Source organism: Cryobacterium frigoriphilum, assembly GCF_004403305.1.
Taxonomy (GTDB): Bacteria; Actinomycetota; Actinomycetes; order Actinomycetales; family Microbacteriaceae; genus Cryobacterium; species Cryobacterium frigoriphilum.
In genome coordinates this window covers 113,710-171,380 of sequence record NZ_SOHE01000013.1, presented here as the reverse complement: position 1 = coordinate 171,380, position 57,671 = coordinate 113,710, and the positions used below count along the sequence as shown (strand labels likewise).

52 protein-coding genes, 1 tRNA gene, 1 pseudogene and 1 riboswitch (2 of these 55 only partly in view) are annotated in these 57,671 nt (G+C 67.9%); of the genes and pseudogenes, 42 read left to right on the top strand and 12 right to left on the bottom strand.

Annotated features, from left to right (window positions below):
- On the bottom strand, window positions 1–1,494 hold the 5' portion of the coding sequence (gene nirB, locus E3T55_RS02175; RefSeq protein ID WP_134517921.1) for a nitrite reductase large subunit NirB. Its footprint begins 1,212 nt before the window's first position; only the first 1,494 of its 2,706 coding nucleotides appear in the window; it begins with the start codon at window positions 1,492–1,494; its stop codon lies off the left edge, out of view.
- A 260-nt stretch (window positions 1,495–1,754) separates the two neighbouring features.
- Between nirB and nirD the strand changes: the two genes are divergently transcribed.
- From nirD to E3T55_RS02130, 9 genes are all read left to right on the top strand, one after another.
- Window positions 1,755–2,177 carry a nitrite reductase small subunit NirD gene (gene nirD / locus E3T55_RS02170; RefSeq protein ID WP_134518000.1) on the top strand — a complete coding sequence of 141 codons (423 nt, stop codon included), beginning with the start codon at window positions 1,755–1,757 and terminating at the stop codon, window positions 2,175–2,177.
- Window positions 2,174–2,959, top strand: coding sequence for a sirohydrochlorin chelatase (locus E3T55_RS02165; RefSeq protein ID WP_338145115.1), 786 nt, complete (start codon window positions 2,174–2,176; stop codon window positions 2,957–2,959). The genes nirD and E3T55_RS02165 overlap by 4 nt, the downstream gene beginning before the upstream one ends.
- Window positions 2,960–3,013: 54 nt before the next feature.
- Window positions 3,014–3,730, top strand: coding sequence for a tRNA (guanosine(37)-N1)-methyltransferase TrmD (gene trmD, locus E3T55_RS02160; protein WP_134517920.1), 717 nt, complete (start codon window positions 3,014–3,016; stop codon window positions 3,728–3,730).
- A gap of 76 nt (window positions 3,731–3,806) precedes the next feature.
- The gene (locus tag E3T55_RS02155) at window positions 3,807–4,367 is read left to right on the top strand and encodes an MFS transporter (protein WP_134517919.1); all 561 of its coding nucleotides are present in this window, start codon (window positions 3,807–3,809) and stop codon (window positions 4,365–4,367) included.
- A 232-nt stretch (window positions 4,368–4,599) separates the two neighbouring features.
- Window positions 4,600–4,941 carry a 50S ribosomal protein L19 gene (gene rplS / locus E3T55_RS02150; protein ID WP_134517918.1) on the top strand — a complete coding sequence of 114 codons (342 nt, stop codon included), beginning with the start codon at window positions 4,600–4,602 and terminating at the stop codon, window positions 4,939–4,941.
- Between the two features lie 67 nt (window positions 4,942–5,008).
- The gene (gene lepB / locus E3T55_RS02145) at window positions 5,009–5,806 is read left to right on the top strand and encodes a signal peptidase I (protein WP_134517917.1); all 798 of its coding nucleotides are present in this window, start codon (window positions 5,009–5,011) and stop codon (window positions 5,804–5,806) included.
- Window positions 5,807–6,469, top strand: a complete 663-nt coding sequence (locus tag E3T55_RS02140) for a ribonuclease HII (RefSeq protein WP_134517916.1) — start codon at window positions 5,807–5,809, stop codon at window positions 6,467–6,469.
- Between the two features lie 39 nt (window positions 6,470–6,508).
- Window positions 6,509–6,832: a DUF2469 family protein gene (locus tag E3T55_RS02135; protein ID WP_134517915.1), complete on the top strand. Its 324-nt coding sequence runs from the start codon at window positions 6,509–6,511 to the stop codon at window positions 6,830–6,832.
- 70 nt (window positions 6,833–6,902) lie between these two features.
- Window positions 6,903–8,378, top strand: a complete 1,476-nt coding sequence (locus tag E3T55_RS02130) for a glyceraldehyde-3-phosphate dehydrogenase (protein WP_134517914.1) — start codon at window positions 6,903–6,905, stop codon at window positions 8,376–8,378.
- Between the two features lie 99 nt (window positions 8,379–8,477).
- Here the strand turns inward: E3T55_RS02130 and E3T55_RS02125 are convergent, their stop codons facing one another.
- Window positions 8,478–8,918: a nitroreductase/quinone reductase family protein gene (locus tag E3T55_RS02125; protein WP_134517913.1), complete on the bottom strand. Its 441-nt coding sequence runs from the start codon at window positions 8,916–8,918 to the stop codon at window positions 8,478–8,480.
- A gap of 118 nt (window positions 8,919–9,036) precedes the next feature.
- Here E3T55_RS02125 and E3T55_RS02120 point away from each other — a divergent pair, with 118 nt between their 5' ends.
- The 7 genes from E3T55_RS02120 (at window position 9,037) to E3T55_RS02090 (ending at window position 16,433) form a co-directional block, all read left to right on the top strand.
- Window positions 9,037–10,173 (top strand): alcohol dehydrogenase catalytic domain-containing protein, encoded by a 1,137-nt coding sequence (locus E3T55_RS02120; RefSeq protein WP_134517998.1) that lies wholly within the window; start codon window positions 9,037–9,039, stop codon window positions 10,171–10,173.
- Window positions 10,174–10,340: 167 nt separating this feature from the next.
- Window positions 10,341–11,033: an SGNH/GDSL hydrolase family protein gene (locus tag E3T55_RS02115; RefSeq protein ID WP_134517912.1), complete on the top strand. Its 693-nt coding sequence runs from the start codon at window positions 10,341–10,343 to the stop codon at window positions 11,031–11,033.
- A 180-nt stretch (window positions 11,034–11,213) separates the two neighbouring features.
- A complete protein-coding gene (locus tag E3T55_RS02110; protein ID WP_134517911.1) occupies window positions 11,214–11,570 on the top strand; it encodes a YraN family protein in 357 nt (118 codons plus the stop codon).
- A gap of 27 nt (window positions 11,571–11,597) precedes the next feature.
- Window positions 11,598–13,130 carry a YifB family Mg chelatase-like AAA ATPase gene (locus E3T55_RS02105; RefSeq protein ID WP_134517910.1) on the top strand — a complete coding sequence of 511 codons (1,533 nt, stop codon included), beginning with the start codon at window positions 11,598–11,600 and terminating at the stop codon, window positions 13,128–13,130.
- The gene (dprA, locus tag E3T55_RS02100) at window positions 13,130–14,446 is read left to right on the top strand and encodes a DNA-processing protein DprA (protein WP_134517909.1); all 1,317 of its coding nucleotides are present in this window, start codon (window positions 13,130–13,132) and stop codon (window positions 14,444–14,446) included. Before E3T55_RS02105 ends, dprA begins: the two co-directional genes overlap by 1 nt.
- Before the next feature lie 96 nt (window positions 14,447–14,542).
- The gene (locus E3T55_RS02095) at window positions 14,543–15,484 is read left to right on the top strand and encodes a metallophosphoesterase (protein WP_134517908.1); all 942 of its coding nucleotides are present in this window, start codon (window positions 14,543–14,545) and stop codon (window positions 15,482–15,484) included.
- A gap of 22 nt (window positions 15,485–15,506) precedes the next feature.
- The gene (locus E3T55_RS02090) at window positions 15,507–16,433 is read left to right on the top strand and encodes a tyrosine recombinase XerC (RefSeq protein ID WP_134517907.1); all 927 of its coding nucleotides are present in this window, start codon (window positions 15,507–15,509) and stop codon (window positions 16,431–16,433) included.
- Between the two features lie 148 nt (window positions 16,434–16,581).
- On the opposite strand, the pseudogene E3T55_RS02085 reads toward E3T55_RS02090, so the two are convergent.
- Window positions 16,582–17,004: pseudogene (locus tag E3T55_RS02085) on the bottom strand (M23 family metallopeptidase); the annotation flags it as partial.
- A 360-nt stretch (window positions 17,005–17,364) separates the two neighbouring features.
- Here E3T55_RS02085 and rpsB point away from each other — a divergent pair.
- From rpsB to E3T55_RS02040, 9 genes are all read left to right on the top strand, one after another.
- The gene (gene rpsB / locus E3T55_RS02080) at window positions 17,365–18,315 is read left to right on the top strand and encodes a 30S ribosomal protein S2 (RefSeq protein ID WP_134517906.1); all 951 of its coding nucleotides are present in this window, start codon (window positions 17,365–17,367) and stop codon (window positions 18,313–18,315) included.
- Window positions 18,316–18,325: 10 nt separating this feature from the next.
- On the top strand, window positions 18,326–19,153 hold the full coding sequence (tsf, locus tag E3T55_RS02075; protein ID WP_134517905.1) for a translation elongation factor Ts: 828 nt from the start codon (window positions 18,326–18,328) through the stop codon (window positions 19,151–19,153).
- 180 nt (window positions 19,154–19,333) lie between these two features.
- A complete protein-coding gene (gene pyrH / locus E3T55_RS02070) occupies window positions 19,334–20,050 on the top strand; it encodes a UMP kinase (RefSeq protein WP_119976649.1) in 717 nt (238 codons plus the stop codon).
- A gap of 31 nt (window positions 20,051–20,081) precedes the next feature.
- Window positions 20,082–20,636: a ribosome recycling factor gene (gene frr / locus E3T55_RS02065; protein WP_134517904.1), complete on the top strand. Its 555-nt coding sequence runs from the start codon at window positions 20,082–20,084 to the stop codon at window positions 20,634–20,636.
- An 18-nt stretch (window positions 20,637–20,654) separates the two neighbouring features.
- Window positions 20,655–21,683 carry a phosphatidate cytidylyltransferase gene (locus E3T55_RS02060; RefSeq protein WP_134517997.1) on the top strand — a complete coding sequence of 343 codons (1,029 nt, stop codon included), beginning with the start codon at window positions 20,655–20,657 and terminating at the stop codon, window positions 21,681–21,683.
- 47 nt (window positions 21,684–21,730) lie between these two features.
- A complete protein-coding gene (locus E3T55_RS02055; protein WP_134517903.1) occupies window positions 21,731–22,339 on the top strand; it encodes a DivIVA domain-containing protein in 609 nt (202 codons plus the stop codon).
- A gap of 77 nt (window positions 22,340–22,416) precedes the next feature.
- Entirely contained in the window at window positions 22,417–23,112 is a 696-nt protein-coding gene (locus E3T55_RS02050) for an aggregation-promoting factor C-terminal-like domain-containing protein (protein WP_241992791.1), read from the top strand.
- Window positions 23,113–23,372: 260 nt separating this feature from the next.
- Complete coding sequence (locus tag E3T55_RS02045; RefSeq protein ID WP_174775414.1) at window positions 23,373–23,666, top strand: hypothetical protein; 294 nt, start codon at window positions 23,373–23,375, stop codon at window positions 23,664–23,666.
- A 103-nt stretch (window positions 23,667–23,769) separates the two neighbouring features.
- Window positions 23,770–24,486, top strand: coding sequence for an alpha/beta hydrolase (locus E3T55_RS02040; protein ID WP_134517994.1), 717 nt, complete (start codon window positions 23,770–23,772; stop codon window positions 24,484–24,486).
- A 76-nt stretch (window positions 24,487–24,562) separates the two neighbouring features.
- Here the strand turns inward: E3T55_RS02040 and E3T55_RS02035 are convergent, their stop codons facing one another.
- Entirely contained in the window at window positions 24,563–25,612 is a 1,050-nt protein-coding gene (locus E3T55_RS02035) for an AI-2E family transporter (protein WP_134517902.1), read from the bottom strand.
- An 88-nt stretch (window positions 25,613–25,700) separates the two neighbouring features.
- On the bottom strand, window positions 25,701–27,314 hold the full coding sequence (locus tag E3T55_RS02030) for a coiled-coil domain-containing protein (protein ID WP_134517901.1): 1,614 nt from the start codon (window positions 27,312–27,314) through the stop codon (window positions 25,701–25,703).
- A 232-nt stretch (window positions 27,315–27,546) separates the two neighbouring features.
- Between E3T55_RS02030 and E3T55_RS02025 the strand changes: the two genes are divergently transcribed.
- Together E3T55_RS02025 and E3T55_RS02020 are read left to right on the top strand one after the other, a co-directional pair.
- Window positions 27,547–29,367 (top strand): DUF8094 domain-containing protein, encoded by a 1,821-nt coding sequence (locus E3T55_RS02025; RefSeq protein ID WP_134517900.1) that lies wholly within the window; start codon window positions 27,547–27,549, stop codon window positions 29,365–29,367.
- Window positions 29,364–30,332: a tetratricopeptide repeat protein gene (locus tag E3T55_RS02020; protein ID WP_134517899.1), complete on the top strand. Its 969-nt coding sequence runs from the start codon at window positions 29,364–29,366 to the stop codon at window positions 30,330–30,332. Before E3T55_RS02025 ends, E3T55_RS02020 begins: the two co-directional genes overlap by 4 nt.
- Before the next feature lie 79 nt (window positions 30,333–30,411).
- On the opposite strand, the gene glgB is transcribed toward E3T55_RS02020, so the two are convergent.
- On the bottom strand, window positions 30,412–32,700 hold the full coding sequence (gene glgB / locus E3T55_RS02015; protein ID WP_134517898.1) for a 1,4-alpha-glucan branching protein GlgB: 2,289 nt from the start codon (window positions 32,698–32,700) through the stop codon (window positions 30,412–30,414).
- Entirely contained in the window at window positions 32,697–34,751 is a 2,055-nt protein-coding gene (locus E3T55_RS02010; protein WP_134517897.1) for an alpha-1,4-glucan--maltose-1-phosphate maltosyltransferase, read from the bottom strand. The genes glgB and E3T55_RS02010 overlap by 4 nt, the downstream gene beginning before the upstream one ends.
- An 83-nt stretch (window positions 34,752–34,834) precedes the next feature.
- Here E3T55_RS02010 and glgP point away from each other — a divergent pair, with 83 nt between their 5' ends.
- A complete protein-coding gene (glgP, locus tag E3T55_RS02005; protein ID WP_134517896.1) occupies window positions 34,835–37,423 on the top strand; it encodes an alpha-glucan family phosphorylase in 2,589 nt (862 codons plus the stop codon).
- 66 nt (window positions 37,424–37,489) lie between these two features.
- Here the strand turns inward: glgP and glgX are convergent, their stop codons facing one another.
- Window positions 37,490–39,538 carry a glycogen debranching protein GlgX gene (glgX, locus tag E3T55_RS02000; protein WP_134517895.1) on the bottom strand — a complete coding sequence of 683 codons (2,049 nt, stop codon included), beginning with the start codon at window positions 39,536–39,538 and terminating at the stop codon, window positions 37,490–37,492.
- 95 nt (window positions 39,539–39,633) lie between these two features.
- On the opposite strand from glgX, the gene E3T55_RS01995 reads away from it, so the two are divergent.
- The 14 genes from E3T55_RS01995 (at window position 39,634) to E3T55_RS01930 (ending at window position 55,653) form a co-directional block, all read left to right on the top strand.
- The gene (locus tag E3T55_RS01995) at window positions 39,634–40,875 is read left to right on the top strand and encodes a cysteine desulfurase family protein (protein WP_134517894.1); all 1,242 of its coding nucleotides are present in this window, start codon (window positions 39,634–39,636) and stop codon (window positions 40,873–40,875) included.
- A 41-nt stretch (window positions 40,876–40,916) separates the two neighbouring features.
- Window positions 40,917–42,101: a tRNA 2-thiouridine(34) synthase MnmA gene (gene mnmA, locus E3T55_RS01990; RefSeq protein WP_198418492.1), complete on the top strand. Its 1,185-nt coding sequence runs from the start codon at window positions 40,917–40,919 to the stop codon at window positions 42,099–42,101.
- Window positions 42,094–44,418, top strand: coding sequence for an NAD-dependent DNA ligase LigA (ligA, locus tag E3T55_RS01985; protein ID WP_134517893.1), 2,325 nt, complete (start codon window positions 42,094–42,096; stop codon window positions 44,416–44,418). Before mnmA ends, ligA begins: the two co-directional genes overlap by 8 nt.
- A gap of 889 nt (window positions 44,419–45,307) precedes the next feature.
- Window positions 45,308–45,604, top strand: coding sequence for an Asp-tRNA(Asn)/Glu-tRNA(Gln) amidotransferase subunit GatC (gene gatC / locus E3T55_RS01980; protein ID WP_134517892.1), 297 nt, complete (start codon window positions 45,308–45,310; stop codon window positions 45,602–45,604).
- A 3-nt stretch (window positions 45,605–45,607) separates the two neighbouring features.
- Window positions 45,608–47,146, top strand: a complete 1,539-nt coding sequence (gatA, locus tag E3T55_RS01975; RefSeq protein WP_134517891.1) for an Asp-tRNA(Asn)/Glu-tRNA(Gln) amidotransferase subunit GatA — start codon at window positions 45,608–45,610, stop codon at window positions 47,144–47,146.
- The gene (gene gatB / locus E3T55_RS01970) at window positions 47,146–48,666 is read left to right on the top strand and encodes an Asp-tRNA(Asn)/Glu-tRNA(Gln) amidotransferase subunit GatB (RefSeq protein ID WP_134517890.1); all 1,521 of its coding nucleotides are present in this window, start codon (window positions 47,146–47,148) and stop codon (window positions 48,664–48,666) included. The genes gatA and gatB overlap by 1 nt, the downstream gene beginning before the upstream one ends.
- Before the next feature lie 9 nt (window positions 48,667–48,675).
- A complete protein-coding gene (locus E3T55_RS01965) occupies window positions 48,676–48,990 on the top strand; it encodes a hypothetical protein (RefSeq protein WP_134517889.1) in 315 nt (104 codons plus the stop codon).
- Window positions 48,987–50,087, top strand: a complete 1,101-nt coding sequence (locus E3T55_RS01960) for a VIT1/CCC1 transporter family protein (RefSeq protein WP_241992790.1) — start codon at window positions 48,987–48,989, stop codon at window positions 50,085–50,087. Before E3T55_RS01965 ends, E3T55_RS01960 begins: the two co-directional genes overlap by 4 nt.
- A 35-nt stretch (window positions 50,088–50,122) precedes the next feature.
- The gene (gene dinB / locus E3T55_RS01955; RefSeq protein WP_134517888.1) at window positions 50,123–51,403 is read left to right on the top strand and encodes a DNA polymerase IV; all 1,281 of its coding nucleotides are present in this window, start codon (window positions 50,123–50,125) and stop codon (window positions 51,401–51,403) included.
- A gap of 9 nt (window positions 51,404–51,412) precedes the next feature.
- A complete protein-coding gene (locus E3T55_RS01950) occupies window positions 51,413–51,742 on the top strand; it encodes a hypothetical protein (RefSeq protein WP_134517887.1) in 330 nt (109 codons plus the stop codon).
- A 208-nt stretch (window positions 51,743–51,950) separates the two neighbouring features.
- Window positions 51,951–52,058, top strand: a riboswitch (TPP riboswitch).
- Between the two features lie 32 nt (window positions 52,059–52,090).
- Window positions 52,091–52,735 carry an ECF transporter S component gene (locus E3T55_RS01945; RefSeq protein ID WP_198418491.1) on the top strand — a complete coding sequence of 215 codons (645 nt, stop codon included), beginning with the start codon at window positions 52,091–52,093 and terminating at the stop codon, window positions 52,733–52,735.
- Window positions 52,736–52,746: 11 nt separating this feature from the next.
- A complete protein-coding gene (locus tag E3T55_RS01940; RefSeq protein ID WP_134517886.1) occupies window positions 52,747–54,252 on the top strand; it encodes an ABC transporter ATP-binding protein in 1,506 nt (501 codons plus the stop codon).
- Window positions 54,249–55,049, top strand: a complete 801-nt coding sequence (locus E3T55_RS01935; protein ID WP_134517885.1) for an energy-coupling factor transporter transmembrane component T family protein — start codon at window positions 54,249–54,251, stop codon at window positions 55,047–55,049. The genes E3T55_RS01940 and E3T55_RS01935 overlap by 4 nt, the downstream gene beginning before the upstream one ends.
- Complete coding sequence (locus tag E3T55_RS01930) at window positions 55,036–55,653, top strand: AAA family ATPase (protein WP_241992789.1); 618 nt, start codon at window positions 55,036–55,038, stop codon at window positions 55,651–55,653. The genes E3T55_RS01935 and E3T55_RS01930 overlap by 14 nt, the downstream gene beginning before the upstream one ends.
- Here E3T55_RS01930 and E3T55_RS01925 read toward each other — a convergent pair.
- From E3T55_RS01925 to orn, 4 genes are all read right to left on the bottom strand, one after another.
- On the bottom strand, window positions 55,650–56,969 hold the full coding sequence (locus tag E3T55_RS01925) for a D-alanyl-D-alanine carboxypeptidase family protein (protein WP_134517884.1): 1,320 nt from the start codon (window positions 56,967–56,969) through the stop codon (window positions 55,650–55,652). The two genes, E3T55_RS01930 and E3T55_RS01925, sit on opposite strands and share 4 nt — an antisense overlap.
- Before the next feature lie 24 nt (window positions 56,970–56,993).
- Entirely contained in the window at window positions 56,994–57,344 is a 351-nt protein-coding gene (locus E3T55_RS01920) for a metallopeptidase family protein (protein WP_134517883.1), read from the bottom strand.
- A gap of 79 nt (window positions 57,345–57,423) precedes the next feature.
- A tRNA-His gene (locus E3T55_RS01915) sits at window positions 57,424–57,499 on the bottom strand.
- 46 nt (window positions 57,500–57,545) lie between these two features.
- Window positions 57,546–57,671, bottom strand: partial view of an oligoribonuclease gene (orn, locus tag E3T55_RS01910; RefSeq protein WP_134517882.1) — the 3' portion only. Its footprint extends 495 nt past the window's final position; the window shows 126 of its 621 coding nt (coding positions 496–621); its start codon lies off the right edge, out of view; the stop codon is at window positions 57,546–57,548.

The following is a 57,671-nucleotide window of genomic DNA, read 5'->3' as shown; positions in this document are numbered from 1 at the left end:
GGTGCAGGTTTTGAGGGCGCCGAGTTCGGTGCAGGCCTCGGCGTGATCTCCGCGCGCCGCCTCGCGCACGGCTCCGGCGGTGACCATGTTGCACGAGCAGACGAGGGCGTCGTCGGGCAGTTCGTCGCCGCCGGGAGCCTCGGCACCGGCGGCAGAGAGGTACGCGGCGGGTTCGCTCGAGAGCTGGCGGCCGACCAGCGGGCGCAGCGCCGAGTAGGGGGTTGCGTCGCCGACGAAGATTCCGCCCAGCAGGGTCTTGGCGTCGTCGGTCACGACGAGCTTCTGGTACAGGCCGCGGGCCGGGTCGGCGTAGACGATCTCGAGGGCGCCGGGCGTCACCGCGAGGGCGTCGCCGAAGCTCGCGACGTCGACCCCTGACAGCTTGAGCTTGGTGGCGTCGTCGACGGTCGTGAACGTCGCGGTTCCGCCAAGCAGTCGGTCGGCGACGACCTCGGCCATGGCGTTGGCGGGGGCGACGAGGCCGACGCAGCGGCCGCCGAAGCTCGCGACCTCACCGATCGCCCAGATGCTCGGGTCGCTGGTCTGGCATTCCTCACTGATCACGATGCCGCCGCGGGTGCCGAGATCGAGGTGGGCGTCACGGGCGAGTTCGTCGCGCGGGGTGATGCCGATGGCATAGACGACGATGTCGGCGTCGATGGTCTCGCCGGAGCCGAGCGAGACGCCGGTGACGACCGGGGCATCCGCGTCGACAGCGTCCGGGTCGACAGCGTGCGTTTCGACAGCGGCCGGGTCGACAGTGTGCGTTTCGACAGCGTCCGTTTCCGCGCGCCGGGGCGCGCTCAGAATGGCCGTGGCCCGGGTGCCGAGGTGCAGCGTGAGGCCCTGCGCGGTGATCAGACGGCCGAGGGCCTGCCCGCCGCCGGCATCGAGCTGCGCCGACATGAGCCAGGGGCCGGAATGCACGAGGGCAGCTTCGCCGCCGAGGCGGTGCAGACCGCCCGCGGCTTCGAGCCCGAGCAGCCCGCCGCCGGCCACGACGACCTTTGGTGCGCGCCCGAGCGTCAGGGTGAGCGTGGCCAACTCGGCGACGAGGGCATCGACGTCGTCGAGCGTGCGGTACACCCGAATGTGTTCGGAGCCTGGCAACGGGGGCACCGGGGCGCTCGATCCGGTCGCGAAGACGAGGTCGTCGTAGGGCACGGTGTGACCGAGGGCGGTCGTGACGGTTTTCGCGTCGCGGTCGATGCTGTCGGCCCGCTCACCGATGCGCAGACTGATGCGTTCGGAGTCCCAGACGCTGGTGGGTTCGAGGGTGAGGTCGATCTGTCCGGCCAGGCGCTGGCTGAGCGCCACCCGGTCGTAGGGCAGGTGCTGCTCTTCGGCGATCACGGTGACGGCCAGGGCATGGTCGGTATCGCGGGAGTGCAGGGCATCCGTCAGCCGGTGGGCGGCCGGGCCGCCGCCAATGATGACAACGCGGCGGGCCGGGGTGGCAGAGCCGGCAACAGGAGCAGGAGAAGAAGAGAGCATCAGCGTCCTTTCGGGGCGAGTGCTCTGAGCGTACGGGCACGCGATTTCACCGCCGTGTCCCCTATGTGTCCTGTCGTGTCTGAAGTCCCACAGTGATCAAACCGGTCTGTGAGGCAGGATTCACCTCGGCGAAACACGGCGCGCGATTCGCGGAAACCTGCCCGCCGTAGCGTGAAGCCAACGCCAAGCAGCCGGGAAACACTACCGGCCGACACGAGTACCAACACCGGCAGCATCAACAGTGGGAGCGCACCATGACAATGACAATCGCGACACCGATCGCACCCTCGTCCGCCGACACCACCGCCGACCTGAGCACCGCCGACCTGAGCACCGCCGACCTGAGCAGCGCCGACCTGATTTGGGAGCGCGCCTGCGCCGTGACCGACCTGGAGCCCTCGTGGGGCGAGGCGGCCCTGGTGCGCATGAAGCAGATCGCGCTGTTTCTGCTGTCTCCGACCGAGATCTACGCCGTCGCCCACTGCGACCCGCACACGGATGCCTATGTCATGGCCCGCGGCATCGTCGGCTCCAAGGGGGACCGCCCCACCATCGCGTCACCGCTGCACAAAGAGGTCTACGACCTCGGCACCGGCGAGTGCTTCTCGAACCCGGCCCTCGCCCTTCCCACCTATCAGACCCGGGTCGTCGGCGGCTTCATCGAGGTCGCGGTCGCCGCGTGAGAACGATCCGCCGAGCGTCGGCCGGCACCGGTTCGGCCCGCAGCGACAACGCTCCGGCCCCCGCGCTCGTCGCGATCTCGCACGGCACCAACTCGCCGACCGGTCAGGCGGCGATCGCGGCGCTTGTCGCGGCGGTGGCCCGTTCCCGCCCCGACCTGACGGTTGCTGATGGATTCGTCGACGTTCAGCAGCCCGACGTGGCCGCGACCCTCGGAGCGCTGCAGGTCGCATCCGCTGCCATCGTCGTGCCGCTGCTCTTGTCGGCCGGATATCACGTGCACGTCGACCTGCAGAATGAGACCGCGGCCGCCGACCGAGACACCCACGTCTCCCACGCCCTCGGACCCGATCAGCGCCTGATCGAGGTGCTTGCCGACAGACTCGGCGAGGCAGGCTACCGCGCGGGCGATGAACTCGTGCTCGCCGCCGCCGGGTCGAGTGACGCCCGGGCCGTGGCGGACTGCCGCGAGGTCGGCCGCATGCTCGCTGCCCGCCTCGGCGCGCGTGTCACGGTCGGCTTTCTCTCCGCCGCCAGCCCCCGGCTCGGTTGTGCGGTGGCGGCGGCCCGCATTCGCAACCCGAAGGCCCGCGTCGCGCTCGGCAGCTATCTCATGGCCCCGGGGTTCTTCTTCGATCTCACCGCACAGGTCGGCGCCGACCTGATCAGCGACCCGCTGCTGGTGCCGGAGCAAGCGCCGCCGGTCGGCCTGGTCGAGCTCGTGATCGACCGCTATACCGAGGCCGCCGCATCCGCTCGCCGACTTGCCGCCCGCGCCGCCTGAGCCCTGCCCCGCTCGGCCGCCTGGAATCACGCACAGCGCGCCTAGAATCAGGGGATGCGCATTGACATCGTCACCATTTTCCCCGAGTTCTTCGATGTGCTGGATCTGTCCCTGCTCGGCAAGGCCCGCCAGAGCGGCCTGATCGAGCTCGGCGTGCACAACCTGCGTGACCACACCCACGACCGTCACCGCACCGTCGATGACACGCCCTACGGTGGCGGCGCCGGCATGGTCATGAAGCCCGAGCCCTGGGGTGCCGCCCTCGATGCCATCTTCGGCGAACCCGATTCGGTCGAAGCGGATGCCGCGCCCGGCCCGATCCTGATCTTTCCGTCGCCGGCCGGAGAACAGTTCACCCAGGCCATGGCCCGCGAACTCTCGAAGCAGCCGCACCTGGTCTTTGCCTGCGGCCGCTACGAGGGCATCGACCAGCGCGTCGTCGACCACTTCCAGGCCCGCGGCGAGGTGCGCCTCGTCAGCCTCGGCGACTACGTGCTCAATGGGGGAGAGGTAGCCGTGATGGCGATGATCGAGGCGGTCGGCCGCCTGATCCCGGGCGTCGTGGGCAACCCGGAGAGCCTCGTCGAGGAATCCCACGAGGGAGGGCTGCTCGAGTACCCGAGCTACACCAAGCCCGCGAGCTGGCGCGGCCTCGACGTGCCGCCCGTTCTGCTGAGCGGAAATCACGGCGCCATCAGCACGTGGCGGCACGACCAGCAGCTCGAACGCACCCGCCGGGTGCGCCCCGACCTGCTGCCGCCCGCCGTCTGACCGCCGCCACGCCGGGCCGAGCGCTAAGCCTTCAGCGAACTGTGAGGGTTCGTGCAGCCCCTGCGAATACTCTGGGATGGTGATCATTAGACGGATTTTCTACTCCTGGCAATTCGCCGCCGTAGCCGTGTTACCCCTCTGGTTGCTGATTGGCTCGGCCATCTTCGGCACCGGCGGCTGGGCGGTGCTCGGAGTCTTCTTCGGTGCCGTCGCGCTCGGCCTGAGCCTGCTCGTCGTCGCGTTGCTCGTCTACGCGCGCAAAGAGGTGCGCTCCTCGCGTACGGTGTCCTGGCCGGATGTCGGGGTCCTGACCCTCTGGCACGGACTCATCATCGGCATCGGCTTTGCCGAAAGCGCCTCCGGCTGGCTCTCGGTGCTCGTGGTGTTCGTGGGTATTGGCGCCTTCTGGTTCGCGCTCTGGGAACTCTACGATGCGGCACGCAAACGGATGCGGGCGATGATCGATCTCGTCGAGCAGCAGGCCCGGCCGCCCGCCGGCCCGCCGCGGCAGACACCGCTGTCCTTCCCGAACACGGCCGGCCACCCGAGTTCGACCACACCGGCACCGCCCGGCCCGCGGCCGGGGCGCACCGACCCCGAGGTTATCGTGATTCAGGAAAAGCCGACCCAGCCCTGAGTATCGGCCAGCCCTGAGTATCGGCCAGCCCTGAGCATCGGCCAGCCCTGAGCATCCGCCCGCCCGGCATCGGCCCGCCCGGCATCCGCTTTGCGAGAGTCGTCGGTTCATGACAGAATAAGCGTTTGTGCCGCGGCAAGCCTCTGCCACAGGGGAGCTGCCACTCACGGCGCAACAAAATCACTCACTTTATTCGTATTCGACCTGTGGCGGGTACAGAGAGCGAAAACTCATGCATATTCTCGACCAGGTGGATGCTCCGTCCCTCAAGACGAACATCCCCGACTTCCGTGCCGGCGACACCGTCAAGGTGCACGTCAACATCGTTGAAGGTACCCGCTCTCGTATTCAGGTCTACCAGGGCGTCGTCATCGGCCGCTCCGGTGAAGGCGTGCGCGAGACGTTCTGCGTACGCAAGGTCAGCTTCCAGATCGGCGTCGAGCGTACCTTCCCGGTTCACTCGCCCGTCATCGACCACATCGAAGTCGTCACTCGTGGCGACGTGCGTCGCGCGAAGCTGTACTACCTGCGCGACCTGCGCGGCAAGAAGGCCAAGATCAAGGAAAAGCGCTAACCCGCAACCCCTCGTATCAACCTGAGCTCCGAATCCCGTAAAGTGGATCCGGAGCTCAGGCGGTTTAATGACAGAAGAAGTGCTGACCTCGCGATCGGATCGCCGGGAATCAGAGACACCCAGAAGTAAGAAGCGCGGCGTCTTACTCTTTTTGCGCGACCTCTTGATCATTTTCGTGGTGGCCCTGCTCATCTCGTTCCTGATTAAGACGTTCCTCATTCGCTCGTTCTACATCCCCTCGAGTTCGATGGAACAGACGCTGCAGGTCGATGACCGCATCATCGTCAACCAGCTTGAGCCCGGCCTGATGCCGATCGAGCACGGTGACGTCGTGGTCTTCACCGACCCGGGCGGCTGGCTGCCCCCCTCGGTGCCGATCGAACAGAACCCGATCGTCGCTGCCCTCGACTGGGTTGGCTCGATCGTGGGTCTCTCGGCGCCCGACAGTAACGACCACCTCGTCAAACGCGTCATCGGACTGCCGGGTGACCATGTCGTCTGCTGCAACGCCCTCGGGCAGATGAGCGTCAATGACATCGCCCTCGACGAGTCCGACTACCTCTCGCCGACCGGGGAAACCCGCGTCTCCAAGGACGACTTTGACGTGACCGTGCCGGCCGATTCGCTCTGGATGATGGGCGACAACCGCTACAACTCCAAGGACTCCCGCTACAACGGCACGACCCCCGGCGAGGGCTATGTGCCCATCGACAACGTGGTCGGACGTGCGCTCGTCGTGAGCTGGCCGCTCGCCCACCTGAGCTGGCTCGACAATCACGCCGACGTCTTTCGAGGCGTCGAACAGACGGATGACGGCGCCACCGACACCATGCCCACGACCGGCACGCAGAGCGCCGACGACTAGGTGGCCGTCTCGGATCCCACGCTCGACGTGGAACACGAGCTGCTGGGCGCGTACCCCTCGCTCGCCTCCGGCGCCGGCTGCGTGATCGGCTGCGACGAGGTCGGACGAGGTGCCCTCGCCGGGCCGGTCGCCGTGGGCCTGTGTGCGATCGACGTGAACGTCACCGCCATGCCGGCGGGGCTGCGCGACTCGAAGATGCTCAGCGAACCCCGCCGTGAAGCTCTCGCACCGCTCGCCGAGGCGTGGGCAACCCACTCCGCTGTCGGGCTCGCCACGGCGCAGGAAGTTGACGAGCTCGGCATCATCGCCTGCCTGGGACTGGCCGGCAAGCGGGCACTTCTCAAGCTGCACGACTCGGGGGTCGACCTGCGCGCGAGTGTGGTGCTGCTCGATGGCAGCGACGACTGGCTGACGCGCGCGCTCGGAACGCCGCTGCGCGTGGTGACGCGCATCAAGGCCGACCGTGATTGCGGGTCGGTGGCCGCGGCATCCGTCATCGCGAAGGTGCACCGCGACCGCATGATGATCGCCTACGACTCCCTCACGCCCGGCTACGGCTGGTCCGGCAACAAGGGCTACGGCAGTGCGGCACATATGAGTGCCATCGCCGAGCTCGGCCCGAGCGAGCTGCACCGGCGATCGTGGCTCAAAACTCCGGCCTAAATTCATCGGCCCAAATTCACGAACTAGGATTGGGTCACCATGGAAGAAGACGAATTTGAGGACTACGACCGCGAGGTCGAGTTGGCCCTGTACCGCGAGTATCGCGACGTAGTCGGGCAGTTCCAGTACGTCGTCGAGACCGAGCGGCGCTTCTACCTCGCGAACGAGGTCGAACTCGTGCGCCGGGACACGGAACACGATTTCTACTTTGAGCTGACGATGAAAGATGTCTGGGTCTGGGACGTCTACCGCTCCGACCGCTTCGTGAAGTCGGTGCGCGTGCTCACCTTCAAAGACGTCAACGTGGAGGAACTCGCGTCGAAGGACTTCGAGCTGCCCAAGGAACTGGCGATCGACGAGTAGCGCACCGACCGAGAGCGACACGGTAGGCTGTCAGCCGCTCACACAAACCAACGACGGTAGGAACAGCGCAGTGAATCAAAATCAGGCAGCGGATCGTGCACGGCAACTCTGGATCGACCGGGAGGCCTTGGCCGAAGCCATGATTCCCCTGATCGGGCGGCTCTATCGCACCAACAATGTGGTGACGAGCGTGTACGGGCGCGGGCTGGTCAACAAGTCGGTGGTCGGCCTGCTGAAGGCTCACCGTTTCGCACGGCACATCGCCGACGTGGAGCTTCCGCTCGAAGAGACCCTGCCCATTTTGCAGGCCCTCGGTAACCTGAACCTCGGCGCCGCCTCGCTCGACCTGGCCCGACTCGCGGTGGGCTTCCGGGCAAGCGCCGACGGCGTGACCCTCGACGCCTACCTGCGCGAGGAACTGGGCCCGATCGTCGGCCAGCACGGCCTCGACGAGCGCACGAGCACCGACGTCGTGCTCTACGGGTTCGGCCGCATCGGGCGCCTGCTGGCCCGCATCCTGATCGAACACGCCGGCGGGGGCCAGGGCCTGCGCCTGCGTGCCATCGTCGTGCGTAAGGGCTCGGACAACGACATCATCAAGCGCGCGAGCCTGCTGCGCCGCGACTCGGTGCACGGCCCGTTCGAGGGCACGATCACCGTTGACGAGATCAACAACACGATCCTCGCCAACGGCACCCTGATCCAGGTCATCTACTCGAGCGACCCGGCCTCGGTCGACTACACGTCGTATGGAATCCACAACGCCGTCGTCGTCGACAACACGGGCCGCTGGCGCGATGCCGAGGGCCTGTCGCAGCACCTCACGTGCCCGGGCGTCTCCCGGGTGCTGCTCACCGCGCCGGGCAAGGGCGCGCTCAAGAACATCGTGCACGGCATCAATCACACCTCGATCACCGCCGACGACCTCATCGTCACGGCCGCATCGTGCACGACGAACGCAATCACCCCGGTGCTCAAGGCCGTCAACGACCGCTTCGGCATCGTCGAGGGGCACGTCGAAACCGTGCACTCCTTCACCAACGACCAGAACCTCATCGACAACTTCCACTCGGGCGACCGGCGGGGGCGCTCGGCGGCGCTCAACATGGTCATCACCGAGACCGGCGCAGCGAAGGCCGTCGCCAAGGCGCTGCCCGAACTGGCCGGCAAACTCACCGGCAACGCGATTCGGGTCCCCACCCCCGACGTGTCGATGGCGATCCTCAACCTCACCCTGCAGGCCGGCACCGACAAGGAGGAGCTCAACACCTACCTCCGCACCATGTCGCTGCACTCCAACCTGCACAAGCAGATTGACTTCATCGACTCGCCCGAGGTCGTCTCGAGCGACTTTCTCGGATCGCGCCGCGCGGGAATCGTCGACGGTCTCGCGACGATCGCCACCGGCAATAAGGTCGTGCTGTACGTCTGGTACGACAACGAATTCGGCTACAGCTGCCAGGTTATTCGGGTGCTCGAGGAGATGGCCCAGGTTCAGGCCCCCACCTTCCCCGGTACCGCCGCCCTCACCGCCGTCGCCGGCTAACCGCTGCGAAGAGGTTTCTCTCGCGAAAGCGGGTGAATCGTCGGTGTGGACTGTCCATCCCGACGATTCACCCGCTGTCGCGGCGAAGTGGGCCGAATACTATCGCGGCTCGCAGATGACGACGGGAATGTCGCGGCTGGTCTTGGTCTGGTACGCGGCGTAGCCGCGGTAGGCGCCGACGATGCGCGGCCACAGTTCGGCCTTCTCGGCGGCCGTCGCGGTACGGGCCCGCATGGCGACCGTGCGTCCGCGCACGGTCAGTTCAATGTCGGGGTTCGCCACCAGGTTCTGGTACCAGAACGGATGCCGGTCGTCGCCGCCCTTCGAGGCCACCAGCACGTAGGTCTCACCATCGTGCACCGGCGCGGTCAGCATCGTCGACCGGCGTTGCCCGCTCGTGCGCCCGATCGTGTGCAGTTCAACGGCCGGCATGGTGCCGAACGTCCAGCCGAGGCGGCCCCCGGACCCCCGCAGCAGTGCCCGGTGCACGCCGTTCATGGCGCTCATCGACAGGTCGGTCAGCTTCGTGCGGGCGGTCATGGGCAGAACTCTACGCGCGAGACCTGCGACGTGGCCCGTTTTCTCGGCGGTCCCGGCTAGGTTGGGAGCCATGATGACAGCCTTGACGACGGTTCTCCCCACCGATCTTCCCGCCACCATGCACAGCGCCGTGCTCGCCGAGGCCGGGCGGCCCCGGCCCTACGCCGCGAGCGGGCCGCTCACCCTCGAAAGCGTCGCGGTGCCGTCGCCGCGGGCGGGCGAGGTGCTCGTGAAGATCGAACGGGCCAGCCTCTGCCACTCCGACCTGTCCGTGATCGACGGGTCTCGGGCACGTCCGCTGCCGATGGCTCTGGGGCACGAGGCATCCGGTACCGTCGTCGCGTGCGGCGACGGGGTGAGCGATGTGCACTCCGGTGACCGTGTCGTGCTGGTCTTCGTGCCGAGTTGCGGCGAATGCCGGGCCTGTCGATCCGGTCGGCCCTCGCTCTGCCATCGGGGCGCCGCTGCGAACGGCACCGGCGATCTGCTGCACGGGCCGGCGCTGCTGCGCCGCGAGACGGGGCAGCGCATCAATCACCACCTGGGGGTGTCGGCGTTCTCCGACTACGCCGTCGTCGCCCGCGAGTCGGTCGTGGTCGTTGACGCCGATGTTCCCTTCGACGTGGCCGCGATGTTTGGCTGCGCCGCACTGACGGGCATCGGTGCCGTGCTGAACACCGGCCAGCTCACCGAGAACCAGTCGGTCATTGTGTTCGGGCTCGGCGCCGTGGGACTGATGGCCGTGATGGCGGCCGCTCAGGTCGCCGGCACCACGGTCATCGCCATCGACCCGCTGCCAGAGAAGCGTGCCCTGGCCCTGGCCTGCGGCGCACAGTTCGTCGGCGCCCCCGATGAGGCCGGCGACCTGGTCACCGCACACACCGGCGACGGCCGCGGCGGGGAATCCGGCGTCGACCTGGCCGTCGAGGCGGTCGGCAGCGCCCGGGTGCTCGAGGCCTGCCTGCCGCTCCTTACCCGCGGCGGCGCCCTCGTCTCGGTCGGGCTGCCCCACCCCGAGCAGACGATCACGGTGCCGGCCCTGCAGTTCGCGGGCACGGGCATCCGCCTGCTCGGGTCGTACATGGGCGATTCCGTGCCCGAACGTGACATACCGCGGTATCTGGCACTGTGGCGATCGGGGCGGCTGCCGGTAGAACTGCTGCACACCGACACTCGGCCGCTGTCCGAGATCAATGAGGGCCTCGACGCGCTCGCCGAGGGGCGCGTCGTACGCCGACTGTTCGTGACCGCATGAACGACCACCGCAGGCACCGTCACCCCCGTGCCGAGTGACGAGTGGGCCGCCCCGGGGGTGCCTCCCGACTCTGCTGCGCTGACGGGCCCTCGACCTTTGTCATGCAATCGTGATCTGTGCTGCCGGTGGGCGCCAAACGCGTGGGACGGTCGCTCCGAACCATGGCTATGACCCACAGACGTCGCCTGACCATCGCCGCGATCGCGGCACTCGCCGTCGCGGCGGCCGCCGCGCTCACGATCACGAACGTGGCGAGGTCCCCGTCGCCGACCGCGCCCGCCGCAACGCAATTCGCGGGCGGTCCGACCGTCGCCTTCTACGGTGATTCGTACACACTCGGCACCGGTGCGAGCGATCCAGCCCTGCGCTGGTCGACCCTGATCAGCATCCCGCGCGGCTGGAACGAGGTCAATCCCAGTGTCAACGGCCTCGGCTTCGTCAACAACCGCGCCCGCCTGCCCGGCCAGGACCTCGTTGAGCAGGTCATCGCTTCCGACCCCGACATCGTGATCGTCACGATGGGACTCAACGACAACTTCTCGATGCCGGCCGCGGCCGACGAGATCCGGGCGGCGATCACCGACGACTTCGAGACCCTCACGGGAGCGTTGCCCGAGGCGCGCATCGTGGTCGTCGAACCGTTCTGGTACACGGATGCCCGCCCCCAGTCCGTCGATCAGATCAGCGGCTGGGTGCAGGCAGCAGCCGAGGCGATCGACGCCGACTTCATCGCGGGTGCGTCGCGCTGGATCGAAGGGCACCCCGAGTGGATCGGGTCAGACGGGCTGCACCCGAGTGACGCGGGATACGCCGAACTCGCGGTGCGGATGGACGCCGAACTGGCCCGGATCGGGCTGTAGACACCACGGTGCCTGCCGGTGCCTGCCGGTGCCTGCCGGTGCCTGCCGGTGCCTGACTGGTCGCTCCGCGGTGGCGGCACGATCCCTCCACAGGGCCCGGATCTTGTGACTTATGCACTGATCGGCCCTTTCGTTCCCCGGCCGGCCTCGTCGTGCGTCAGTCTGAGCGCGGAGGTCAACGTGGCACACAAAGACGAAGTGGGCAGGCGCGGCGAAGAGTGCGCCGCGCGGTTCCTGGAGCGAGACGGTTACCGCATCATCGCTCGCAACTGGCGGTGTTCAGAGGGCGAGATCGACGTGATCGCCGAACGAGATGGAGAGGTCGCGTTCGTCGAGGTCAAGACGCGCTCGAGCACCCGGTTTGGGCATCCGTTTGAGGCCATCACGGTCGTGAAACTGGCCCGCATGCGCCGCCTGGCCGCCGCCTGGTGCGAGCAGGCGGAGGTCTGGCCCCCGCGAATTCGCATCGACGCGATCGCGGTCATCGCCGGCCCCGGTGCCGAGCCTGTCATCGAGCACCTCAAGGGCGTCTTCTGATGGGCGTCTTCTGATGGGCGAGTTCTGATGGGCGTCGCGCGAACCCACGCCGTCGCTCTGATCGGCCTGACCGGAGCCCTCGTCGAGGTTGAAGCGGATATCTCCGCCCAACTGCCCGCGATCGTGCTCATTGGGCTCCCCGACGCGGCCCTCGCCCAAGCCGCCCAGCGGGTGCGGGCGGCGGCGCAGAACTCCGGCTGCCCACTTACCCCACACCGGCTGACCGTCAACCTGTCACCGGCTGCCCTGCCGAAACACGGTGCGGGTTTCGATCTCGCGATTGCCCTGGCCTGCCTCGCTGCCGACCGGGTTGTGTCGGCGGCCTCGGTGGGACGGGTGGTGCACTTCGGCGAGCTCGCCCTCGACGGACGGCTGCGACCGACGCCGGGCATTCTTCCCGGGGTCATCGCGGCCGCGGGCCTCGGTTACGCCACCGTCATGGTGCCGGTGGGAAACGCCGACGAGGCCGCGCTCGTGCCCGGGGTACGGGTGATCGGCGTCGCGTCCCTGCGCGACGCGGTGATCTGGCACGGCGGCGAGCTGACGCCGCGCCCCGTCGACCCGATCCTGAATGCCACTGCCGAGTCGGAGGTCGCGGTCGAGCTCGATCTGGTCGACGTGATCGGCAACGACGACGCCATTCTCGCGCTGCAGATCGCGGCCGCCGGCGGTCACCACGTCTTCATGCTGGGGCCGCCGGGGGCCGGTAAGACCATGCTGGCCGCGCGGTTACCTGGGCTCCTGCCCGATCTTGACCGCGCGGCCTCCCTCGAGGTGAGTGCGCTGCGCTCGCTCAGCGGCCGCGGCCTCGGTTCGGCGCTCATCACCCGTCCGCCGCTGGAGGCACCGCACCACACCGCCACCGCGGCAGCGATCGTCGGGGGCGGCAGCACGCAGATCCGGCCGGGGGCGGCCGCTCGTGCCTCACAGGGCGTGCTGTTCCTCGACGAGGCGCCGGAGTTTGCCCGGCCGGTGCTCGATGCCCTGCGGCAGCCCCTGGAATCGGGGGTGATCAGCATTCACCGGGCCAATCTGATCGCGCACTTTCCCGCCCGATTTCAACTCGTCATGGCCGCGAATCCCTGCCCCTGCGGGCAATACGGGGCGAGCGACCTTGAGTGCACGTGCCCGCCGAGCGCGCGCCGCCGCTACCTGGCGAGACTGTCAGGTCCGCTCATGGACCGCATGGACATCCAGCTCGGCGTGAGCCGCATCACCGCGGCGCAGCTGCGGCTTGCCGGTGAAACCCCGCGCCTGAGCAGTGCGGATGCCCGTGCGCGCGTGGTGACCGCCCGGGCGGCGGCCGCCGCTCGGCTGCGGGACACCCCGTGGCGTGTCAACGCTCAGGTACCCGGCCCGTGGCTGCGCACCACGCCCGCGCGGCTCGACCTCGCCGCCACAGCGAGCATCGACCGTGCCCTTGAACGTGGCGGCCTCACGATGCGCGGCTATGACCGCGTGCTCCGAGTCGCGTGGTCGATCGCAGACCTCGACGGCACCGTTCGACCCGGCCCCAATGAAGTGGGCCTGGCTCTCTACCTGAGGAAGGGAATGGCGTAATGAGAATTTTCGGACTTGACGAGGCACGCGTGATGGCGCTCGCCGCCGGAGTGACGATGCGGGTTGGGGAGGGGGGCGGAGCCGAACCGCCGGATGCGGCAACCGCGGCCCATATCTTCGCCAGAGCGGCGTGGACGGGACTGGCTGAACCCGGCGACGGCCTCGCGGGCCTGCTCGTGACCGAACTCGGAGCCGTCACCGCGCTGCAGGTCGTACACGACTCCTGGACCGCCAGAAGAATCTCGGGGCTCATTCGGCAGCGACGCGGTGTCGGTGGGGGCGAACTCGATCTCGGGCAGTCCCGCGGTGACGAGGAGGAATTCGAGACGACCCTGCAGCAGGGTCTCGAACGGTGGCGGCCGCGCCTGTTCCTCGACGAGGTCGTACGTTCCCTCGAGGCAGCACACCGGGTCGCGGCGCGGCTCCTGCTGCCGGGCGATGCACTGTGGCCGCCTGCCCTCGGCGACCTCGCGGCGCACCAACCCATCGCGTTGTGGTGGCGGGGCGAGTCGGCCGCACTCCTGGCGCTTCCGTACTCGATTGCCCTGGTGGGGTCACGGGCCGCGACCCAGTACGGCGAACACGTGACCATGGAGGCCTCGGCGGGACTCTGTGATCGGGGATTCGCCATCGTTTCGGGGGCGGCCTACGGTATCGACGGCATGGCGCATCGGGCGGCGCTGGCGAGCAACGGCCAGACGGTCGCCTTTCTCGCCGGGGGAGTGGACCGCTTCTACCCGACCGGTCACGAAGCTTTGCTCACCCGCATCGTGCAGGCCGGGGCCGTCATCTCCGAACTGCCGTGCGGTGCCAGCCCGACGAAGTGGCGCTTTCTGCAGCGCAACAGATTGATTGCGGCAGCGAGTGCCGCGACGGTGGTGCTCGAGGCCGGCTGGCGATCCGGTTCGTTGAACACCGCCGGCCACGCCGCGGCTCTCGGCCGTCCGTTGGGGGCCGTACCTGGCCCGGTCACCAGTCCGGCCTCGGCCGGCTGCCACCGTCTGATTCGCGAATACGATGCCGAGTGTGTGACGAACGCGAGCGAAATGGCCGAGCTCGCCGGCGTGCGCCCGGTCGCGGCCGGCCTCACCATTCCAGTCGGTGACACAGCGACCGGCCTCACCGAGGCTGGGCTCGGTCGTACAAGCGATCAGGTGCGGGTATTCGACGCGCTGAGTGTGCGGTCCGCGCGTCCGGTGGCCGATATCGCTCGGCGATCGGGGCTGTCGTTGACGTCGGTGCGCGGTGCGCTCGGCGGCCTGGGGCTGGAGGGGGTGGTGCGGGAACGCGCGTCGGGCTGGTCGCGCACGACCTGACGGCGACCCTGCCGAGTCACCGCGGGGCCGTAGTGTGGGCTTCGCCGTAGTCTGGGCAATTACTCGTAGTCTGGGCAATTACTGAAGGGTGTCCCCATGCCGAACGAACAGCCCGCTGCCCTGCCACTGGGCCAGTACCCGGCCGCAACCCACCTTGTGGTGCACCTCAGCGACACTCATTTTCTCGCAGAGGCCGCTCCGCTCTATGGCAGCGTCGACACCGACAGCACCGTCATCCGGGCACTCGCGCAGATCGACCGGCTGGGCCTGCGGCCCGATGCCCTCGTCTTCACCGGGGATATCGCCGACCGCGGGCAATCGGGTGCCTACCGCCGCATTCGCGGCCTGGTCGAGACCGCCGCGACCCGGTGGGGGTCCCGGGTGGTCTGGGTGATGGGTAATCATGACGACCGTGCCGCTTTTCGCAGCGACCTGCTCGGCCTCGCCGAAACGGACGAGACCGCACGCACCGCGCCCATCGACAGCGTCGTCACCGTCAATGGCCTGCGCCTGATCGCCCTCGATACCTCGGTCCCGGGTTATCACCACGGCGAGCTGACGGATGCCCAACTCGACTGGCTCGCCGCAGAACTCGGGGAGCCGGCCCGGCACGGCACCATCCTCGCGCTGCACCACCCGCCGATAGCCTCCCCGATCGGGCTCATGACCGTTCTTGAACTGCGTGAGCAGCACCGCCTCGCGCGGGTGGTGGCCGGCAGCGACATCCGCTCGATTCTCGGCGGACACCTTCACTACGGCACCCACGGCCAGTTCGCGGGCGTGCCCGTGTCGGTCGCGGCGGCCACCTGCTACACGATGGACCTCACCGCGCCGCACCGCGAACTCACCGGCGTGAACGGCGGGCAGTCGCTCAACCTCGTGCACGTCTACGCCGGGCGGGGCGAGGCGCAGGTCGTGCACTCCCAGGTGCCCATCGGCGACTTTGCGACGGTCACCCATCTTGACGACGCCTTTCTTGCCCGCATCGAAGCGCTTGGGCCCGCCGAACGCCTCGACGCGTTCTCCCGTCAGCGGTAGTCGCGCGCTCTAGGCTGGTGACGTGCTGCTGACCCGGGAGATTGCCGACTTCGTGCTCTACCTGCAGGTCGAGCGCGGCTTCTCCGAGCACACCGTGCGCGCCTACCGCAGCGACCTCGCCCGCCTCGCTGCTTTTGCGGCGCAGCGGTCGCTCACCGACACCGCCGATGTCGACCTGGAACTGCTGCGCGAATGGTTGTGGTTCGAGACGCAGGCCGGGCTGTCCCGAGCCACACTGGCCCGGCGCTCCGCCTCCGCCCGCAGCTTTACGGCCTGGCTGACGCGCACGGGTGAGGCCCCCGCCGACCCGGGGGTGCGCCTGCGCTCGCCGAAGCCGGCCCAGTCCCTGCCACGGGTGCTCGGCAATGCCCAGATGACGGTGTTGCTGTCCTCGCTCATGATCCGTGCGCAGGGAACCGATCCGCGTGCCGGGCGTGACCTCGCGATCATCGAGGTGCTCTACGCATCCGCCCTGCGGGTGTCTGAACTGGTCGGTCTCGATGTGGCCGATATCGACTTCGACCGGCTGACCCTGCGCGTCACCGGCAAGGGGGCCAAGGAACGCGTCGTACCGTTCGGGGTGCCCGCCAGAACGGCCATCGTCGACTACCTGCGGGGTGCCAGGCCGTTGCTCGCCACTCCGCCCGCGAGTGCCCATCCGCCCGGCCCGCCCACCGCGCTGTTCCTCGGCACGCGCGGACAGCGCTTGGGCGTGCGCGCGGTTTACCGTCTCGTGGCCGGGCTGCTGAGCGATGTCCCGGGTTCCGGCCCGTCTGGTCCGCACGCCCTGCGCCATACGGCCGCGACCCACCTGCTCGACGGGGGCGCCGATCTGCGTGCCGTGCAGGAACTGCTCGGCCACGTGAGCCTCGGCACCACCCAGATCTACACCCATGTCTCCGCGGAACGACTGCAGCAGAGCTACCGGCTGGCCCACCCGCGCGCCTAGCCGAAATACTCAACGGGCCGCGGGAGAGTGGCCGGGAGTCGGGCACGGGCAGCAGCACCGCGCGGGGAATCCCGCCCAGCAGCAGCAGTGGCGACACGTACTCGCCGCGCAGGCGCACGCCGAAGTGCAGGCATCCGCCGCAGTGTCCGCCGGTCGCGACCCGCCCGATCCACTGCCCGGCGGCCACCCGGTCACCGACGACGACCGAAGCCAGCACCGGTTCGAAACTCGAGATCAGATCGCCGTCGTGCCTCAGGGCGACGACCGGTCGATCCACGACCACTCCGACGAACACGACCACGCCAGCGGCGGGCGCCAGCACGGGGTCGTTCTCGTGAGCCTCGAAATCCAGTCCGCGATGACCAGCCGCGTAGGGGGTGGCCGGGGCCAGGTAGGGCGCTGAGATCGGCGGTGCGCCGGCGAGGGGCCAGTCCCACGCTGCCGCAGGCACGGCCGCCGCGCTCGCGATCGCGATCGGCCACACGAGCAGCAGCGACGTAAGACACGCTGTGCGGCGCGCGGTGCGGCGTGCGGTGCGGCGCGCTGTGAGGGCTGAGTGAGGCCAGTTCATGCGACCATCCTGAACCGTGCCGAGGCCGCGTGGCCGACCGATCCTCGATTCGAGCACACTCCGGGAAGCTGTCGCCCTGTGGAGGGATACCCAGGGGCTTCTCGTGCGCAACCCTACGCCGGCGAAGTGGTACTCTACTCAGAGCAGCGCTTTGTGCGCTGACTACGCGTGCCCATTTGGCCTCCACGTCCAATCGGTCCTCGTCTCCTCGTGGTTTTCCGAAAGTTACAGTCCTCGGAAATCCCCGTGAGAAACAGGGGCGGACGTGTGCCGGGCACCAGGAGTGATGATCATCCGATCATCGCAGAAACCGATTGGCGCCCAGCTGCCCGCAGCCGCGCCGGACAAGGAGAACGGCTCATGGCCGTCGTTACCATTCGCCAGCTGCTCGACAGCGGCGTGCACTTCGGGCACCAGACCCGCCGTTGGAACCCGAAGATGAAGCGTTTCATCTTCACCGAGCGTTCCGGCATCTACATCATCGACCTGCAGCAGTCGCTCGGGTTCGTTGACAAGGCCTATGACTTCGTCAAGGAGACGGTTGCCCACGGCGGCACCATTCTCTTCGTCGGTACCAAGAAGCAGGCCCAGGAATCCATCTCGGAGCAGGCGACGCGCGTGGGCCAGCCCTACGTGAACCAGCGCTGGCTCGGTGGACTGCTCACCAACTTCCAGACCGTGTCCAAGCGTCTGGCCCGCATGAAAGAGCTCGAAGAGCTCGACTTCGAGGACACCGCGAAGAGCGGTTTCACGAAGAAGGAAATGCTCATCAAGAAGCGCGAGCTCGTCAAGCTGCACAAGAGCCTCGGCGGAATCCGCAACCTGACGAAGACCCCGTCTGCCCTGTGGGTCGTCGACACCAACAAGGAGCACCTCGCAATCGACGAGGCCAAGAAGCTTGGCATCCCCGTCATCGCGATCCTCGACACCAACTGCGACCCCGATGACGTTCAGTACCCGATCCCGGGCAACGACGACGCCATCCGTTCCGTGGGCCTGTTGACCCGCATCATCGCGGACGCCGCAGCCGAGGGCCTGATCCAGCGCCACGCCAAGCCGGAGGCCGAAGTTGAGCCCCTCGCCGCGTGGGAAGCCGAACTGCTCAAGGGCTCCGACGAGGCCACCGCGCCGGCCGTCGAAGAAGCCGCCGTTGTTGCAGAGCCCGTCGTCGAGCCCGCGGCAGAGACTGTCGTCGAGCCCGTAGCCGACGTCACGATCGCTGACGCCGTTCCCAACACCGATGTCGCCGCCGCGTACGCTGCCGCCGTCGTTGCTGAGGCCGACGTCGCTGCCGCTGAAGAAACCAAGTAGGGATCCAGGTATGGCAAACTTCACACTCGCAGACGTCAAAGCCCTGCGCGAAAACCTCGGCACCGGAATGGTCGACACCAAGAACGCATTGGTTGAGGCCGACGGCGACATGGACAAGGCCATTGAGATCCTGCGTCTCAAGGGAGCCAAGGGCAACGCCAAGCGCGCTGACCGTTCCACCTCGGAGGGCCTCGTCGCCGCCAAGGAAATCGGCACCACCGCGTTCATGATCGAGCTCGCCTGCGAGACCGACTTCGTCGCCAAGGGTGACAAGTTCGTCGTTCTCGCCGACAAGGTTCTCGACGCGATCGCAGCAGCCGGAGCGACCACGGTCGATGAGGGACTGGCCGCCACGGCCGGAACCCAGACCGTAGCCGACCTCATCGACGGCGAAGCCGCCATCATCGGCGAGAAGTTCGAGCTGCGTCGCGTCGTTGCCGTGACCGGTGAGTCGTTCTCGATCTACCTGCACAAGACCAGCAAGGACCTGCCCCCGCAGGTCGGCGTTGTTCTCGGCTACGCCGGTGCTGACGCTGAGACCGCGCGCAGCGTGGCCCAGCACATCTCCTTCGCCAACCCCGAGTACCTCGCGGCTGACGATGTGCCCGCCGAGGCAGTGGAGACCGAGCGCAAGATCGTGACCGAAATCTCCAAGAACGAGGGCAAGCCGGAAGCGGCACTGCCCAAGATCGTGGAGGGTCGCGTCAAGGCCTACTTCAAGCAGGTCGCCCTGCTCGAGCAGGACTACGCCAAGGACAACAAGGTCTCCGTCAGCAAGGTTCTTGCCGACGCCAAACTGACCGTGTCGGGCTTCGCCCGTTTCAAGGTCGGCGCGTAACTCATCGCAAGATGAAGGCCGAACGTCGGTAGTTGAACACCGAACGGTGAGCAGTACCTAACGGCACACATCACCGTGGGGAAGGCCGGGCCCGCGAAAGCGGCCCGGCCTTCCTGCGCGCGTGGCCCGGATCGACCGGGTAGTTTTGAAACAAGTCACTACGGAAGGCGTCCCACGCACATGAATAACTCGGGCAAGAAGCGCAGGGTCCTCCTCAAACTTTCCGGCGAAGCATTCGGTGGCGGCAGCGTGGGCGTCAACCCCGACGTGGTCAGCTCCCTGGCCCGCGAAATCGCCGAGGGCGCCAAGCAGGTCGAGGTCGCCATTGTCGTCGGCGGCGGCAACTTCTTCCGTGGTGCCGAGCTGTCCCAGCGCGGCATGGACCGTGGCCGTGCCGACTACATGGGCATGCTGGGCACCGTCATGAACGCCCTCGCCCTGCAGGACTTTCTGGAGCAGGCCGGTGCTGAGACCCGCGTGCAGTCCGCGATCGCCATGACCCAGGTCGCTGAGCCCTACATTCCGCGGCGCGCCGAGCGCCACCTGGAGAAGGGTCGCGTCGTCATCTTCGGTGCCGGAGCAGGCCTCCCATACTTCTCCACCGACACGGTCGCCGCCCAGCGCGCCCTCGAAATCGACGCAGACGTCGTGCTCGTGGCCAAGAACGGCGTGGACGGCGTCTATTCCGACGACCCCAACACGAACCCCGACGCCCAGAAGATCCACCACCTGACCTACCGTGACGCCCTGCAGCGCGGCCTGAAGGTCGTCGACTCGACCGCGTTCAGCCTCTGCATGGACAACAGCATGCCGATGCAGGTCTTCGGCATGGCCCCCGAGGGCAATGTGACCGACGCGATCCTCGGCAAGGATCTGGGCACCCGGGTCTCCAACTAAGCTTGTTCCAGCCACCGAAGAAGGAGTCACCGTGATTGCGGATGTTCTGTCCGACGCCACCGCGCGCATGCACAAGGCCCTTGAGGCCGCCAAAGACGATTTCGGAACGGTCCGCACGGGACGTGCGAACCCGCAGATGTTCGCCAAGATTCTCGTCAGTTACTACGGCACCCCGACGCCGCTCGAACAGCTCGCCTCCCTGCAAAACCAGGAGGCGCGCACGCTGCTCATCACGCCCTACGACAAGGGCGCGATGCGCGACATCGAGCAGGCCATCCGCGACACCCCGAATCTCGGAGCTAACCTCGGTAACGACGGCGTTGTCATCCGCGCCTCGCTGCCCGAACTCACGACGGATCGCCGTAAGGAATTCGTCAAGATCGTCAAGACGAAGGGTGAAGACGCCAAGATTTCGGTGCGCAACATCCGCCGCAAGGCGAAAGACGACCTCGACGCCCTGAAGAGCGAGGTCGGCGACGACGAGGTCACCCGGGCCGAGAAAGAACTCGAGTCGATCACCAAGACCCACGTCGACGCCATCGACGACGCCCTCAAGCGCAAGGAAGCGGAGCTCCTCGAGATCTAGGGGAGTACGACAATGACCATGCCCGAGCCCGGATCCTCGCAACCGGATGCCCCCACCCCGCCCCCCAAGCGCGGTCACGGTGTCAGCCGCGCCGAGTTCCGGGCACAGGTCAACGCGACCCGCACCGACTTCGAGCGGCAGGTTCACGCGTCAAAGGCAGACTTCGAGCGGCAGGTTCAGGCCACCCGAGCGCACCTTGATGCGACCAGCGAGCGTATCGAGGCCCGCACCGGCCGCAACCTGATTCTGGCAATCCTCATCGGACTCGTGCTCGGGCTCACGATGCTTTTCAGTCTCATCTTCATCAAAGAGCTTTTTCTGATCTTCGCTCTCGTCGTCGTCGGGTTCACGGCCTTCGAACTCGCCCAGGCGCTGCGCCACGCGGGTCTGAACGTGCCGCGGATCCCGGTTATCATCTCGGCGTGCGCGGTCGTACCAGCGGCCTTCTATTGGGGAGCAACGGGGCAGTGGCTCGCCACGCTCGGCGGTATCGCCCTGATCGGGTTCTGGCGGCTGGCGTTGCTGGCCTGGCCGGAGCACCGGACCAGTGGCCGCCAGTTGGGCCGTGACATCCGGGCCGGCATCCTGATCCAGGTTTACGTCGTCTTCCTCGCCAGCTTCGCCGTGCTTCTCGTCGGAAAGGACGGGGGCCAGTGGTGGACTTTGGCTTTTCTCTGCCTCGTGATCGCGGCCGACACCGGCGCCTATGCGAGCGGATTGTCGTTTGGAAAGCATCCGATGGCACCGAGCATCAGCCCGAAAAAGACCTGGGAAGGCTTTATTGGTGCGGGAGCCGTGGTCCTGGTTGCCGGCGTGTTCCTGGCGATCTTCATGCTGCAACAGCCGTGGTGGTTCGGCCTGATCTTCGGCGCCGTCATCCTTCTCAGCGCCACCTTCGGCGACCTCGCTGAATCCCTGATCAAACGTGATTTGGGCATTAAGGACATGAGCTCCTGGTTGCCCGGACACGGCGGGTTTCTCGATCGACTCGACTCCATTCTTCCGTCGGCCGGTGCGGCCTATACGCTGTACCTGATTTTCGCGTGACCACCCGTCGTTTCGACAGGCGCCGCCCGGTGGGAGAGAATGAACACGTGAGCACCACGTTTCCCCGCACCGACAACAAGTCCCTGGGCTACAGCCGTGAGCAGGTTGAGGAGTTTCTCGCCCTCGCCCGCAGCGCCTACGACGCTTCTGACGACGCTTCTGACGACGCGCCGGACGACGGTACGGATGCCACGCCGGAGCAAGCACGTGACCAGGCCACACCCCTCACGGCCGACGTCATTCGGCACACCGCCTTCGCCATGCAGAAGGGCGGCTATTCCCCGGCTCAGGTCGATGCGGCGCTGGAACGGCTGGAAGATGCCTTCGCCGCCCGCGAACGGGAGTCAGCGGCCCGAGTCATGGGGGAGCAGGCCTGGATGGAACAGGCGCAGGCCACCGCCGAGATCATTCTCGGGCGCCTTCGTCGCGACCGCGGCCACCGATTCGCTCGCACCAGCGTGTTCAGTGTCGGCTACCGACGCACCGACGTTGATCGATTCGCGCACCGGTTGCAGAAATACTTTCAGGAGGCGCGTCCGCTCTCGGTCGATGAGGTGCGTACCGCGGTTTTCCGCCCTGAACGGGGAGGTTATCGCGAGGCTCAGGTTGATGCGCTGCTCGACAGCGTCATCGACGTCATGCTCGCGGTGCGCTAATTGGATGACCGTTATCTGGCCGTTATCTAGGTGATCGTCATAAAGTCGGCTAGGGTCGGGTAATCGTGGGTAGACATTTGAGCGTAATCGAGTCCAGCACGGCCCCCCGGGGGGCCCGAATCCGCAGAACCCGCTCGAAGGCCAAGGCGTCGCAGGTACTCTTTGCGTTCACCGCCGCATCCGCTTTCGTGCTGGTTACGATCGTTGACCCCTACTCGGGTGCGACGGCCTCACCGTACTTTCAAATTGCTCCGACGGTCGTTGACCGGTTTGACGGGCAGAACACACAGACGCTGGCGATCGCCGGTGGCTTCACGAACACGGTGACGCGTGACGGCTTCGCGGTCACCGAGATCGTGCCCGAACCCGAGCCCGTCGTGGTCGCTTCGGTGCCCGAGCAGAGCGACGACAGCGAAGCGGATGCCGCCGAGCCGAAGGTCTACACCGCCCCGCCCGCCGCCGTGCCCGATCCCGGCTCGGCCAAGGCCTACGCGTACACCGCCATTGCCTCCCGCGGGTGGGGCGAGGAACAGTACAACTGCCTCGTGTCGCTCTGGCAGAAGGAATCCGGTTGGAATGTCGCCGCGATGAACTCGTCGAGCGGTGCCTACGGCATCCCGCAGTCCCTGCCCGGCTCGAAGATGAGCTCCGCCGGCTCCGACTGGGAGACCAACGCCGGCACGCAGATCGAGTGGGGCCTGGGGTACATCACCGACCGTTACGGTTCCCCGTGCGGCGCCTGGGCCAAGTCCCAGAACTCCGGCTGGTACTAGCCCCTCCGCACTAGCCGCTCCGTACTCGCGATTCCGTACTAGCCACTCCGTACTCGTCATTCCGTACTCGCCACTTCGGCCGGTACCATTCGACGGAGTTCGCGCCCGCAACCGCACTGTTTGCCCCGAAAGTGCCGCGTGGGCGGCTCGACACCGTCGAATGGTACGCGCACGGCGGCGGTGACCGCCTGTCAGGCCGCTGGCGGCACGTGAGCGCCCGTGAGTCGTCCCAGCCCTCCCTCCCGCCGTAGACTGGATGAATGGCGCGCAGCAACCGACCCAAGGGCCGCAAGCAGCAACCCGACGATGACGGCGACCTCAGCCACCTGCTCGACGGGTGGCGCCGCAGCGAGGTTCGCCGCGATGGCCTCTGGCACGTACAGCCGATTCCCGCCGTGCAGTCCTCGAAGACGTACCTGTGCCCCGGTTGCCGGCTTGACATCGCCCCTGGCATCGCGCACATGGTCGCCTGGCGCGGTGACGGCGTGCTCGGTGATGCGGCAGACCTGTCCAACCGTCGGCACTGGCACACCCACTGCTGGCGCATCAAGTGAGCAAGGACTCCGCATGAGCGACACGACCCAGCCCGACACGACCGCGCCAGCCACGACCACGCCAGCCACGACCACGCCAGCCACGACCCCGGCCGGCGATCCGATCGAGATTCGGGGTGGCATCGAGCTGCCCGCGATCCGCGAACACATCGAACTCGAGACGAGTGACGGCCTCACCCTCGTGGGCGAGCTTGCCCTCCCCCGTGACCGGGAGCCGGTGGCGACCCTCGTGACGCTGCATCCGCTGCCCACGGCCGGGGGATTCATGGACTCGCACATTCTGCGCAAGGCCGCCGGGCGCCTGCCCGCCCTGGCCGATCTCGCCGTGCTGCGGTTCAATACCCGCGGAACCTCGTCGCCGCGCGGCACGAGCGAGGGCGACTTCGACGGCGGGGTCGGCGAACGAGCCGACGTCGCCGCAGCAATGGCCTTCGTCGCGCAGCGCGGTCTACCTAATCCCTGGCTCGTCGGCTGGTCGTTCGGCACCGAACTGGCCATCAAGTACGGCCTCGAACACCCCATTCGCGGGGCGATCCTGCTGTCGCCGCCGCTGCACCGGGCGACGGATGCCGAACTGGCTGCCTGGGCGGGCAACGCGCGCCGCCTCGTGGCGATCATCCCGGAGCACGACGACTACCTGAAACCGGCCGCGGCCAGGGAACGCTTCGCGGTCGTGCCAGAGACTCACTTTGTCGCCGTCGCGGGCGGTAAGCACCTCTGGGTCGGAGAGGTCATGACCCGGCGGGTGCTCGATGAAATCGTCTCCGTGGTCAACCCGGCGGCACTGCCGTTGCCGAGCGAGTGGACCGAACCGGTCTGACCTGACCTGACCTGACCTGACCTGGCCTGAACCGAACCGGCCTGGCCTGGCCTGGCCTGAACCGAACTCCGCGGTCCTAGAGCTCGTTCTGGCGCGGGATGACAACCTGCTTGATGATCATGATGATCGATGCGGCCACCGGAATGGCGATGAGCGCACCCAGGATGCCCAGCAGCGAGCCGCCGGCCAACGCCGCGATCACGACGACGGCGCCCGGAACGGACACCGCCCGGTTCATGATGTTCGGGCTGAGCACGTAGGCCTCGATCTGCATGTAGATCAGGTAGTAGATCGCCGCCACGAGTGCCGTCAACGGCGAGCTGCCGATGCCCGGAATCAGGCAGGTCAGAACGATGATGACCGACCCGGAGATGGTTCCGACGAGCGGGATCAACGACAGCAGGAAGGCGATGAACGCCAGCAGCGCGGGAAACGGCGCGCCGATGATGGAGAGAAAGATGAAACTCAGCACGCCGTTGCACGCGGCGAGACCCGCCTGGCCCACCACGTAGCGGCCCACCGCCTTCGTGATCTGCTCGCTGAGGTCGGTGAAACGCTCCCGCTTCGACGCGGGCACGAGCTGGTAGCTGGCCCGCTTCATGGTGTTGAGTGACGCCGTGAAATACAGGGTGAGGATGAGGATAATCAGCCCGCCGAACAGGCCATTGACGACCGCCAGACCGGACTGCACCACGGTCGCCGTGATGGTGTCGAGGTTTCCGCCGAGATAATCGGTGACGGCCGACACCACCTGATTGACCTGCAGGGTGGGGAACTGGTCCTGCACGTCAAGCAGGAACGTTGATGAGTTGATCGATCGAACGAGTTGCGGAAACTGCGCGGAGAGCTTGGTGACCTGTTCGATGATGATCGGCACGACGGCGAAGATCACGCCGGTCAGCACGCCGATCACCCCGATCAGTACGGTCAGGATGGCCGCCCAGCGCGGGAACCGCTTGCGTTCCAGCCACGACACGGCCGGGTCGAGTCCGAGGGAGATGAACAGCGCCGCGCCGATATAGATGATGATCGTCTGCAGCGTGATCACCGAGGTGATGATGAGCAACCCCAGACCCACGCCGAGGGTGCCGACGAGGCCGAAACGGAACGCATTCTGAATCTTCATGCGGTTCTCCCGACTGGTATGGCCGTGTCTGGCCCGATCAATACCGTACTGCGACTGCGCCCGAAAGCGGCCTCATTTCGGGCGCCGACTACTCTTTGTCGCTGGAGACCCGTTCGGCCTGCGTGAGAACGCTGCGCAGGCTTTCGAAGTAGCCGGCGACGGCGTCACGTTCGACCCGAATCTGCTTCATTCGGTCTTCGGCGTCGGTGACAAGCGCTCGCGTGCGTTCGGTGGCTTCGTGCACAATCTCACTGGCCTTCTCTTCGGCCTCGCGAATCGTGCGCTCAGCGGTGTCCTCGGAGGCGGCCTTGAGGTCCTTGGCGATCAGGCGGGCGCCGCCGTCGAGCTCGGCGTTCAGTTCGCGCAGTTCGCGCAGCCGCATGTTCGTCTCGGTGAGCTGCCGAGTGGCGTCACCCTGGAACTTCTGGGCCAGCGCCACGGCCTCACGGTGGCGAGCGAGGTGTTCCTGCTCGGCTTCGTCGCGCCGGGCCTTGAGCTCAATGTCGAGGTCGGCGCGGGCCTGATCGGTTTCCCGGCCGAGCTGGGCGGCCTCAAACTCCACGCCGCGGCGGGTCGCCGTCAATTCGGTGTCGAGGTCGATACGGGCCTGTTCGCGGGCCGCATCAAACTCGGCGCGGGTGCGCTGAATCTCACGGGCGAGTTCGGCGCGGGCGTCTTCGGCTTCGATGGCGATCTCGGTGCGAATGGTCGCGGCCTCACGCTCCGCGGTTGCCCGCTGACGCTCCAGATCGCGGGTCAGCTCGGTTTCGGCCTGTGCCCGTTCGGTGGCGATGGTGTTGCGTCCCTCGCGCAGGTCGCGGTCGAGGTCGCTGCGAGCGAGCTGGATCTCGGCGGCCGCTTCGCTGCGAGCCAGAGCAAGCTCTTCGGCGAGGTTCGTGCGGGCCTGGTCGGTCTCGCGGGCGAGGTCGGTTTCGGTGCGCTCGGTGTGCTCGGCGAGGTCGATTCGGGCCTGCTCGGTTTCCTGCGCCAACAGGGCCCGCTTCTGGTCGAGTTCGTGGGCCACCGCCGAGCGGGTCAGCTCGGTCTCCCGGCCGAGGCCGGCGGCGGTTTCGCGCGCCTCTGTGGCCTCGCGCTGGGCGACGACGCGCACCTCCGCGGCCTCACGCTCCGCTTCGGAACGGATGGCGGCGACCTCGCGCTTGACGGTCGCGCGCGCTTCGGCGGCCTCCGTGGCCACGGTGCCGCGAATCAGCGCGGCTTCGCGCAGGGCTTCCTGCGTCAGGGTCGCGTGCTCGTCCTGAGCACGCGAGATCACATCATCCGCTTCCCCGCGCACGTCGTCGAGTATGCGTCTGGCTCGCACCTCGGCATCAGCCAGGGTGCGTTCCGACTGCTCGGCGGCCGTGCGGTGCAGATCGTCGACCTCCCGGCCGACCGTGGCGCGCAGTTTTTCGGCGTCGATGTCGGCCTGGGCGATGACCCGGGTTGACTGTTCCTCGGCCACACGGAGGGTGCTTTCGAGTTTGGTGCCGAGGCCGGAGAAGGTGGGACTGCCGACCTCGTCGATTTCCTGGATCAGGTCCTGAACCTGTAACGCGAGTCGCTTGACCTCGGTGCCGGCCGCGGCGCTCTGGGTATTGGCCTTGATCAGATCACGGCGCAGACCCTGGATGGCCTTGTCGACCTCGTCTTTGTCGTAGCCACGGAAGACCTGGGCAAATTCAGCCTCGTCGTTGGACACGGTGATGACTCCTCAAAGTGGGGGCGGGGATGCTCGCTCGAGGAAAGCGCAGCGGGCAAATTAACTGTAGTCGTCCCGGTGTCCAATCGCCGCAGGCGCGGGGTGGGGCGCTATTAGGTCGCTCTCAGGCGAGTCGACTATCGTAGAACGTCCGTGTCTGTTGCCTTCGGACTCGAAACGGGTTCGTGGGTCGGGTAGTGCACCGACCGATCGGCAACACAGGAAGGTAGACGTGCGTTTTGTTTTCGCCATTGTGGCGTTCGTTCTTGCTGCGGCGATGATCGTGCTGGGCCTCGCCCAGCGCACCGTGTTTCTGGAACCGGATTCGATCTCCCTCAGCACCACGGTTTCGGGTGAGGCGGCCTATACGGTCATCGATCCCTCGGCCCTGGCCGCCCATTCCGGCCGCCAGACCGTGTCGATCAGCGGCGCCGACGAGGTCTTCATGGCCTTTGGTCGCTCGGCCGACGTCGATGCCTGGATCGGTACCGATGCCCACTCCGATGTGAGTCTCGTCGACGGGCAACTGGTCTCGACCGAGACCGCCGCAACGACCGACGAGACGGAGACCGACTCTGAGAGCGCGGAAACGACGGAGGTCGTTGACGAGCCCGTGACGAGCCCGGTCGGTTCCGATCTCTGGCTCGACGAATTCTCGGCCGACCGGCAGCTCGTCTCCGCGATCAACGTGCCCGAGGGCATCTCGCTGATCGTGGCCTCCGATGGGGTCAAGGCGGCACCGGGCGAAATCTCGCTGTCCTGGCGCGTGGACAACGGCACCCCGTGGGCCGGCCCCCTCATCCTGGGTGGCGCCGTGCTGCTGCTGATCGGGCTCGTTCTCTACTTGCTCGCCCTTCTGCACCTGCGGCGTTCCCGCGGGCCGCGTCGCAACGTTCCGCGCCCACGCCTGCCCCGTCTGCCCCGGCCACCGCGCCCCCGCGCGTTGAAAGCGAGCGAGATCACCGGCCCGCGCAAGTCGATCAACAAGTTTGTGGCGGTCGTTCCCATGCTGGCGATTTCCGGTCTGGTGCTCAGCGGATGCTCGGCCGAATTTTGGCCCGGCGGCGCCGCGCCGGTCAGCGGGTCGAGCGCCACAGCGTCGCCCACCCCCGCATCGACCGATGAGCCCGAAGTCTCGACGGCCCCGGCACCCGCCGCCGTCACGGTTCCGCAGCTCGAGCGTATCGTCGCCAAGATCTCCAAGCTCACCGCCGAAGCGGATGCCGGCCTCGACTCCGATGCTCTCTCGGCACGGTTCGCCGGCCCCGCTCTCGAGCAGCGCCTCGCCAACTACCAGATTCGCACCGTTGCTCCCGAGGTGACGGCGTCGGCGGCGATTCCGGCGACTCCGCTCGTGCTGACCCTGCCGCAGCAGACCGAGTCCTGGCCGCGCACGGTCATGACCGTGATTCAGGATGCCGACAGCACGAGCGTCGCGCCGACGGCGCTGGTGCTCAGCCAGGAAACACCGCGTGACAACTACCTCGTCGAATATGCGGTGCAGCTCGAGCCGGAGTCCCGCGTCGACGTTGCCCCGGCCGTCGTCGGGGCGCCACTCATCGCCCCCGATTCCCGGCTGCTGCTGCTGCCGCCGGACCAGATAGCCGCTGCCTACGCGGACATTCTGGCGCAGGGCGAAGCCAGCCCCTCGTTCGGCAGCTTCGACGCGACCGGCGACAGCTTCCGCTCTCAGGTCGCTGAGCGCAGGGCAACGGCCATCCTGGAACTGCCCGACACGGCCGGCATCGAGTACACCACCGCCGGCGGCTCCGGGCGCACCCTGGCCCTCGCGACCAACGACTCCGGCAGCGTCGTCGCGGTGAGTCTGAACGAGGTTGAAACGGTCAGGCCCGTCGCCGATCAGGCCGTTGTCGGCCCGAAGGAAGGCTCGGTGTCCAGCCGGGCGCTGTCGGGCATCGACGAGTCCACGAAGGGCTTGCAGAGCACCTACGCCGACCAGCTGCTGTTCTACGTGCCCGCAGCGGGCTCGGACGCCAAGATTTCCCTCCTGGGCTTCTCCCAGGGCCTCATCTCATCTGCGGAGCTTCCATGACCCACGTGCCCCCTTCCGGCTCCAACCTGCGCGGAGCGGTCGACCTCTCCTCGCTCGTGAACCGGCCGTCCACTCCCGCCGCTTCGACCGCGACGTCGCCGCAGTCACCCGCACAGCCCGGTGCGGTCGGTCCGGTCGCCGTGCCGAGCCTCGTGCTCGACGGGACCGACGCGAACTTCGGTGAACTGCTCGAGCTCTCGACGACGATTCCGATCGTCGTCGAGCTGTCCACGGAATGGTCGGAGCCGGGCAAGGCGCTCACGCCGGTTCTGGAACGGATCATCACCGACTATGCCGGGCGTTTTCTGCTCGCCAAGGTCGACATCGAGGCGAACCCCCAGCTCGCGCAGGCCTTCCAGGCCACCTCGATTCCGACCGTGGCCGCCGTCATCGGCGGCCAGCCCGTGCAGCTGTTCACGGGCGCGCTGGCCGAGGCCGAGGTGCGCGACGTCTTCGAACGGTTGCTGCAGCTGGCCGCCGAGCAGGGAGTGACCGGCAGCGCCGAGGTTCAGGGCGCCGCCACGGCCGAGGCCGAACCGGCCCCGGCGCCGCTTCCGCCGCATCACGCCGAGGCCTACGAGGCGATCGAGCGCGGCGACTACGAGACCGCCCAGGCCGAGTACCGCACCGCGATCGCGAAGGATCCGGCTGACACGATGGCCGTCGCCGGACTGGCCCAGGTCAGCCTGCTCGCGCGGCTCCAGGGTAAGACGCTCGATCAGATTCGATCGGGAGCGGCATCCGCCCCCGACGATCTGCAGGCCCAGCTGCTGGTGGCCGACCTCGACCTCTCGGGCGGGCACATCCAGGATGCCTTCGACCGGCTTCTGGGGCTGTTCCCGGCTCAGGACCCCGCTGGCCGAAACTCCATTCGTGAGCGCATTCTCGAGATGTTCGAGGTTATCGGTGCCGAGGCCCCGCAGGTCGCTCCGACCCGCAGCCGCCTGACCGCGCTGCTGTACTAGATCACCACCCAACACAACGCCCCCGGCAGCGTCCACGCGAGTGGGAGCTTCCGGGGGCGTTGTGCGTGAAGTGTCGGCCTTACGGGCGATACCTGAAGTAAACGCCGGCGAGCGGCGGCAGGGTGATCGTCGCGGCGGCCGGGCGGCCACCCCACGGCTCGGCGTCGGCCCAGACGCCGCCGAAGTTACCAACGCCGGACCCGCCGAACTGTTCGGCATCCGTGTTGAGAATCTCGTCCCAGCGTCCCGCGAACGGCAGCCCGACGCGATAGTTCTCGTGCGGGTGTCCGGCGAAGTTGAAGAAGCACGCGATCGGCAGGCCGTCGTTGTCCCAGCGCAAGAACGACACGACGTTCTGGGCGGCCGCGCCGCCGTCGATGAGCTCGAATCCGCTCGGGTCGTTGTCGCGTGCCCAGAGGCTCGCATTGTCCTGGTAGACGCGGTTGAGCTGCCCCACGAAGGTGAACAGCCCGCGGTGGGCCGGCTGGTCGAGCATCCACCAGTCGAGGCCGCGTTCCTCGCTCCACTCGGACCGCTGCCCGAATTCGGAGCCCATGAAGAGCAGTTGCTTGCCGGGGTGCGCCCACATAAACGACAGGTACACGCGCACGTTGGCGAGCTGCTGCCAGGAATCGCCCGGCATGCGGGAGATCAGCGCGCCCTTGCCGTGCACGACCTCGTCGTGGCTGATGGGCAGCAGAAAGTTCTCACTGAACGCGTACATGAACGAAAACGTGATGTCGTTGTGGTGGTACGAGCGGTACATCGGGTCGACGCTGATGTACTCGAGCGAGTCGTGCATCCAGCCCATGTTCCACTTGAAGCCGAAGCCCAGCCCGCCGCCGCTCGTGGCAGCGGTGACGCCGCCCCAGTTGGTGGACTCTTCGGCGATCATCATGGTGCCGGGGTTGCGGCGATAGGCCGTTGCGGTGATCTCCTGCAGCAGGCTGATCGCCTCGAGGTTCTCGCGGCCGCCGTACTGGTTGGGTTCCCACTCGCCGTCTTCGCGCGAGTAGTCGAGGTAGAGCATCGACGCGACGGCGTCGACGCGCAGGGCGTCGATGTGAAACTCTTCGAGCCAGTAGAGCGCGTTCGCGACCAGAAAGTTGCGTACCGGCGGGCGTCCGAAGTCGAACACGAGAGTGCCCCACTCCTTCTGCTCGCCACGGCGCCAGTCGGGGTGCTCGTAGAGGGCCTGGCCGTCGAACCGGGCCAGAGCGAAGTCGTCCTTCGGAAAATGTCCGGGGACCCAGTCCATGATCACGCCGAAGCCCGCCTGGTGCAGCCGGTCGATCAGGTAGCGCAAATCGTCCGGACCGCCGAAACGGCTGGTCGGGGCGTAGTATCCGCTGACCTGATAGCCCCACGAACCTCCGAACGGATGCTCGGCGAGTGGCATGAATTCGACGTGCGTGAATGCGAGCTCGGTCAGGTAGCCGATGAGCTCGTCGGCGAGGTCACGGTACCCGAGGCCAGGACGCCACGACCCGACGTGCATCTCGTAGATGCTCATCGGCTGGTCGTGCGGGTCGGTCGCGGTGCGAGACGCGATCCACGCCGCATCCGCCCAGTCGTAGTGAGATTCGGCGATGACGGAGGCCGTCTGCGGCGGTACCTCGGCGGCGCGGGCCATCGGGTCGGCCTTGGCGATCCAGTGGCCGTGCTGCGTGAGCAGTTCGAACTTGTAGTTGGAGCCGGTGACGAGGCCCGGAATGAAGAGTTCCCAGACCCCGGAGCCGCCCATGTTGCGCATGGCGTGCGTGACGCCGTTCCAGCCGTTGAAGTCGCCGATCACGCGCACGGCCTGCGCGTTGGGTGCCCAGACGGCGAACGACGTGCCGTCGAAGGCGGTGTGCACGCCCCACTGCTCGCGGTGGTGTGCCCCGAGAACGTCCCACAGGCGTTCGTGACGGCCTTCACCGATCAGGTGCAGGTCGAGTTCGCCGAGCGTGGGCAGAAAGCGGTACGGGTCGTCAGCGGTGTGCGAGGATGCTCCCTCGTAGCGCGCCTCGATGGTGTAATCCTGCAGGCCGAGCGTGCTCGTGCCCTCCCAGATGCCGAAGGCGAGGTGGTTCAGCTCCACGTGGGCACCGGAGGCGAGAATCGCCACGACCTCGGTCGCGAGCGGGCGCAGGGAACGGATGATCACGAGCGGGTCGGTCACGCCGGGCGCCTCGACCAGGTGCTGGCCGAGGACCTGATGCGGGCTGTAGTAGCTGCCGGCCGCGACGGCCTGCAGCACGTGCACCGGGAAGCCTCCGATGAGCTCCGGAACGGCAGCGGCAGCGGCAGGGGGAGCAGCGGCAGCGGGGGTGGGCGTGGCGGCGGCCTTGCGGGCCGGCGTGGTGTCTCCTGTTGCGGGCGTCATGCGCTCCGTCCCTTCACGTGCAGAATGTGCAGCGGTTGCGTGAATGCGTCGAGCCGAACGAAGTTGTCGGCGGTCCAGGTCCAGGTGGTTCCGGTCAGCAGGTCGGTCACCTCGAACGGTTCCCCCACGGGGATACCGAAGCGTGTCACGTCGAGGTGCACGACGGTTTCACGCACCGAGTGCGGGTCGACGTTGACGACGACGAGCAGGGCATCCGCTTCACCCGTACCGGTGTACGCGGCGTCGAGATACTTGCTGAACACGAGGATGGAGTCGTCGTCGCTGGCATGAATATCGAGGTTACGCAGTTGACCGAGCGCCGGGTGCGCCCGACGGATCTCGTTCAGCTGGGTGATGAACGGGGCGAGCGACTGGCCGAGTTCCTCGGCCTTCGCGAACGACCGGGGCCGGTACTCGTACTTCTCGTTGTCGATGTTCTCCTCGGCGCCGGGCCGGGCGACGCTCTCATAGAGCTCGAAGCCCGCATAGACCCCCCAGCTCGGCGAGGCGAGCGCCGCGAGCGCGGCCCGAATCTTGAAGGCCGCCGGACCGCCGAACTGCAGAAACTCGGTGAGAATGTCGGGGGTGTTCACAAACAGGTTCGGCCGCAGAAAATCGGGGGTCTGCCGGGCGAGGCCGTCGAAGAATTCCTCGAGTTCGATCTTCGTGTTGCGCCACGTGAAGTACGTGTACGACTGCTGGAAGCCGACCTTGCCGAGCGCCTGCATGAGCGCCGGTCGGGTGAAGGCCTCCGCGAGAAAGATCACGTCGGGGTGTGCGGCGTTGACCTCGGCGATGAGCCATTCCCAGAAGTCCAGCGGCTTGGTGTGCGGGTTGTCCACGCGGAAGATCTTCACGCCGAGGTCGATCCAGTGCGTGAGCACCCTCAGCGCCTCGGCACGGATGCCGGCGGGATCGTTGTCGAAGTTGATCGGGTAGATGTCCTGATACTTTTTCGGCGGGTTCTCGGCGTACGCGATCGAACCGTCGGGCAGCGTCGTGAACCACTCCGGGTGGCTCGTGACCCAGGGGTGATCGGGGGAGGCCTGCAGGGCGAAGTCGAGGGCGACCTCGAGTCCCAGTTTCCTGGCCCGGTTCAGAAAATAGCTGAAATCGGCTTCGGTGCCGAGGTCAGGGTGGATCGCGTCGTGGCCGCCGTCGGCCGAACCGATCGCCCACGGCGATCCGGGGTCGAACGGTCCGACGATGAGGGAATTGTTCGGGCCCTTGCGGAAGGCGCTGCCGATCGGGTGGATCGGCGGCAGGTAGAGCACGTCGAAGCCCATCGCGGCGACCGCGGGCAGTCGCTTGGCGGCGGTGCGAAACGTTCCGCTCTTCCACGAACCGTTGGCGAGCTTCTTCGCGCCCTCGGACCGGGGAAAGAACTCGTACCAGGAGCCGACGGCGGCGCGCTGGCGCTCCACGATGATGGTGCGCGGTTCCGAGACAGTTTCGAGCCCGGCAAGCGGATGCAGCGCGATCGCCTTCGCGAGTTTCGGCTCGTCGATGGCGAGCAGGCGATCGGCGACGGGCAGGCCGGCAGTGACGAGTTTCTTCGCGGCCGCGCGGAACAGGCGGCGCTCGGCGACCGGTCGGCCGGTGTCGGCGGCCGCGGCGGTGAGCAGGCCGGAGCCGATCAGGAACATGAGCTCGACGTCGATGCCGGCCGGGATCTTGATGACGGCGTTGTGCCGCCAGGTGTTCCAGTCGTCGGCGTACGCGCCGACCCGGTATTCCCAGGTGCCCGGCTTGTCGAGCTGGGCTTCGGCTGTCCACCGGTCGGTGCCGGCCGCGCTCAGCGTCATCGGGCGGCTTCGCAGCGACCCATCCGGTGCGCGCAACAGCAGGGTGACGCCAATGAGATCGTGCCCCTCACGGAACGCGGTCGCCGCGAATGGCACGACCTCGCCGACGAAGGAACGGGTCGGCCACAGGTTGTCGGAAACCTGCGGGGATAAATCGAGTACGGGGATACGGCCGACGCGCGCAACAAAATCGCTTGCGGGCGGTGCCTGGTTAACGAGGTCTCGGTTTGCTGCTGTCTTAGCCACACCATGACCGTAGCGCGAATAAATCGCAAAACCTGCTTCTCTTGGTTACCCATTGGACACAAGCCGCCCCTAGTCTTGGGTTCGTGAAGGCGATCCGCAAATTTACCGTCCGTGCTGTACTCCCCGAACCCCTCGTGGCTCTTGAAGAATTGGCGGGTAATCTCCGCTGGTCCTGGCATGAGCCGACGCGGCAACTGTTTGAACAGATCGCCCCAGAGCTGTGGCGTTCCATTGGAACCGACCCGGTGGCGCTTCTCGGTGCCGTCGATCCGGCCCGTCTCGACGAGCTGGCGCGCGACCAGGACTACGTGAACGCGGCCAACGCGATGCGCGACGACCTGCGTGACTACCTCGAGCAGCCGCGCTGGTACCAGAGCCTCGAGGGGGAGAAGCCGGCGGCCATCGCCTACTTCTCGCCCGAGTTCGGAATCGCGGCGGCGCTGCCGCAGTATTCCGGCGGCCTCGGAATCCTCGCCGGTGACCACCTGAAGAGCGCGTCGGACCTCGGCGTGCCGCTCGTGGGCGTCGGCCTCTTCTACCGGGCGGGCTACTTCGCCCAGTCCATCTCGCCCGACGGCTGGCAGATGGAGAGCTACCCGCTGCTCGACCCCGACGGGCTTCCGCTCTCGGTGTTGCGCCGCGCCGACGGCTCTGCCGTGCAGGTGTCGCTGGCTCTTCCCGACGGCCGCACGCTGCACGCGCGCGTCTGGCAGGCGCTCGTGGGGCGCATCCGTCTGCTCATGCTCGACGCGGACATCCCCGAGAACCCCGACGACCTGCGCCTCGTGACCGACCGCCTGTACGGCGGCGGCGGCGAGCACCGCCTGCTGCAGGAGCTGCTGCTGGGCATCGGCGGTGCCCGCGCCGTCAAGCTGTGGAGCGAGCTCAAGGGCTACCCCGAACCCGAGGTGTTTCACACCAACGAGGGCCACGCCGGGTTTCTCGGCCTCGAGCGGATCTCGAGCCTCATCGGCGAGGGCCTGAGCTTTCAGGAGGCCCTGCAGGTCGCTCGTGCCGGAACGGTGTTCACGACGCACACCCCCGTCGGCGCCGGCATCGACCGCTTCGACCGCGGCCTCGTGCGCCGCTACTTCGGTACCGACCTGCTGCCCGGCGTCAACGTCGACGACCTGCTCGCCCTCGGCGCCGAAACCTACGCGGGCGGCTCGCCCGACGTGTTCAACATGGCGATCATGGGCCTGCGCCTCGGCCAGCACGCCAACGGCGTGTCGACCCTGCACGGTGAGGTCAGCCGCAAGATGTTCAGCGGCCTGTGGCCGGGCTTCGACCCGAGCGACGTGCCGATCGGCTCGATCACCAACGGCGTGCACGCGCCGACCTGGACCGACCCGGCACTGCTCGCTCTCGCCCAGAACCGACTCGGCGCCGCGGACACGTCGACGGCCGACTGGAACTCGCCGGCCGTGACCGACGAAGACCTCTGGAGCGTACGCGGCCAGATGCGCCTGCAGTTCGTCGAAGACGCCCGGCGTCGCCTGCTCGCCGCCTGGCAGGAGCAGAACCCTGGCGGCATCGCCCCGGCGTGGATCAACGGGGTCTTCGACCCGAAGGTGCTGACCATCGGTTTTGCCCGTCGGGTGCCGACCTACAAGCGGCTCACGCTCATGCTGCACGACCCTGAGCGCCTGCGCGCCCTGCTGCTGCACCCGACCCGTCCGATCCAGATCGTCATCGCCGGTAAGTCGCACCCCGCCGACGAAGAGGGCAAACGCCTGATCCAGAAGATCGTGCAGTTCGCCGCGACCCCGGAGCTACGCCAGCGCATCGCGTTCCTGCCCGACTACAACATCGCCATGGCGCAGCTGATGTACCCGGGAACCGACGTCTGGCTCAACAATCCGCTGCGTCCGCTCGAGGCGTGCGGTACGAGCGGGATGAAGGCCGCCCTCAACGGCGTGCTCAACCTGTCGATCCTCGACGGCTGGTGGCCGGAATACTACGACGGCAAGAACGGCTGGGCGATTCCGTCAGCGGATGCCGCGGGAGACTCCGCGGAACGCGACCGGATGGAGTCCGAGGCGCTCTACGACCTCATCGAGCACCACGTCGCCCCGCGCTTCTACGAGCGCGACGCCGACGAGGTTCCGACGCGGTGGGTCGCCAGCATCCGTCACACCCTCGCGACGCTGTCGCCCGAGCTCAGCGCCGACCGCATGGTGCGCGAGTACGTGCAGAAGCTGTACCGGCCGGCCGGGCACTACGAGAACCTGCTGTCGACGAACAACTTTCGGGCGGCCCGGGAACTGGCCGCCTGGAAGGGACGCATTTTCGCTGCCTGGCACGGCGTCGCCGTCACCCACGTGGAGTCCGGCGGGGTGTCCGCGGTGCCGGAGGTCGGCGACGACCTGCACCTGCGGGCGCACGTGCAGCTCAACGGGCTGCTGCCGGGCGACGTCACGGTCGAGGTCGTCTACGGCCGCAGCACGAGCGGCGACGACCTCAGCGAGACGAACACCCAGGCGCTCCAACCGGAAATGGAGAACCCGGCCGATGACGCGACCGGTTCGGCCGACGGCGGCGTTCCGACGCTGTTCACCGGAACGGTCGAACTCGACCGCGCCGGCGCGTTCGGCTACACCGTGCGCGTCGTTCCGCGCAACGACCTGCTGATCAGTCCGGCCGAAATGGGCCTGGTCGCGGTCGCCTCCTAAGCGCAAGAGAAGAGCCGCGCTTCTCGACCTGGTCGGGAAGCGCGGCTCTTCTGGCTCGGGCGCCGGTCAGGAGTTGGCGCGGAAGAGCTGCATCGAGGCGCCGGGCACGAGCAGGGGAGTGCCCGGTGCGTGTTCGATGTCGGTCTCGTCGAGGTCGTCGTGGCTCGAATCCCAGAGCAGCGTGTACGACGACACGCCGGGATGCACCGGCAGCGTGACCGTGAGTTCCTGTTCGAGGGCGTGCACGACGAGCAGGATGCGGTTGAACTGCTCGTGTTCGGGGGTGCTGGCCGCCATGTACTGCAGGGTGCGCTCCTTGGGGGAGTTCCAATCCTCCTGCGACATCGACTTGCCCTCGATGTTGTACCACTCGAGGGTGCTCGCACTCAGCGTGGTCTCACCGAGACGGCCGAAGTGCACGGGCCGCAGCGCCGGGTTCTCGCGCCGCAACTGCAACAGTCGTCGGCTGACCCGGTGCAGGTCCTGCTGCCAGTCGTCGAAGTTCCAGTTGAGCCAGGTGAGCTCGCTGTCCTGGCAGTAGGCGTTGTTGTTGCCGCGCTGGCTGCGCCCGAATTCGTCGCCCGCGGTGATCATCGGGATTCCCGCCGACAGCAGCAGGGTTCCGAGCAGGTTGCGAATCGCCTTGCGGCGCGTCGCCAACACCTCGAGGTTGCGGGTGGGACCCTCGACGCCGTGGTTGAAGGAGCTGTTGTTGTCGGTGCCGTCGCGGTTCGACTCGCCGTTGCCGAGGTTGTGCTTGTCGTTGTAAGCGGTGAGGTCGGCGAGGGTGAAGCCGTCGTGGGCGGTGATGAAGTTCAGCGAGGCGAGCGGGCCTCGGTCGGTCGCGAAGGTGTTCGACGAGCCGGCCATTCGGGTCGCGAAGCGGCCGATGCCCGAGCCGACCGACCCGCGGGTGCGCATGCTCTGAATGTCGGAGAGCCAGAAGTCCCGCATGCGGTCGCGGTAGCGGTCATTCCACTCCGACCAGCCGGGCGCGAAGTTGCCGGTCTGCCATCCGCTCATGCCCATGTCCCAGGGTTCGGCGATGAGCTTGACACCGGCAAGGGCGGGTTCGTCCCGAATCGACGTCAGCAACGGATGGTCCGGTCGGTACTCGACGTTGCCGTCGCGCCCGAGAGTCACGGCCAGGTCGAAGCGGAAACCATCGATCTGGACCTCGTTGGCCCAGTACGCGAGTGAGTCCAGTACGAGGCGCCGGGGAACCTCGTGGCCGAAGTTGACGGTATTGCCGCACCCGGTCACGTCGATGTAGGAGCCGTCGTCGTTCTGGCGGTAGTAGACGGCCTCATCGATGCCGCGCAGGCTGGTCACCGGGCCGTTCGGGCCTTCTTCGGCGGTGTGGTTGTAGACGACGTCGAGGATGACCTCGAGGCCCGCCTCGTGCAGCAGCTTGACCATACCCTTGAACTCGCGCAGCACGGATTCGGGGCCGCTCGCCTGCGCGGCCTGGGTGGCGTAGTCGGCGTGCGGGGTGAAGAAATTAAGGGTGTTGTAACCCCAGTAATTGATGAGGCCCTGTTTGATCAGACGCTGCTCTGACACGAACGACATCACCGGCAAGAGCTCGACCGCGGTCACGCCGAGGTCCTTCAGATAGGCGATGGTGGACTCGTGGGCAAGGCCGGCGTAGGTTCCGCGCAGGGCGGCGGGCATTGCCGGATTGAGCCGGCTGATGCCGCGAACGTGGGCCTCATAGACCACGGTGTGATCGAGCGGCACGGCCGGCTTCTCGGCACCGTTCCAATCGAAGTATCCGTCGATGACACTCGACTGCCACTGATCGGGACCGACCCGCACCAGTCCCCTCGAATAGGGCTCGATCAGGGTTTTCTCTGGGTGGAATGAGTTGCGCGGCCCGGCCGGCCCGGTCACCCGAATGCCGTACCTGCGTCCGGGCGTGAGGGTGCGGGACTTGCCGGACCAGACTCCCGCCTCGTCGCGCTTCATGGGCACGCTCTTGACGATCCAGTTGGGGTCGGTGTCGTCGAAGATGCAGAGGTCCATGCCGTCGGCGGTCTCTGACCACACGCGCAGCTCTCCGCCGGTACTGGTGACCCGCACCCCTAGGGAGCGCAGGGAATCGGCGGATGTCATGGGTTCTAGAGTAATCAGTGTGAGCGCGCGTGCCGACCATCGGCTGCGCAGAACACCCAGCGAACCCCCACGACCCCCTGACCGAACGAGGAACAATGACGGTGTATTTGGATCATGCGGCGACCACGCCCATGCTCCCCGCGGCAATTCGAAGCTACGCCGACGCGATGGCGGTGGTCGGAAATCCGGCCTCGGTGCACAGCGCCGGCCAAAACGCGAAGCGGATGCTCGAGGAGGCTCGCGAGACCGTCGCCGCGAGCCTCGGCTGCGACCCGATCGAAGTGGTGTTCACCGGCAGCGGAACCGAATCGATCAACCTCGGTATCAAAGGGCTGTACTGGGCCCGCTCTGGTGCGCAGGCCCGTTCTGGTGCGCAGGCCCGCTCTGGCGTACAGGCCCTGGCGCCGCGCCGCCGTATCCTGGTTCCGGGCGGCGAGCACCACGCGACCCTCGACACCGTGGAGTGGCTCGAACGCCACGACGGTGCCGTCGTCGAGTGGATTCCCCTCGACGCCGTTGGCCGCATCGACCTCGTCGCCCTCGCGGCGGCGATCGAGCGTAACCCGGCCGATGTCGCCCTCGTCACCCTGATCATGGCCAACAACGAGGTCGGCACGCTGCAGCCGGTGGCGGAGGTCGCCGCGCTCGCGGCCGCCCACGGCATCCCGGTGCACGTCGACGCGGTCGCCGCCTACGGCTACGTGCCCGTCGACTTCAGGGCCCTCGCTGCCGCGGGCGTCTCGGCCCTGAGCGTCTCGGCGCACAAGGTCGGCGGCCCGGTCGGCATCGCCGCCCTCGTGCTGGGGCGCACAACCGTTGTCGAACCCCTCATCCACGGCGGCGGACAGCAGCGCAAGGTGCGCAGCGGAACCCAGGATGTCGCGGCCGCCGTCGCGTTCGCTGTCGCCGCCGGTGCGTTGGGCGCCGATCCGGCGGCCGAGACCGCACGCCTCGAGGCGCTGCGCGATCGGGTTGTGGCGGGGGTGACCGCCCTCGTGCCCGATGCGGTGCTGAATGGAGACCCGACAGCATCCGGTCGCCTGCCCGGCAACGCCCACTTCAGCTTTCCCGGCTGTGAGGGGGACTCGCTGCTCTTTCTGCTCGACGTGGCCGGGGTGTCGGTGTCGACCGGCTCTGCCTGCCAGGCCGGGGTTCCCGAACCGTCCCACGTGCTGCGGGCGATGGGTCGCACCGAGGTCGAGAGCCGTGGTGCCCTGCGCATCACGCTCGGCCACACGTCGACGGATGCCGACGTCGACGCCCTGCTCGCCGCCCTGCCGACCGCACACGCCCAGGCGGCCAGGGCCGGCATGGCCGACCGGGCGACCGGCGGCTGAGCCGGGCTGGTGCGCTCAGGCGGGCCGAGTACACTCGCACGGTGAAGGTTTTAGCAGCAATGAGTGGCGGTGTCGATTCCGCCGTGGCAGCCGCCCGCGCGGTCGAAGCAGGGCACGAGGTGGTCGGCGTGCATTTGGCGTTGAGCCGGATGCCGGGAACGCTCCGCACCGGAAGTCGCGGTTGCTGCACCGTCGAAGATTCGATGGATGCCCAGCGCGCCGCGAACATCATCGGCATCCCGTACTACGTCTGGGATTTCTCCGAGCGCTTCAAGCTCGATGTCGTTGACGACTTCATCGCCGAATACGCCGCCGGCCGCACCCCGAACCCCTGCATGCGCTGCAACGAGAAGATCAAGTTCGCCGCCCTGCTCGAAAAGGCCGTCGCCCTCGGCTTCGACGCCGTCTGCACCGGTCACTACGCGAGCATTCTGACGGATGCCGCCGGCAACAAAGAACTGCACCGCGCGAGCGCGGAGGCCAAGGACCAGTCCTACGTGCTGGGCGTGCTGACCGCCGACCAGATCGCACACTCGATGTTCCCGCTCGGCACCACGCCCTCGAAGACGCTCGTGCGAGCCGAGGCAGCCGCGCGGGGCTTCTCGGTGGCCAACAAGCCTGACTCCTACGACATCTGCTTCATTCCCGACGGCGACACCCGCGGCTGGCTCGGCGAGCGCGTCGCCCCGGCGACCGGCGACATCCTCGACCGTGAGGGCAACAAGCTCGGCACCCACGAGGGCGCCGTGGCGTTCACCGTCGGCCAGCGCAAGGGCCTCTCGATCGGCACCCCCGCCGCCGACGGCAAGCCGCGCTTCGTGCTCGAGGTACGCCCGGTGAGCAACACCGTCGTCGTCGGCCCCCGGGAAGCCCTCGCCGTGAAGGAGATCGCCGGCGACTCCTATACCTGGTCGGGTCTCGCGCCCGAGCACCCCGAGGTCGCATTCGCCTGCCACGTGCAGATTCGCGCGCACTCCGACCTCGAACCGGCCATCGCGCAGGTCGTCACCCGGCAAGACGGCGGTATCGAGTTCAAGATTCTGCCCGAGACGCCGCTCACCGGCGTCTCGCCCGGCCAGACCGCTGTCGTGTACATCGGTACCCGCGTGCTCGGCCAGTGCACCATCGACCGCACCGTCAGCGCCGTGCCGCTGGCAACAGACAGCGCAGCCACCGCCCCTCTCCTCTCGTCCGCGTCGGCCAGCCCCGCCACGGTCAATGCCTGACGCCGTCGAAGCAACAATCCCCGAATCGTCGGCCGCGAAGGCCACGAAAGCGACGACGCCGAGCGACCTGGCGGCGGCTTCGACCGAAGCCGCCGAACTCACCACGCGCATCCTCGAAGCGCGCGACGCCTACTTCGGGCAGAACACCACCGCTATCGACGACGCCGAGTACGATCGGCTCGTGCTGCGGCTCGCCGAACTCGAACGACTGCACCCCGAGCTGCAGAGTCAGGACAGCCCCACGCAGACCGTGGGCGGCCGTGCCGAAGCCACGCTCTTCGACCCGGTCACGCATGCCGAGCGCATGCTCAGCCTCGACAACGTGTTTTCCCGCGAAGAATTCGAGTCCTGGGCGCACAGGGCCGCCGAGAACTCCGGCCGGGCCGTGCATTTTCTGTGCGAACTGAAGATCGACGGGCTCGCCATCAACCTGCGCTACGCCGACGGGGTGCTCGTGTCGGCGGCCACCCGCGGCGACGGGGTGGTCGGTGAAGACGTCACCGAGAACATCGCTCTGGTGCCGGGAATCCCGGGGCGATTGGCCGATGCACCAGACGGCGCCGCGCATCCGTCGCTCATGGAGATACGCGGCGAGGTGTTCTTTCCCGTCGCCGCCTTCGACGAACTCAACGCGGCGCAGTCCGCGGCCGGCGAGCGCGTGTTCGCCAACGCCCGCAACGCGGCGGCCGGGTCGCTGCGGCAGAAGGCCGCCGGCAAGAACCCCGACCAGCTGCGCCTCATGCAGGCGCGCCTCGGGCGTCTGCGCATGCTCGTTCACGGCATTGGCGCCTGGCAGGACCCGCCGGTCGCGACGCAGTCCGAGGTGTATGGGCTGCTCAGTACCTGGGGTCTTCCAACCAGCCGCTACTTCAAGGTCACCACCTCGGTCGCCGAAGCGGCCGACTACATCGAGCATTACGGCGCCCACCGCGCGAGCGTCGAGCACGAACTCGACGGCATCGTCATCAAGATCGACGAGCTCGCCCTGCACGCCGAACTCGGCGCCACCAACCGGGCACCGCGCTGGGCGATCGCCTACAAGTACCCGCCCGAGCAGGTCAACACGAAGCTGCTCGACATCGTCGTGAGCGTCGGCCGCACCGGTCGCGCCACCCCGTTCGCCGTGATGGCCAAGGTACTCGTGGCCGGCAGCGAGGTGCGCCAGGCGACCCTGCACAATCAGGACGTCGTCAAGGCCAAGGGTGTTCTGATCGGCGACACCATCGTCTTGCGCAAGGCCGGCGATGTCATTCCCGAGGTGCTCGGCCCGGTCGTCGAACTGCGCGACGGCACCGAACGCGAGTTCGTGATGCCCGTCAACTGCCCGGAGTGCGGCACCCCGCTCGCCCCCGCCAAAGAGGGCGACATCGACCTGCGCTGCCCGAACGCGCGCAGCTGCCCCGCCCAGGTGCGCGGCCGGGTCGAGCACATCGGCAGCCGCGGCGGCCTTGACATCGAGGTGCTCGGTGAGGTCGCGGCCTCCGCGCTCACCCAGCCGACCGAGCCGGCCGACCCGCCGCTCGTGACCGAGTCGGGCCTGTTCGACCTCACCCTGGCTGACCTGCTTCCCATCCAGGTCATCGTGCGCGACGCCGAAACCGGCCTGCCCAAAGAGGACGACGACGGCGTTGCCAAGATTCGTATGCCGTTCCGCCGCAACCCGACCGCCGCCGAGAAGAAGGCCGGGCTGAGCGGGCCGCAGCCCTCCACGAGCGCCATCAAGCTGCTCGCCGAGATCGACAAGGCCAAGACCAAACCGCTCTGGCGCATTCTGGTATCGCTCAACATCCGTCACGTCGGCCCGGTCGCCGCGCGCGCCCTCGCCAACCATTTCGGTTCGCTCGACGCCATTCGCGCCGCGAGCCGCGACGAGCTCGCCGAGGTGGACGGCGTCGGCGGCATCATCGCCGACGCCGTGCTGGCCTGGTTCGAGGTCGACTGGCACGTAGACATCGTGACCCAGTGGGCCGCGGCCGGCGTGCAGTTCGCCACGCCCGGCCACCCCGGCCCCGGCGCGGCCGAGGCCGCCGGAGGAGTGCTGGCCGGCCTCACCGTCGTCGCGACCGGATCGCTCGAGGGGTTCACCCGCGAGGGCGCCCAGGAGGCCATCATCGCCGCTGGCGGCAAGAGCGCGTCGAGCGTCTCCAAGAAGACCCACTTCGTGGCCGCCGGCCCGGGCGCCGGGTCGAAGCTCGGCAAGGCCGCAGAACTCGGCATCCGCACTCTGAACGCCGACGAGTTTCGGCTGCTGCTCGAGGGCGGCCCCGACGCGCTTCCCCCGCTCGACGCCGACACGACCTCCGCCACAGCCGAATAGCCGCCCGACACAGGCGCCGCCAGCACACGCGCAGCTCCACCATGCCCTCCCGGCACGGCAGCGCAGCACCCGCGCAGCGGCGCAGCTCTCGCCCAGCGGCGCAGCTCCCGCGCAGCGGCGCAGCTCCCGCGCAGCGAACGACCCCACGCTCCCTACCGGGAGTTGCGCGGGTAGTACGCCGCTGCGCGGGAGGCGTGCCACCCGCGCAGCGGCGCAGCACCCGCGCAGCTCGACCCCGGCCTCCCGGCGGGGTGGCGCAGCATCCGCGCAGCGGCGCAGCACCCGCGCAGCGAACGACCTCACACCCCCTGCCGAGGAGCTGGGCCTGCGCATCCTGGACGCCGGCGAGTTTCGCCTGCTGGTCGAGACGGGCCCGATGCGCTGCCCACGCTCGACTCCGATATCGCTCCCGCCGAAGCCGAGTAGCCCCCGAGACCGGCGCCGTCCCAACTGCGCGCCTGGAAGCCCGTTTGTTGTCATCACGGCAGGCTCGATCCGGCGGCCGGCACGAAACACATGTGCCCGGATCCTGCACTCTCTCGTACTGATGCGCCCGAAAACTGCTCGTGCGGGCGGCAGAACGGACGCACGAGCAGCTTTGCGGCGCATGAGCGCCCAGCGCCGCACTTTTTACGTGCACCAGCAGCTTTCAGGCGCAGGACAGCACGCGCGTTTTCGGTGCACCAGCAGCTTTCCGGCGCGCGAGTGTCCCTCCGCCGCCGTGTGTCTGAGGCTTGTGGCGCGGCGTACGCCTGGCCCGCAGTATCCGCTGCCGGCCACCGCATCAGCAGTCGACGGATGCCGCGCACGGCCCCGCACACCCTGCGCGGCCCGCGCTCACGGCCGCCTCGTTTAGAATTGAGGTTCCCCACCAGTTCATTGGAGCAACATGTCTGCAATCACGGCCGAGCAGGTCGCCCATCTGGCGAACCTCGCCCGGATCGACCTCAGCCCGGAAGAGATCACGAACCTCACCATCGACCTCGGCCAGATCGTCGACTCCGTGGCCAAGGTGCAAGAGGTCGCGACCGCCGACGTGCCGGCGACCAGCCACCCGATGCCGCTGACCAATGTGTTCCGTGAAGACGTTGTCGTGCCCTCGCTTTCTGTCGAGCAGGCCCTGTCCGGAGCGCCCGCGCGCGCCGGCGATAAATTCCGGGTGCCCGCCATCCTGGACGAGGAGTAACCCATGACCGAACTCATCCGCCTCACCGCCGCCGAACTGAGCTCCCGCCTGCAAGCCGGCACGGTCAGCGCCGTCGAAGCCACCCAGGCCCACCTCGACCAGATCGTGGCCGTCGACACCGACCTGCACGCGTTCCTGCACGTCGCCGCGGATGCCGCCCTCGCCACCGCAGCCCGCATCGACGCCCGCCGCGCCGCCGGCGAGAAGCTCGGCCCGCTCGCCGGCGTGCCGATCGCCATCAAAGACGTGCTCACCACGCTCGACATGCCGACCACGGCCGGCTCCAAAATTCTCGAAGGCTGGGTGCCGCCCTACGACGCGACCGTCGTTGCGCGCCTGCGCGCCGCCGACCTGATCCCGCTCGGCAAGACCAACATGGACGAGTTCGCCATGGGTTCCTCCACCGAACACTCCGCTTACGGCGTGACCCGCAACCCCTGGGACCGCGACCGCATCCCCGGTGGCTCCGGCGGTGGCTCGGCCGCGGCCGTCGCCTCCTTCCAGGCGCCCCTCGCGCTCGGCAGCGACACCGGCGGCTCCATCCGCCAGCCCGCCGCCGTCACCGGCTCCGTCGGCGTCAAGCCCACCTACGGCGCGGTCTCCCGTTACGGCGCGATCGCCCTCGCCTCGAGCCTCGACCAGGTCGGCCCGGTCTCCCGCACGGTCTTCGACGCGGCCCTGCTGCACGACGTGATCGGCGGCCACGACCCCCTCGACTCGACCTCGCTGACGGATGCCTGGCCCTCCATGGCCGCGGCGGCCACCGCCGGCCTCGCCGACGGCGCCCTCAAGGGCGTGCGGGTCGGCGTCATCAAGGAGCTCTCCGGCTCCGGCTTCCAGGCCGGCGTCACCCAGCGCTTCACCGAGACGCTCGCGCTGCTCACCGCCGCCGGCGCCGAGATCACCGAGGTGTCCGCCCCGAACTTCGAGTACGCCGTCGCCGCGTACTATCTGATCCTCCCCGCCGAGGCCTCGAGCAACCTGGCCCGCTTCGACTCCGTGCGCTTCGGCATCCGCGTCGACCCCGCCGAGGGATCGCTCACGAGCGAGCACGTGATGGCCGCGACCCGCGAAGCCGGTTTCGGCCCCGAGGTCAAGCGCCGTATCATCCTCGGCACCTACGCCCTCAGCACCGGCTACTATGACGCCTACTACGGCAGCGCCCAGAAGGTGCGCACCCTCATCCAGCGCGACTTCGCCGCGGCATTCGAGAAGGTCGACATCCTCGTCTCGCCGAGCGCGCCGACCACGGCGTTCAAGTTCGGTGAGAAGCTCGAAGATCCGATGGCGATGTACCGCAGCGACATCACCACCATTCCGGCGAACCTCGCCGGGGTGCCCGGCATGAGCATCCCGATCGGGCTCGCCCCCGAAGACGGCCTGCCCGTCGGCCTGCAGATCATGGCGCCCGCGCGAGCGGATGCGCGCCTCTACACCTACGGCGCCGCCATCGAGCAGCTGCTCGAGGCGACCTGGGGTCACACCATGCTCGACCAGGCTCCGGCGCTCGCGCTGGCCACAACCGCAAAGGGAGCCATCTAATGGCCAAGCCCGAACTGATGGATTACGACAAGGCGCTCGAGCTGTTCGAGCCGGTGCTCGGCTTCGAGGTGCACGTCGAGCTCAACACCAAGACCAAGATGTTCTGCGGCTGCGCCAACGAATTCGGCTCCGGCGCCAACACGAACACCTGCCCGACCTGCCTCGGCCTGCCCGGTGGCCTGCCGCAGGTGAACCACAAGGCGATCGAATCCAGCATCCGTCTGGGCCTCGCCCTCGGCTGCGAGATCGCCGAGCACTCCCGCTTCGCCCGCAAGAACTACTTCTACCCCGACACGGCGAAGAACTTCCAGACCAGCCAGTACGACGACCCGATCTGCCACGACGGCTCGCTGACGATTGAACTCGAGAGCGGCCGCCTCGTCACCGTCGAGATCGAACGCGCGCACATGGAGGACGACGCCGGCAAGCTCACCCACATGGGCGGCTCCACCGGCCGCATCCAGGGCGCCGACTACTCGCTCGTCGACTACAACCGCGGCGGCGTGCCGCTGGTCGAGATCGTCACCCAGATGATCGAGGGCGCCGAACACGACGCCCCCGAGATCGGCCGCACCTACGTCGCCGGCATCCGCGAGATCGCCAAGGCGCTCGGCGTCTCCAACGCCCGGATGGAAGAGGGCAACGTGCGCTGCGACGCGAACGTGTCGCTGCGCCCGCGCGGCTCCAAGGTGCTCGGCACCCGCACCGAGACCAAGAACGTCAACTCGCTGCGCAGCGTCGAACGCGCCGTGCGCTACGAGATCCAGCGCCAGGCCGCCGTGCTTGCCGCCGGCGGCACCATCACGCAGGAGACCCGGCACTGGCACGAGGACACCGGCATCACGAGCGCCGGCCGCCCCAAGAGTGACGCCGACGACTACCGCTACTTTCCGGAACCCGACCTCGTGCCCATGGCGCCGTCGCGTGAATGGGTCGAAGAGCTGCGCCGGACACTGCCCGAGCCGCCCGCGGCCCGCCGCAAGCGCCTGCAGGCCGACTGGGGCTTCGCGAACCTGGAGTTCCAGGACGTCGTCAACTCCGACCTGATGGACGCCGTCGAAGCGACCGTCGCCGCCGGCGCATCCGCCCAGTCCGCCCGCAAGTGGTGGACCGGAGAGGTCGCCCGGCTCGCCAACGCGGCCGGTGTCGCCGCGGACTCCCTCGTGCAGCCCGCCCAGCTGGCCGCCCTCATCGCGCTCGTCGACGCCGGCACCCTCACCGACCGCCTGGCCCGCCAGGTGCTCGAGGGCGTCATCGCCGGCGAAGGCACCCCCGCCGAGGTCGTCGCCTCGCGCGGCCTCGCGGTCGTCTCCGACGACGGCGCGCTCATCGCCGCCATCGACGAAGCCCTCAGCAAGCAGCCCGACGTGCTCGCCAAGATTCGCGACGGCAAGCTGCAGGCCGCCGGCGCCGTCATCGGCGCGGTCATGAAGGCGATGCGCGGGCAAGCGGATGCCGCCCGCGTACGCGAGCTCGTTCTCGAACGCGCCGGAACGGCCGAGTCCGGAACGGTCGAGTAGGGAATGCGGATGCGGCGTGAACAGGGCCCCGATGGGGCCTCGGGCGGCGGTGTGCGTTTCGGCGTCGGCGTCCAAGTCATCGTGCGCCTCGACCGCACCCGGTTTCCCGACTCCCTGGCCGAGGATCCGGTCGGGGTAATCGTCGCACCGGGCGAGTTGACCGGCGCGGCGTTCTATGCGCCCACCACGCGTCGTGAAGCGATCTGGCAGGTGGAGTTCGAGGAGCCGTTCTACGGGCTCGACGGGTCGGGTCCGCACGATTCCGCCGTTGTGCCGCAGGGCCTGCTCGAGGCTGCGCCGAGCTCGGACCAGCCCGAGTCGTGAGTGACGTGACGACCCGCACGCCGAATGCCGCCGACATCCGTCGCTGGCGTCGGTATCTGGCCGACGAACAGGCCGAGGCCGCGGTGTACCGCGACCTCGCCGCACGGCGTGCGGGGGAGGAGCGCGAGATCTTGCTCGCCCTCGCCGACGCGGAGGGCCGTCACGAGCAACACTGGCGGGGCCTGCTCGGCGAGAGGGTCGGGGCTCCCAAGCGCGGGGCGCTGCACTCACGTTTTCTCGGGCTGCTGGCCCGTCGGTTTGGTTCGGTGTTCGTGCTCGCGCTCGCTCAGCGGGCGGAGTCACGCTCGCCCTACGACGGTGACCGCGACGCGACGAGTGCGATGGCCGCCGACGAGAGCATTCACGAGGAGGTCGTGCGCGGCCTCGCGGCGCGCGGGCGCAAACGCCTGTCGGGAACGTTTCGGGCGGCTGTCTTCGGCGTGAACGACGGACTCGTCAGCAACCTCGCCCTCGTGCTCGGCATCGGCGCGACCGGCGTCGCGCCGGCCACGATCCTCTTCACCGGACTCGCCGGGCTGCTCGCCGGGGCACTGTCGATGGGTGCGGGAGAGTACGTGTCGGTGCGGTCCCAGCGGGAGCTGCTCGAGGCATCCACCCCTAACCCCACTGACCGCACCGTGCTGGCCCACCTCGATCTGGCCGCCAACGAGCTCACCCTTGTCTACCGAGCCCGCGGAATGTCACCCGAGAAAGCCGAAGCCCATGCCCGTGAGGTGCTGCGCACCGTGGCCGTCGCGACCGGACCGGTCGAGGTGCGCGGCCGCGCGGCCGTGACCGTCGTCGACGAGCACGAGGCTATCGGCACCGGTATCGGCGCCGCTACCTCCAGTTTCTGCTTCTTTGCGTCGGGAGCGCTGCTGCCGGTGCTGCCGTACCTGTTCGGCATGACCGGCCTCGGTGCCATCGTCGTGGCCTCGCTGCTCGTGGGTGTCGCGCTGCTCGCGACCGGCGCCGTGGTCGGCCTGCTCTCGGGCGGTCCGCCGCTGGCACGCGCGATACGCCAGCTCATCATCGGACTGGGCGCCGCGGCTGTCACGTACCTGCTCGGTCTCGCGTTTGGCACCACCCTCGGCTAGTCCGCAGGAGGGCACGAAGGGGTTAGGGTCGCTGCATGGGCAGACAGGATGGCAGTGGGCGTCAGGTCACGACCACACCCGTTGACGACAGCACGGCCACCGTGCTGCACATCGATCTGGATGCCTTCTTCGTGTCGGTGGAGCTGCTCGACCACCCCGAATACGCCAATCAGCCCGTTGTCGTCGGCCACCGGTCCGGGCGCTCGGTCGTCACCGCGGCGAATTACATCGCCCGCGGCTACGGCGTGAACTCGGCCATGCCCATGGCCCTGGCCCTGCGGCGCTGCCCGAACGCCATCGTGCTCGAGCCGCATATGGGGGCCTACCAGCACTATTCGTCGAAGGTGATGGCGATCTTTGATGATTTCACGCCCCTCGTGGAGCGGCTCGGCATCGACGAGGCCTTTCTCGACGTGGCGGGTGCCCGGCGCCTGCACGGCTCACCGGCCGTGATCGGCGAACTCATTCGCGCCCGGGTACTCGCCGAGACCGGCCTGATCTGCTCCGTCGGCGCCGCGGCGACCAAGTTCGTCGCCAAACTCGCCTCCGGGTTGTCCAAACCCAACGGACTGCTCGTGATTCCGGCCGAGGACACGATCGGATTCCTGCATCCGCTGCCGGTCACCGCGCTCTGGGGCGTCGGCGCCGCGACCGAGGAAGCCCTCACCCGGCTCGGCCTGCGCACGATTGGCGACATTGCGAAGACCCCGCTCGTCACTCTGCAGGGCCGCATCGGCGACGCCGCCGGCCGCAAGCTGCACGACCTGGCGTGGGGACAGGACCCTCGAACGGTGACCGTGGAGCGCGAGGAGAAGAGCGTGGGCCGCGAGGTGACCTTCGAACACGACGTGACGGATGTCGCCCGGTTGCGCAGCGAGCTGCTGCGCCAGTGCGACGACGTCGCCGTGCGCCTGCGGCGGGCCGGTCTCGTGGGCCGAGCGGTGTCGCTCAAGCTGCGCTACACCGATTTCAGCACCGTGACGCGTTCGCGCACCCTCGCCGAACCCACCAACGTCGGCCGGCGCATCTATGAGGAGGCGGCGGTGAGCTTTGAGACTCTCGCGGCCCACGGCATCCGCGTGCGGTTGATCGGCGTGCGAGTGGAACAACTCAGCGACAGCGATGGCCAGGGACTCGCGCTCTGGGATCCCGACGACGATTGGCGCGAAGCCGAGAAGGCGGTGGACTCGGTCTCGGAGCGGTTCGGGCGCGGCGCCGTGCAGCCCGCCTCCCTGCTGCGTCCCCACCTGAACCGGCCCCACCCCAATCGGCCGGCACCGAGTCCGCCTGGCCCGAATGGCGCAGCCGGGGGGTAACCTGTGGGCATGACGAATCTTGCGCTCAAGCTTGCAGAAAATGCCCGTTCCGCTGGTGTTAAGACCGCCTACGGGGATCCCGTCGAAATCGACGGCACCACGATCATCCCGGTCGCCGTGAGCTATTACGGCTTCGGCGGGGGCGGCGACGCCGAGTCGGCCGATGGCATGGGCGGCGGCGGTGGCGGTGGCATGTCCGCGCCGATCGGCGCCTACCTCAAATCGGGAGGGCGGGTGCACTTCGAACCGAACCTGATTGCGCTGCTTGCTGTCGGAATCCCGTTCGTCTCGGCCACCGGCTGGGCGATCGCCCGCATCGTTCGCGCGCTCAAGAAGTAGGGCGGCGCCCGCCCCACGGCCAGTTCCGCGGCCAGTGCCACGGCCCGCACACCGGCAGGCCCGCTCTGATACGGCGACGGCGCAGCAGTACCACGCGCAGCAGCCACAGCATGAGCGCGACGAAAAGGATCACAAACGCCATGCTCGAAGTCTAGGTGTGTGGTGCGGCGACACATTCGTGCTGAGTGCGCTCCACTGGGGTTAGACTCCAAGAGAACACGGGAGTCCGGTGAACCGGGCTGAGAGGAAGCTTGAGGCTTCGACCGTCGAACCTGATCTGGATCATGCCAGCGCAGGGAGACTTCTCTAACCCGTGCCCTGTACTCACCTACGGAAAGGGCACGCACAGTGCACGCCACATCTACCCTGCTACAGAATTCCTCGCCATCGAACACGGCGAAGACCCCCCGTAACTTTCGCTGGCGGGTCGTCGATATTGTCGTCGCCAGCATCATCGGTGTCGCCAGTGGACTGATTTTCGTCGTCTGGAACCAGGCCTCCAACCCTCTTGGCGGACTGCTCACGCCGCTGCTTCCCGGACTGCAGGGACTGCTCGGCGGCGGTTGGCTCTTCGCCGGGGTACTCGGCGGGCTCATCATCCGCAAGCCAGGTGCGGCGCTCTACACCGAGCTGCTGGCCGCTGTGGTCTCGACCCTGATCGGCGGAAACGCCTGGGGTCCCCTCGTACTGGTCTCCGGCCTGACTCAGGGACTGGGCGCCGAGCTCGTCTTCGCTCTGTTCCTCTACGGCAACTACCGGGCCTATGTTGCGCTGCTCGCCGGCGCCGGCGCGGGAATCGCGCTGACGATCACCGATCTGCTGCTCTGGTACCCCGGTGCCTCGGCGACGTTCATGGCGATCTATCTGGCGGCATCGATCATTTCGGGGGTCGTCGTTGCCGGGCTGCTGTCCTGGCTGGCGCTCAAAGGAATCGCGCGCACCGGAGCGCTGAGCCGATTCGCGTCCGGGCGGGATGCCACGGCCGTCGTCTAGGCCGCCGCAACATGCCACCCGACACTGCACTATCCGGTCCCGTCGCGGGGGTGTCGATCGACGCCAACGGCTGGGGTTGGCGGCACGCCGGTCGCCGCGCCTGGGCCGTCTCCAACCTGGACCTGCGCATCGAGCCGGGAGAACGCGTGCTGTTGCTCGGTGCCTCCGGTTCGGGTAAGTCGACGCTCGTGCACGCCCTGGCCGGAGTTCTCGGGGGTGACGAAGAGGGAGAACACAGCGGCCGGCTGCTCATCGACGGAGGTGAACCCGGTCAGGCACGAGGCCGCGTCGGCCTGCTGCTGCAGGACCCCGATTCCCAGGTGATTCTGGCCAGGGTCGGCGACGACGTCGCCTTCGGCTGCGAGAACCTCGGGGTGCCCCGCGCCGAAATCTGGCGCCGCGTCGAGGCGTCCCTGCGCATGGTCGGCCTGAACCTGCCGCTGAACCACCCCACGTCGGCCCTGTCGGGCGGGCAGAAACAGCGACTCGCCCTCGCCGGGGTGCTCGCCATGCGCCCCGGCCTGCTGCTGCTCGACGAACCGACCGCGAATCTCGACCCGGAGGGTGTGCAGGAGGTGCGCGACTCCGTCGCCCGGGTGCTCGACCAATCCGAAGCGACCTTTCTCGTCATCGAGCACCGGGTGTCAATCTGGCAGGATCTCGTCAATCGCGTCGTCGTGCTCGACCGCAACGGGGGAGTGCTCGCCGACGGACCTCCCGGCGACGTGCTGGCGCGTCAGGGCGAACACCTCGCCGAGTCCGGGGTGTGGGTGCCCGGCGTTCCTCACGTGCTGCCCGACCGGCGACGCACGACCTCAACGTCGGAACCGCTGCTGCGCACCGACTCGCTCGCCATTGCCCGTTCCGCCGAGCGGGTGGTCGCCACCGGCATCGAACTTCAGATCAGATCGGGCACGGCCGTCGCCATCACCGGACCCAACGGTGCCGGCAAGTCCACGCTCGCGCTCACCCTGGCCGGCCTGCTCACACCGTCGTCAGGGCGGGTGGTGGCCAGTCGTGAGTTCGCACACCATGCCGCCGGGGACCCCATCCGCTGGAAGTCGCGGGATCTGCTCACCCGCATCGGAACGGTATTTCAAGACCCGGAGCATCAGCTCATCGCTCCCACCGTGCGCGCCGAACTGGCCGTGGGGCCCCGAGCTCTCGGGCTGACGGATGCCGTGATCACCTCCCGCGTCGACGAACTGCTGGGCCGCCTCCGGCTTGACCACCTCGCCGACGCGAACCCCTTCACGCTGTCAGGCGGCGAGAAACGCCGCCTGTCGGTCGGCACGGTACTCGCCACCCAGCCCGGCCTGCTCGTGCTCGACGAACCCACCTTCGGGCAGGACTTTCGCACCTGGCGGGAGATCGTGCGTCTTCTCGGGGAATTGATCGACGGTGGCACCGCGGTCGTCGCCGTGTCGCACGACGCGGACTTCGTCGCCGCGCTCGCCGACGAGGAATACCGTCTGCCGCACGTCGACCGCGCACCCGTGAAAGTGGCCAGCCGATGACGACGGTCGCCCCCGAACTGCCTCGTTCGGCCAGCGAGCGTCGCTCGGCCATTGCGGGCGTCAACCCAGTGGCCAAGCTGGGCGCCTCGCTGCTGCTGGCCCTGGTGCTCATACTCACCATCGACTGGGTGTCGGCGAGCGTGGCTCTGGCCTGTGAACTCGTGCTCTTCATGTGGGCCGGGCTCACCCTGAAGGTCTTCTTTGTGCGCACGGCACTGGTCTGGATCGCGGCCCCTGCTGCCGGGCTCACCACGTTGCTGTACGGCCAGGCGGCCGGCACGGTGCACTGGTCCTTCGGCCTCGTACTGGTCACGGACGGCTCCATCGAACTGGCCGTCGCGACGGTGCTGCGTGTCCTGGCGATCGGGTTACCCGCGGTGGTGCTCTTCATCACGATCGACCCGACCGACCTTGCCGACGGACTCGGGCAGGTCGCGAAGCTGCCGGCCCGGTTCGTGCTGGGCGGCCTCGCCGGACTGCGCATGGTCGGCCTGTTCCTCGACGACTGGCGAGCACTCGAACTCGCCCGCCGGGCTCGCGGTATCGGCGACTCTGGCGCCATCCGTCGCTTCTTCAATCAGGCCTTCGCGCTGCTCGTGCTGTCGATTCGGCGCGGCAGTAAACTCGCGACGGCGATGGAAGCCCGGGGTTTCGGGGCGCCAATTGAGCGCACCTGGGCCCGAGAATCCACCTTTGGACGCCGAGAATGGGCTCTCCTGACCGTCGGCCTCGCCATCGCGCTGCTCGCGGTGACGGTCTCGGTCGCGACGGGCCAGTGGAACTTTGTCCTCGCCTGATCGGCACATTGCCGATCCGCACATTGCCGATCCACACATTGCCGATCCGCACGTCGCCGCGGCGGCCCTCGCTGCCCCGGTGCTGCGCGCACTCACCGGATGCGGGCCGCACAGCGTGGTGCTCGTCGACGGACCGAGCGGGGCGGGCAAGAGCACCCTCGCCGACGTGCTCGTCGCGCACTGGCCCGGCACCGGGCCGCGCCCAACGCTCGTGCGTCTCGACGACATCTACCCGGGTTGGGCCGGACTTGACGCCGCCATCGACCAGCTCACCGAGCAGGTACTGCGCCCGCGCCGCCAGGGCGAACGCGCCGCCTGGCAGCGCTACGACTGGGACCGCGCAGAACCGGCGGAATGGCACGAAGTCGACCCGGGACATCCGCTCATCGTGGAGGGCTGTGGCGCCCTCGCGGCGGTCCATGCCGGGTTGAGCGACGTGCGCGTTTGGCTCACGGCCGACGATGCACTGCGCAAGCGGCGTGCGCTCGACCGTGACGGAGACCTGTTTCGCTCGCACTGGGACCAGTGGCAGGCCGATTGGGAGGCCTACCGTGCCCGTGAGACGCCCGAGCGGTGGGCGACGCACACACTGACCGCGAGTTAGCTGCGGCTCTCGATCAGGGCAGCGATGACCGGCCCGGGGTTTAAGAGCCGCCAGCCGGCACCGGGGTCACGGATCGTCGCGTCGAGTTCGAGTGGCGAGGAGACCGTGTTGCCGTCACCGGTGTGCACCCGTACCCGGCCGATCGTCTCACCCTTGCGGGACGTCGTGAACGGTTCGATGGAGACCTCGGGGTCACGTGTCGCTACGGCCTGCCAGCCGACCGCGGTCTTGGGCACGCCGACGACGGCAGACGCCGTCTCGCCCCACGCGGTATCGAACGAGGCGTAGGCGGCGCCTGCGGCCAGCAGGGGCAGTTCGGTGACTCCTGCCTGGGCGCTCTTCATCAGAGCCGTCACATCCGCCTCGAGCGTGTCTTCATCGGGTTCGCCCACGATGGCGCCGGCGAAGACGAAGGTTGACTCACCGCTGACGATGTTCGCCGTGAACAGCAGGCAGCGGCCCGCGGCGTCGGTGTAACTGTTCGAGATGCCGTTCACGCCCTCGTCGGACAGAAACGCGGTCTTGTTTTCGACGCCACGGCGCCCTGCCAGAGCGGATGCGGGGTGGGCGATGATGTCGGAGACGACCGGGTCGGTCGCGGCGAGGGCCGCGAGCCGGGCGAGATCGGTTCCCGTTCCCGCGCTCTGCTCGTCGAGCCCGGTGGCGTCGACCACGCGAGTGCCGCTGAAACCGGTGGCGGCGAGCCACTCGTTCGCGGCCTCGGCGTAGGCTGCCACCGAACCGAAGGCCCAGCTGGCCAGGGAATCGGCGTGGTTGTTGCTGGATCCCAGCAGCATGGCCTGCAGCATTTCGTGTTCGGTCCAGGTTTCGCCCTGGAAGACCGCCAGGCTGCGCGAACCCTGACCGGTGTAGTCGAGGTAAGACTGATAGTCGGCGGTGGAGAGCGTGATCGTGGGGCCGGCACCGTCGGTGACCGGCTTGGCATCGAGCACGACGAGCGCCGTGATGACCTTGGCGATTGAGGCCATCGGCAGCGCCTCGGCCGTGCCGCCGACCGCGATCGGAGCGACGGTCTCGGCGGTCTCGGCGGCGGCATCCGGGTCGGGCGTGGACTCGCTGCTGTCGGCGTCGGTGCTCGCCGGGCTCGTCACCCCGAGCGTCACGATGGCGCTCGCGCCGGCGGCCGGCAGCGCCGGCGGTGACACGGTCGACACGACGGCTTCGGGGGTGACGAGCGTCATCGTGGCCGCGGGCAGGGGGCCGAGCAGCGTCGCCGGGCCGTACACCCCGACACCCAGAATCACAATCGTGCCGGTCAGAATGCCGACAAACCGGCCGGGGCGAAATCTGCTCATGCGTTCAGGCTAGCCCGAACGAGGTCAGCCCCAGCCGAGTTCGTGCAGCCTGTCGTCATCAATGCCGTAGAAGTGGGCAATTTCGTGCACGAGCGTGACGTGCACTTCGTTGCGCAACTCGTCCAGATTCTCGCAGATGGCGAGCAGGGGCTCCCGGTAGAGAATGATGCGGTCGGGCATCTCGCCGAAGCCGTATTGATCCCGCTCGGTCAGGGCGACCCCGTCGTAGAGCCCTAGCGTGTCGAGGGTTCCATCTTCGGGACGGTCCTCGACGACGAAGATGATGTTGTCGAGCCCGTCGACCATGTCATCGGGCAGCAGGTCGAGCTCATCGACAACGAGGCGTTCGAATTCGGAAGTGTCAAGCTGCAGCATTCCTTCAGCATGTCACGCGCGGCGCCCGGGATCGACGACGAAAAAGCCCCGGCAGAGAACTGCCGGGGCTTCATATACATGGGGTGAGTAACGGGGATTGAACCCGCGACCTCCTGGACCACAACCAGGCGCTCTGCCAACTGAGCTATACCCACCATGTGCCGCCTCAGACTTACGAACGAGGGCAACTCATAGAGTCTATTACACCTGAGCGGTGAAGTTTGACACGACCGAGGCCGAGAGAGATTTTGCCTGGTCGCTCGTGGGGCCCGGTTCGGCGACAAACACCGTCTGGCGGTAGTAGGCAAGCTCGCGAATGGACTCGAG

Coding starts and splice junctions, on each gene's coding strand:
- nirD (WP_134518000.1), top strand. CDS start 1,755: ATGACAATCGCGACACCGATCGCACCCTCGTCCGCCGACACCACCGCC.
- trmD (WP_134517920.1), top strand. CDS start 3,014: ATGCGCATTGACATCGTCACCATTTTCCCCGAGTTCTTCGATGTGCTG.
- E3T55_RS02155 (WP_134517919.1), top strand. CDS start 3,807: ATGGTGATCATTAGACGGATTTTCTACTCCTGGCAATTCGCCGCCGTA.
- rplS (WP_134517918.1), top strand. CDS start 4,600: ATGCATATTCTCGACCAGGTGGATGCTCCGTCCCTCAAGACGAACATC.
- lepB (WP_134517917.1), top strand. CDS start 5,009: ATGACAGAAGAAGTGCTGACCTCGCGATCGGATCGCCGGGAATCAGAG.
- E3T55_RS02135 (WP_134517915.1), top strand. CDS start 6,509: ATGGAAGAAGACGAATTTGAGGACTACGACCGCGAGGTCGAGTTGGCC.
- E3T55_RS02125 (WP_134517913.1), bottom strand. CDS start 8,918: ATGACCGCCCGCACGAAGCTGACCGACCTGTCGATGAGCGCCATGAAC.
- E3T55_RS02120 (WP_134517998.1), top strand. CDS start 9,037: ATGCACAGCGCCGTGCTCGCCGAGGCCGGGCGGCCCCGGCCCTACGCC.
- E3T55_RS02115 (WP_134517912.1), top strand. CDS start 10,341: ATGACCCACAGACGTCGCCTGACCATCGCCGCGATCGCGGCACTCGCC.
- E3T55_RS02105 (WP_134517910.1), top strand. CDS start 11,598: ATGGGCGTCGCGCGAACCCACGCCGTCGCTCTGATCGGCCTGACCGGA.
- dprA (WP_134517909.1), top strand. CDS start 13,130: ATGAGAATTTTCGGACTTGACGAGGCACGCGTGATGGCGCTCGCCGCC.
- E3T55_RS02095 (WP_134517908.1), top strand. CDS start 14,543: ATGCCGAACGAACAGCCCGCTGCCCTGCCACTGGGCCAGTACCCGGCC.
- rpsB (WP_134517906.1), top strand. CDS start 17,365: ATGGCCGTCGTTACCATTCGCCAGCTGCTCGACAGCGGCGTGCACTTC.
- tsf (WP_134517905.1), top strand. CDS start 18,326: ATGGCAAACTTCACACTCGCAGACGTCAAAGCCCTGCGCGAAAACCTC.
- pyrH (WP_119976649.1), top strand. CDS start 19,334: ATGAATAACTCGGGCAAGAAGCGCAGGGTCCTCCTCAAACTTTCCGGC.
- E3T55_RS02060 (WP_134517997.1), top strand. CDS start 20,655: ATGCCCGAGCCCGGATCCTCGCAACCGGATGCCCCCACCCCGCCCCCC.
- E3T55_RS02045 (WP_174775414.1), top strand. CDS start 23,373: ATGGCGCGCAGCAACCGACCCAAGGGCCGCAAGCAGCAACCCGACGAT.
- E3T55_RS02035 (WP_134517902.1), bottom strand. CDS start 25,612: ATGAAGATTCAGAATGCGTTCCGTTTCGGCCTCGTCGGCACCCTCGGC.
- E3T55_RS02020 (WP_134517899.1), top strand. CDS start 29,364: ATGACCCACGTGCCCCCTTCCGGCTCCAACCTGCGCGGAGCGGTCGAC.
- glgB (WP_134517898.1), bottom strand. CDS start 32,700: ATGACGCCCGCAACAGGAGACACCACGCCGGCCCGCAAGGCCGCCGCC.
- glgX (WP_134517895.1), bottom strand. CDS start 39,538: ATGACATCCGCCGATTCCCTGCGCTCCCTAGGGGTGCGGGTCACCAGT.
- E3T55_RS01995 (WP_134517894.1), top strand. CDS start 39,634: ATGACGGTGTATTTGGATCATGCGGCGACCACGCCCATGCTCCCCGCG.
- ligA (WP_134517893.1), top strand. CDS start 42,094: ATGCCTGACGCCGTCGAAGCAACAATCCCCGAATCGTCGGCCGCGAAG.
- gatC (WP_134517892.1), top strand. CDS start 45,308: ATGTCTGCAATCACGGCCGAGCAGGTCGCCCATCTGGCGAACCTCGCC.
- gatA (WP_134517891.1), top strand. CDS start 45,608: ATGACCGAACTCATCCGCCTCACCGCCGCCGAACTGAGCTCCCGCCTG.
- gatB (WP_134517890.1), top strand. CDS start 47,146: ATGGCCAAGCCCGAACTGATGGATTACGACAAGGCGCTCGAGCTGTTC.
- E3T55_RS01965 (WP_134517889.1), top strand. CDS start 48,676: ATGCGGCGTGAACAGGGCCCCGATGGGGCCTCGGGCGGCGGTGTGCGT.
- dinB (WP_134517888.1), top strand. CDS start 50,123: ATGGGCAGACAGGATGGCAGTGGGCGTCAGGTCACGACCACACCCGTT.
- E3T55_RS01950 (WP_134517887.1), top strand. CDS start 51,413: ATGACGAATCTTGCGCTCAAGCTTGCAGAAAATGCCCGTTCCGCTGGT.
- E3T55_RS01940 (WP_134517886.1), top strand. CDS start 52,747: ATGCCACCCGACACTGCACTATCCGGTCCCGTCGCGGGGGTGTCGATC.
- E3T55_RS01935 (WP_134517885.1), top strand. CDS start 54,249: ATGACGACGGTCGCCCCCGAACTGCCTCGTTCGGCCAGCGAGCGTCGC.
- E3T55_RS01925 (WP_134517884.1), bottom strand. CDS start 56,969: ATGAGCAGATTTCGCCCCGGCCGGTTTGTCGGCATTCTGACCGGCACG.
- E3T55_RS01920 (WP_134517883.1), bottom strand. CDS start 57,344: ATGCTGCAGCTTGACACTTCCGAATTCGAACGCCTCGTTGTCGATGAG.